Consider the following 57,022-nt stretch of genomic DNA (forward strand, 5'->3'; position numbering starts at 1 on the left):
CGTGAACCTTGCCGACGGACCGAGCGGCCCGGAGATCGGCCGAATTCTCGCACGGGATCACGATGTCACGGTCATCTTCACCACATCGGATCCGGAAGCGCTGGGAACCGGCGTTCCCGGTACGATGGGCGTTCTGAAGAAACCTGTTAGCCCGGAAGCCGTGCGCGGTGCGTTGACCTATGCAATCGCGCGCCGGCGGGGCGACCTGGCCGTCGTGCCGCCCGAGATGACGCTGTTTGCCGGCTGAGGATTTCCTCGGCGTCCATGGATCACCTGACGAGCCGGCCGACGCGGCGGAGAGGGTGTCTCCGCCGCCTGTTCTCAGTGGCGCGAGGAAACCGCTGCGGGTGTCGCCGCGCGAGCGTTGGCAAGGCCGCGAATGGCGTCCTGATTTCCGGTCGCAGCGAGCGCCTCGAACGTGCGGATCGCCTCGCCGAACCGTTTCAACCCAAGAAGAGCGTAGCCGCGCAGCACCATCAGATCGACGCGCTCGGGCGCAAGTTGCGCGCGGCGTTCGAGCAGGATCAGGGCCTCGGAGAAGCGCTTCTGGTCGAAGGCGGCCAGGGCACGGTTTGTCAGAAGGGCGATCTGGATCTCGGTCGCCTTCCCGGCATCCATGGAGCCACGCGTTGCTGCGACCGATGCCTTGTCGGTCAGGCCCTGCCGCAGATAGGCAAGGCTCTGGCCATAGGCGGCTTCGCTGCGGATGCGCGTATCCCCGCCGCGGATGGCGGCGTCGAAATGACGTGCGGCCTCGAGGGGTCGGTTCAACTCCATCAGGCACCAGCCATGCCGCAGCGCCTCGCCGGCCGAGAGACCGGACGGGTCCGTGGACGTGCTGCAGCCTCGACCCGACGCCGATGCGACGTTGCGCCTCGCGGCGCCCGAGCGCGCCGGACGCTGCCGCGGCGGTGCTGCTGGTTCGACGCTCACCTGTGTCGAAGCCTCTCCCGATGACGCACGCGCGCTTTGCCGGGCGGGCTGCCGCGGAGCGTCGTCGGCAACTGTTGCGGCCGGCAATCTGCGCGCGGTTTCCACGTCGTCCTGCTGTTCGCCGAGCAGTGCGATCCGCGGTGAGCGACCAGCCCACTGCCTCTGGATGCGGGCGACATCGCGTGCCATGCCGAGTTGGTTTGCCGTGATCGCAAGCCCATAGGCGGAGGGCTCCGTCTCCGGCGCCCAGGTCAGCGATGTCGAGAACCACTGCAGTGCGAGCTGGGGCTGTTCGAAGGCGCGCGCATACCAGCCGAACTGCTGGGCGACGTCGGCGCTCCGGGCGCGCATTGCCTCCTGCGCGATGCGTTGCAGCACGTCCGCTTCGATCACGACCGGCGGATCGAGCGCCAACAGATTTGCCGCCGCCGCCAGATAGGTCGCGCGCGTATCGTCGGACGTGTCGCGCCAGGGATAAAGCACGGCTTCCGCTTCCCCCGGTGTTTTTCGGGCGACGAGCGTCAGCGCAAGACCTTGGGACGCCGTCGCGGAGTCCTCCGCCGTCCGCGCCTTGCGAAACCAGGTTTCTGCCTGCTCGGTCGCGTTGCGACGGAGATAGTACCAGCCGAGCAGCAGGGCGTCGGAAGCCTTCCCGCCGGTCTCGGCGGCATGCTCGAGACGCGAGAGATATGTCGGGGGCACGACCAGCTTCGGGTCTTCGCCGGCGGACGCGACGAACTGGCGGGCCAGATCGTCCTTGACCGGCTCGAATTCGCCCTTGCCGGTTGGATCGGTCTTTTCCTGTGTCAGAAGCTGCTCGACCAGCGGGCGGGGCAGCAGCGAAGCCGCCTTCTGCACCGTCGCCAGCCGGTCCGCGCTTTCGGTGCAGCTCGAGAGGATATAGGTATAGGCATCCACCGCGCGCTGCGCGCGGTCGGTCTTTGCGAAGGCCTCCGCCAAACGCCAGAGAATGTCGATCTCGCTGCAGACCAGAAGCTGCGGCATTTCCGCTGCGACATCGACCACGATCGGATATTGCTGAAGGTTGGAGGCGTTCAGGAGACGCTGCCGGGCTTCGCCGAGCGCGAGCATGGCGAGCAGGTTTTCCGGAGGCTGCCAGCCGGGCTCGCGTGCCTGGCGGTCGGCAATGGCCTTGCGGACATCAGCGTAGCGCGTTTCCGCGTAGAGCGCCCACATGGCCTCCAGCTGGGTATCGGCATTGGGTGGAGCGGCCAGCGGATCCGCCGGAGGTTCCCAGTCCGGATAGAGCGTGCGCAGGCGCGCGATCTCTGCCTGCAGCCGGACGGTGTCGCCCTGACGCGCGAAGTATCGCAGAGCACCTTCATCGACGCTCGGTTTTGCAGGTGTTGCCGCGGCAGGCGCCGCGGCGGTCGCGGGCGCACCTTCCGGCGATTTGGCGGGCGTTTGAGGTTGCACCTGCGCCTTGATCACGGTCTCCGGTTTTACCGTCGCATCCGGAGCGGCCTGCGGTTTCTTGTCGACGGGTCCGTCGACGGAGGCCTCAGCGGCAGCATCCCGGGTTTCCGCTGCCGTTCCAGCCTCGCCCTCACCCTCTGTTTTCGTTTCAGCCCCCGTCTGCGTGTCGGATCCCGTCTCTGGCTTGGCGTCCGTCTCCGTCTTGGGCAGAGCGGCTGCCGGCGGCAGGTCCTGCAACAGGTCGGCCGGCCGCGGCTCGTTTCGGCGCGCGGCGGGGGTCGGCGGGACCAAGCTCAGCCGGTTGCCTGTCTCGTCGACGGCAGGCGGAGCGACGATCGAGCCCGTCGACAGTTCAGCCTTCGGCCAGAAGACGGACCCGTAATAGGTTGCCGTTGCCGTTGCTGCGACCAGCGTCGAGAAAAGCAGGATGCGGGCGGTGGTCATGGGAACTCCCGGTAGACTGTCCGAGCAGGAAACGACGCGCGCGGAGGGCGCATCGATACCGGACCCGGTCGAACGGCTGTCTTGAAACGTCCGCGATGCAGGGGCCTCATCGGCTGCGCCCCAGAAGGCGCAGCATCAGGGTGGTGATGATGCCGAGAAGGGCAAAGCCGGAGATGAAGATGACGGCGAAGAAGAGGATATTGGTCGAAAGCCAGTTCGCGGCGATCAGGCGCCAGTTGGCGATCGAGAATGGCTGTGTCGGGTTCAGGTGAAGATCGCGCACCGGCACCATCGAAACGTTTCCGGTGGACTCCTCGAATGTCGTGATGCGGCCGTCGAGACCATTCCAGCGTGCCTCCTGCACCATCGCGCTCATGCCGGTCTGAAGGCTCGCGGGCGTCGGCCCCGTTGCGAGCGTCCACGTCCCGGCTCCGGACGGGCTGCGGCCCTGCGCGATCATGAAGCTGACATTGTCGGAGGGAGAAAAATCCTCTTCCTTTCCGGGCAGGAAGCGGAGCGAGTCCATCGACAGATCGAGATCGCTCTTCAACCAGGCCTCGAGGCGCGACCCCTGGCCGAGCCAGCTGCCGCCGGAGACTTTCTGGCGCCATTCCTCGAACAGGGTTCCGCTGCTGTCGTCCGGCTGTCCGCCGGCATGATGCGTGCCCCAGTTGGCCGGTGCAGCCCCGATCTGCATCTGGGTCAGCAAGGGCGGGGGGAGTTGCGACAGCGTGCCGACGATCAGCGCATTGCGATCGCCGAGGGCTGCGGGAGATGCGACCGTGTCGAGTGCCAGAGGATTGCCGGCGGCAACAGCGAGGCGGCCGAGCAGGGTGGCCGCAGCCGACAGCGTTTCGGGGTCGAGGCGGTCGAGATAAAGGGCCGTCGGTTGCTCCGCGCGGCGGTAGGGCTGCCCTGTGGATGAGGTCGCCGCCAGGCTGGGGCTGCTGTCGATCCGGGCGAAATCCGGCATATGGAATTCGGTCGTGTCGAACAGGGCGAAACGCGGCGTGGTCTGGGCCGGCGTTCCCGTGGCGCAGGCATCGTCTTCCGCTGCCAGCAGGACGGCTTCGATCGAGATGCGATTCACCCCCGGCACGAAGTGGCGCAGCGTCACCGTGATCGGAAGATGGCTGAGAATCCCGCCGCCTTCCGTAGAGAGGGGCGTCGTCGTCGCGATATTGCCGTTGACATAGACGTCGATCCGGCTTCCCGGCAGAACCGATGGGGCATAGCCGGCATCGAGCAGGATCACGGCGTCGCCATAGGCGCTGGCATAGAAATCGGCAGGCACACCGAGCATGAACTCCGTGCGGAACCTGCGCCCTGCGAACTCGCTGGTGGTGATGCCGAGCTGCGAGAGAGCGATGCGCGTGTCGCCGACGAGGATCGGCGCATCCGGCGTGTGCCAAGCCTTGGTGGAAAACGAGGTGCGCGAGGTACCCGGTGCTGCGTCAAGCGGACTTGCAAGCGTTTCCACCGCCTGCCGAAGCGCCTCGGCCGTCGGGCCCGTGACGACGAGCGCATTGACGCCCCGCGTTGCACGGGGCGCAAACGCCACCGTCGGGCCAACGGCCGTGCCGGCGGGAAGGGTCGGCAGCATCCCCTCGATTTCAAGCTGTGTGCCGACCAGCACGGTCAGCGTGCCCGCGGCGGACGTGGCAGGCAGGGCGGTATGGAAGGCGACCGTCTGGTTCGGCATCTGCGTGCGAAGCGCCAGAGCCTGCGCGAGCCGCAGCAACATGTTCGAGCGGCTGGGATTCGTCAGCGCTGGAGCGACGATGTCGATGGCCGTCGCGCCCGTGCCGTCGAGGCCGACGGCCTGGATGTCATCGATGCTGGAAAGGCGATCGCCGACCGGCGCGTTGAAGGTCAGATAGGTGCGGCTCGGGTCGATGTTGGTCCACAGATCGTAGGTGGACTGGATGCTGCAATCCGTCCGGTGACGCTGCTGGGTCGAGAGACGCACGACGTTCGCACCGGCCTGCAGCGCGCCGCTCGGGAGTGGCAGAACGAGATCGTGCACGGCATCCGCCGAGGCAACCGGCACCTGGCCGACCACGGTCCCGTTGAGCTCGACGGAGAAGCTGGAAGCCTCCGGCGCGACGACGATGGAATTCTGGTAGCCGATGGTGATGGCGGTTGCGGCATTTGCCTGTTCGGGCGTGAGGTAGATCGTCCATGTCCGCCGGTCCGTCTCGCCGGAAAGGCTGAGCTTTCCAAACGGAAGGATGTACCGTCGATAGGCATCCGTCTCCGTCGGCGCAGGCGCAGGGGGCTTGGCTGCGGCGGGCGGCTGCGGTGCAGACGGCGTTGCCGAAGGCTGGACGGGAGCAGGTGAGGCGGGCGCTTGCGGACGCGGTTCCGCAGATGCCGGCGCGCGGGCGGGCGGTGACAGCTGGAAGGGCGCCGGCTCGCTTGCCGGTTGTTGCGGACGCGCCTCGGATCCTCTCGCGGACGGTGCCGTCTGCGTGCCCGGCGCTGCCGGATCGGGTGCCTGGGTGGGGCGCTGCGGCGCTGCCGGCCTTTCCCGGGACATGTCGAACGGAGCCGACTGCGCCAGGAGCTGCGACGGCGCAAGAAGAGCGAGCGTGCAGGCGATGACGACGTGTTTCATGGTCTTGCGGCCTCCTTCTTGGCAGGGGCTGCGTCCTTCGACCCGCCAAGGCTCCGGAAGAAGTAGAAGAGACCGCGATTGGTCTGGTAGAGCGCGATGGCAAAGAAGCTGATCGTGCCCCGGATCAAGCCAGGATTGCGGCGCCGGCCCATCTGGAATTCGCTCCACTGGGCGGAGTTGGCGAAGATGATGTCGGCGAGCAGGCGCCGTTCCTGTGCTTCACGCGGTGCGAACGTACAGCCGACGAGCACAAAGCCGTCGCCCCGTCCGCTGCGGACGATCTTGACCGGTATGGAAGATGGTGCGCCCGGACTGAAGGTCTCGACCCGAATTTCCTCCATCGCCCCCTCGGTCAAGGGCTGCATGGACCGATTGTAGACATGGACGAGAAGTCCGTTGACGGAGACGTTCTCGATGATGCCCGGAAACCACTCGTCGCCCACCTTGAATTCGCAGCGACGCTTGACGTTGACACGGCGGGAGGACGACTTTTCGCGCCGTTCGGAGACCACGCCGAGCGCGCAGCCGGCGAAGACGAGGTTGAGCAGGTTCCAGCCGGCCACGACCAGCGTCACGTCTGACTTATAGGGTTCGGCGTAGATCTTGTAGAACGACATGATGGTGGCGATGAGCAGCACGCCGAAGATGACGAAGAACGGGCGACTGATCTCCGAAAGCCGGTTGTCACTGATCGATTCGTCTTTCGCGGTGACCTTGAAGGTGGGCTTCGAGGGATTGAAGATCACCGAGATGACGGCCGGCAACAGATGCACGGTCTGCACATATTCGTAGAGTTCGGAGATCCAGGGCCAGCGGAAACGACCGTAGAGATAGTTCTGCATGAGCAGATTCACGAGCATGTAGGTGGTCGTGTAGGCCAGGAACTCGCCGCCGGAGCCGACGAAGATTTCCAGATCAAAGAAGATGTAGAAGAGCGGTGCGAACAGGAAGACCGTGCGCGGAAACGGGAACAGCCAGAACAGCGTCGAGGACATGTAGCAGAGCCGCTGCGGCATGCTCAGCCCGCGCTTGAAGAGCGGCATGCGGAACATGAGGATCTGCATCATCCCCTGCGCCCAACGGCTGCGCTGGCCGATGAAGCTTGCAAACGTCGCGGGTTGAAGCCCGGCAATCAACGGCTTGTCGACATAGACGCTGTTCCAGCCACGGGAATGAAGCGCCAGCGCCGTTTCGCAATCCTCGGTGATGCTGATGCCGCTGAACCCATTGGTGTCTTCGAGAGCACGCCGGTTGAGCACGGCCGCCGACCCGCAGAAGAAGGCGGCGTTCCATTTGTCGAGCCCGCGTTGAATGATGCCGTAGAACATCTCGTTCTCGCTCGGCATCTTGTTGAAGGTCTTCAGGTTGCGTTCGATCGGATCGGGATTGAGGAAGAAATGCGGAGTCTGGACGAGAAAGAGGCGCGGGTCCTCCTCGAAATAGCCGACCGTCTCGCGCAGAAAGTCGCGTGCCGGCGCATGGTCGGCGTCAAACACTGTGATCAGATCGCCCTGGGATTGGCGCATGCCATTGTTCAGATTGCCGGCCTTCGCATGTTCATTGCGATCCCGCGTCAGATAGTTGGCATCGAGATTGCGGCAAAGTTCTTTCAGCTCCTCGTGGCGGCGCTGTGCGGCCTGGCTGTCGGGGATGCTCGCCGCGTTCCGCTTCTGCAGCGTGCCGCCGTCGTCCAGCAGCCAGACGGTGAGCTTCTCGGGCGGATAATCCATGTTCTTGGCGGCCGCCAGCGTGTTGGCCAGCAGATCGGCGTCCTCGTTGTAGGTCGGGATGAACACGTCGACCGAGGGCGCATAGTCCGCAGAGCCCGGGCGCGGCCGGTTCGGCGGAAGCGGCATGGAAACGATGAAGAGGCTGAGCGCCAGCATCGCGACGCTGTACATTTCCGCCAGATAGAGCAGGAAGCCGGGGATGAAGTTTTCCAGCTGGTTGACCGGCGGCAGCGTGCTGGTGGTGCGCCAGTAGACGTAGCGCAGCACGATGGCGGTTCCGAAGCCGAGGCCGATAAGGCGCCAGTTGCCCTCTGCCTTCAGCACTTTCAGCACCGCAAGGAGCGCCATGCAGAGGAAGGCGGCAACCAGGTGCGTCTGGAGGCTGACGGGCAGGGTCGTGATCGCCACGATGACGACCGACATGCAGATCCATGCAACGACGATAAGCGCCTTGAACATGACCCTATTTTCCCTTTTCGGAAGAGTGCTGGATATGGCGCATGGATCACATGTTCCTTGTGCAGGCGCTGCTCTGGGAGACGGCACAGGGCACAGACGGAATGACGGGCGCAGCCTGGGGCCCGGGGGTCGTTGAAGGGCGCGCCGCGCCGTCCTCACTCGGCAGGCTGACGGGTCGGGGTGCCATCGGCGTCTGAGGAGCACCTGCCGGTCCGTTCGCGCTCATGTTGGGTGCGGGGATGGCGACCGAGGGAACGGATGGCCGGATGTTTTCCACACGCGTCGCTGCAGGCCGCGTGTTCTGGCGTTCGAGCCGGCGAAGGGCAGGACGGACAGGCGCGGGCCCGGACAGCTCGGGGGCCTCCGACGGCGGAAGCAGCCGCGCTCCGGCGCCGGCGGCATAGATCGGCCGCCCGAGCTGCCCGACGGCAGGGTCGAGAGGGGGTACGTTGCCATAAGGATTCCAGGCGACGCTGTCGAACGCTCCGGTCAACGTGTAATGATACATCATCGACAGGAGCGCATCGCGCGAGGCGCCGGTCTGGCAAATGCGGACCCGCGTCTGGATCATGCCGAGATAACGGAAGGTGCGCACGAGATTGTCGGACGCCTTGATCTGCTGCCAGCCATAAAGGCATGCGTCGCCAGAACTTTCGTTCGTGCCGTAGGCATAGGCGAACGCGCCGTAATTGTTCTGGACGAAGCTCGGGGAAATGCTCATGCGGATCGTCGGAAACTCCGACCGCATCTCGCCGACCGCTTGCGCCGTCGTCATGATCCGGGTCGGGAGCCGCGATGCCCCGTCGAACGCTGTGGCGGTGGGGCCGAAATAGCGGACCTGGATGTAGTTCTGTCCGCGGCCGCGCGCATCCGTGGCCAGAATGATGTCCTGCTGGACGGCATTGGAAAAATTACGTTCGATCACGCTCACGATGGCCGGACCGCCGGGCGGAGGAAAAGCCAGCGCTTTTTCTGCTGCGATCTCTGTCGGCGCGGACGACTGCTTCAGTCCGCCGGTCTGGGTGCAACCGGACATCGCCGCAGCACTCAGAGCCAGAAGCATGCCCGGCATGGCCGTTCTTCCTGCAATTGCGAAAGCCGTATGAAACATGAGCGCGATGCATCCAGTGATGGAATCAAGGTTGTTCCATCTCATTTCTCGCGGGCATGGTTAATGTTCGGTTAATCTTTCCTAACGCTTTCCACCAATGCGCGTCTTACGGGACGTTTTGCTGCCGGTTCGTGATCCGGACGACACGAAGTCGGCGGTTGCCGACCGATAGAATGTGCGTGCGGGCCGGCCCCTTCCGAATCAAAAAGAAAGCCCTTGGCGAGCGTTACAACCACGTTTGCAGCGCTTGATTGCTGTTCCCAGGGTCCAACGACCAAAAGCCGAACGCTTAACGGGGTCGTTCTACCCAGCTACTGAGCACCTGTGGTCGGCCCAGGATTGTTCGGCACTGTCTGGGTCTTCTCCGGCTGCGGTTGCGCGCCGCCGCCTGTCGAAGCGTCTTGGGAAGGGCTGATGACGAGCCAGCCGATCGCGATCAGGATCACCACGAGAACGGCAACGCTGAGGGCTGTGCGATTCAACGTCATGTGTCAGCTCCCCCACCCGCGTTGCCCGTCACGACGTTCGCTTTGGGATCGACGCGGCCTGCAGCGTCTTCGACCCGCGTCGACGCGGCATAGACGAACAGGGCGCAGATCAAGGACGTGGCAAGGACCACGATGACGGCCTGATTTCCGGTGTGAACTCTCATGCAGGGGAAAGGCACCGACGCTCCGTATGTTCCCGTCCGACGCACGCGTCGCGCCCTTCGACGTTAAGCATCTCCTACGTTTGTCGCAGAAGATGCGCTGAAAACCGGCTTTGAGGACATGGGACTGTCGATTTGCGATCGGTTGTCCTGTAAGGAGCTTGCAATCGACACAATGTATGGCGCACCGGCGATGGCTTTCAAGTTTCTGACGAAGAATACGAGGACGAGCGTAAGCTTCACGGAGGCTTCCACGAAGCTCGTGCTCGTGAAGGACGTCACGGTCGATGTGACGGGCAGCGGCATCGTCGCCTCCGGCCTCGCAAAAGCGCGCGACGTGGTCATCGACGGCACCATCAAGGCCGGCGCGTCCGGGGTGCTGTACGGGGCGGCCAATGCCGGTGATCTCGACGGGTCTGTCGTCGTCTCCAGAACGGGATCCATCGTCGCCGGTACGGTCGCTGTATCCGCGACGGCAGCCGGCATGGATATCGTCAATCGCGGCAGCATGTCCGGAAAGCAGGCCGGGATCAGCGTGGTCGGCAACACGGCGAATATCGCCAATGAATCCAGCATAGCATCGTCTGCCGGCAGTGCGGTGCTGGTGAAGGGCGCCGCGGCAATGGTCGTCAACAACGGCAAGATGGTCGGCCAGCTCGATGCCCTGAAGCTTTCCGGCGATCGCATCGTCATGACGAACAACAAGGATATCTCATCCGCCACCGCTGCCGGCATCGTGGTTGACGGGCTCGCGACGATCGTGACCAACAACGGTTCGATCGCCGCGCGCGGCAACGGGATAACGGCCGCCGGAGCCTCCGAGATCATCACGAACAATGGCACGGTCGGCAGTGGGGCGACGGCCATTTTTGCCAAGGGCAAGAACGCCATCGTCACGAATTCGGGCGTGTTGCAAGCCGGGGCCGACGGCATCCTGCTGACGGGCGCCAAGGGAACGTTGACCAATACGAAGACGATCGCGGTCGGTGGCACCGCCCTTCATGTTGTCGCCGACGATGCGATCGTCAACAACCGTGGCTCTTTGGCCGGCGCCGTGGGAATCTCCGTCGTCGGAGATCATGCGCGCGGTGCCAACAGCGGCACGATTTCCGCCTCCAAGGGCAGTGCCGTCGACTTTACCGGCGCCGATCATGCCAGTTTCAACAACAGCGGCGTTTTGTCGGCGCGGTCGGGCGTTGCGTTCAAGAGCGGCGACGGCCAGCAGTCGGTCACCAACACCGGCACGATGAAGGGCGACGTCCTGCTCGGCGGGGGCAACGACTACTTCGACGGTCGCGGCGGAACGGTCCTTGGCAAGGTTGCGGGCGGTGCCGGTCACGATACCTATGTGATCGACAATGCGCGCACCTCGCTGGTCGAGGCCAAGAACGCCGGCAACGATCTCGTCATCTCGAGCGTCAGCTACACGCTGGCGGACAATTTCGAATATCTCACGCTCAGCGGCACGGCTGCCAGCAACGCGACCGGCAACGGGCTTGCCAACCAGATCCATGGAAACAGCGCGTCCAACCGTATCGACGGCAAGGCCGGCAACGACATGATCTGGGGCCATGGCGGAGCGGATATCCTGACGGGCGGCGCCGGCGCCGACCAATTCGTTTTTTCCACCGGCGATGGCCGGGACGTGATCCTCGATTTTGCCGCCAGCGGACAAGCCCACGACATTCTCGACCTCACCAACCTCAAGGCGATCACGGATTTCGCCGACCTGATGAAACATCACGCCCGACAGGACGGCAACGATGTCCTGATCGATGCCACCGGTGGTGACAGCATCCTGCTGAAGAACGTGAAACTCGGCCTTCTCGACAAGGGCGACTTCTTCTTCTGAGCCTTCTTGCCGTTTCGGATCGATCAGGCTGCGGCGCGTTGCAGCATGCCGAAAAGATCCCGCGGATCGTCGGGGTCGGCGATGATGTCGATCTGCTGGAAGAAGTCGGTTCCAGCCAAGGCGGCCCGCACGTAGCGAAGCGCGGAGAAATCCTCCACGGCAAAGCCGACGCTGTCGAAAAGCGTGATCTGTCGCGCGTCCGTCCGGCCCGGCACGTCCCCTCGCACGACCCGCCACAGCTCGGTGACCGGATAGTCCGGCGCCATCTGCTGGATTTCGCCCTCGACGCGGGTCTGCGGCGGATATTCCACGAACGTGTCGGCGCGCAAAAGGATGTCCCGATGCAGCTCCGTCTTCCCCGGACAATCCCCGCCGATCGCGTTGATATGCACGCCGCTGCCGATCATGTTGTCGGTCAGGATGGTGGCACATAGCTTGTCCGCCGTGCAGGTAGTAATGATGCCGGCACCCTCGATCGCCTGTTCGGCGCTTTCGCAAGCGTGGAGCACAAGCCCCGAGCCCGTGAGATTCCGGACCGTCTTATCGGTCGCCCGCCTGTCGATATCGAACAGCCGGACCTCGGTCAGGCCAAGGACGGACTTCATCGCCAGCGCCTGGAACTCGGCCTGCGCCCCATTGCCGATCATCGCCATCACCCGCGTGCCTTTCGGCGCGAGGTGGCGGGCCGCCATCGCGGATGTCGCTGCCGTGCGCAGCGCCGTCAACAACGTCATTTCCGTCATCAGAACAGGATAGCCGGTCGCCACATCCGCCAGGAGACCGAACGCCGTCACGGTCTGCAGGCCGGCCGCCATGTTCTTTGGGTGACCGTTCACATATTTGAAGCCGTAGATCTCCCCATCGGAGGTCGGCATCAGTTCGATCACGCCCTCGCGGGAGTGCGATGCGATCCGCGGCGTCTTGTCGAAGACGTCCCAGCGGCGAAAGTCGGCTTCGATCGTGTCGGTCAGTTCGCGCAGAACGCGCTCGATACCGAGGTGGTGGACGAGCCGCATCATGTTCTCGACGCTGACGAAGGGGATCAGGGCCTTTTCGGACGGCAGGGCAGACATGGGTTTTTCCTCGTTGCTCCGACGAATGGTAGCAACCGGAAATGTTTGTCGAAACGGCTTATGATTGGCATATCTCGTTTGAAAATGCGCATTCTGCATAGTCGAATTGCCCTTTTGGCCAGTGTCAGCGCGAGAGCAGATACTGCCGTGGTGCACTCCCCATCATCCGTCGGAACATGGTCGAGAACGCCGCAATGTTCTCGTAGCCCGCATCCAGTGCGACGCTCGTGATCGAATGTCCGGCGGCAAGGCGCGGCAATGAGGCAAACAGGCAGGCCTGTTGCCGCCAGGTCACGAAGCTGACGCCAGTCTGCGCCCGGAAGAACCGCGTGAAGCTCCGGCGGCTCATGGCAAGCTTGGCCGCCCATTCATCGATGCTTGCCACGGCGAGGGGGGTCTCCAGAAAGGCGCGGCACACGTCGGCGAGGCGCGGATCGTTGGGAAAGGGCAGGCCGAGCGGTACTTCCGGTAAATGCTGTATCTCGTCGAGCAGGAGATCCATGACCAGCTCGCGTCGGCGCGGGTTGGGGTGCGGACTGAGGCGTGGATTGGGGCTTGGATTGGGGAGTGGCGGCGTGTCCCGCACCAGTTCATCCATCAGATTGACCGCAAGCGTTGTGACGTTGACCACTTTCGGTCGCTCGACCAGGGCCAGTTGTGGATCGACGTAGATCGACAACATCTCGACCGGGCTCATGGTCTCCGATGCGTGCTCCAACCCGGCCGGGATGATGAGCCCGTGGCCGGGCGGGATCATCCAGCGCCGATCGATGGTTCCAACGACGACGACCCCCCGGCGGGCATGCCAGAGCTGCGTCTTCCGGTGTGAATGGACCGGGCTGCGCACGCCTTGTCTGTAGTGTCGGCCGATGACGTAAAGCGGCTCCTGTGCTGCATCGATGCGGCTCAGGCTTTTGCGGTGCTCGTCGAGATCGGCGTCGCTGCTTGGAAATTCGGTCGATCGCACTTTGGCCCACTCACGAAAAAAGTGGACCAGAGCGCAAAGGCAGGCCACCGTCAAGCTCTGTACGAGAGGCAAACGGCGCAACAGGTGTCGAACAGGCGGGAGGGCCGATATGGCAAGCGTGACCACAGAGAGTGGAATCCGGGCGGAGACGATCACCTTTTCGATCATCGCGGCAGCAAGTTTCTGCCACATGCTCAACGACATCATGCAGTCGCTGCTCACGTCGCTCTATCCGCTGATCAAGGCGAACTATGCGCTGGATTTCGTCCAGATCGGCCTGCTGACCTTTGCCTTCCAGGTGACGGCGTCGCTTCTGCAGCCCGTGGTCGGCGTGGTGACGGATCGCTGGCCCATGCCGTTCTCCCTGCCGGCGGCCATGCTTTCCACCTGCGCGGGCCTGTTCACGCTCGCCTTCGCACACAGCTTCGAAGTGCTCATCGTCGGCGCCTGCCTCATCGGCGTCGGTTCAGCCGTCTTTCATCCCGAAGCCTCCCGGGTCGCACGTCTCGCCTCCGGTGGACGCCACGGCCTGGCCCAATCCTTCTTCCAGGTCGGTGGCAACGCCGGAACGGCGATCGGTCCGCTTCTGGCAGCGTTTATCGTCATCCCGCGGGGACAGGAGACGCTGGGCTGGTTCTCGATCATCGCGATCGTCGGCTTCATCGTGCTGTCCTTTGTCAGCACATGGTATCTGCGTCACCGCCGGGCGAATGCCGGGCGCCCGATGCTCGATCGGGCCCTGCCGCTGCCGCGCAACCAGGTTCTGTGGACGCTGGCCGTGCTCACCGTTCTCACGGCGACGAAGAACGCCTATCTCGCCAGCATTTCGAGCTACTTCACCTTCTTTGCCATCGAGAAGTTCGGGGTCGGCGTGCAGGATGCGCAGATCATGCTGTTCCTGTTTCTCGGTGCCTCTGCTGCCGGCGTCTTTTTCGGTGGTCCGATCGGCGACCGCTTCGGGGCGCGCGTCGTCATCTGGTTCTCGATCCTCGGCGTCATCCCGTTTGCGCTGATGCTGCCATATGCCGATCTTTTCTGGACCTCTGCGCTGGTCATCATCATCGGCTTCATCTTCTCCTCGGCCTTTTCTGCCATCGTCGTCTTCGCGCAGGAGCTGGTGCCGGGGAGGGTGGGGCTGATCGCCGGCATGTTCTTCGGCTTCGCCTTCGGGTTCGGCGGCATCGGCGCGGCCGTTCTCGGCTTGTTCGCCGATCGCTACGGCATCGAGTTCGTCTACCGTCTCTGCTCCTATCTGCCGCTCCTCGGCCTGCTCACGGTCCTGCTGCCAAAGCTGCCCGGCCGCAAGCGCGCCTGAGGTTCACGCGGCAGGCGGGCCGTCGCAGATGGCTTCCGCCTCGATCTCGACCTCGTAGTCCCCGATCAGGTCGCCAGCCTGCACCATGGTGTTGGCGGGCAGCACCGTGCCGAACACCCGGCCATGGGCGCGGGAGACCGGCTCCCACTGGCCGGCGTCGCGCAGATAGACGCGCGTTCGCACGACATCGTCCATCGATCCGCCAAGCGCGGTGATCGAGGCGGCGATCTTGTCAAGGATATAGGTTGCCTGCGCGCCGGCATCGCCCGGCGCAACGCAGCGGTCGGCGGCATGGGTCGCCGTCGTGCCCGAGACGTGAATGCGGTCGCCCACCCGAACCGCGCGGCTGTAGCCGGCGATGGGTTCCCAGACGCTGCCGGACGAAACCCGGCGACGCCCGGGGCGTCCCGGCACCGGCTCGGCGGTGCAGACCGATGGAATGGCGCTCAGGTGATGGCTGAGATCTCCGGAGGCGGTCAGGAAGGGCGCTTTTCGGTATTCGTCGCCGCAGTCTCCCGGGATGGGTTTCGTTCCTGCAAAGGCGGCGTCGAGCGCTGCGTGGTCTTCGGCATCGAGGCGGAATCGGAAGACGTTGAGATTGTCGTCTCTATGCTCGTTTTCCCCAAGGCGCGCGCCGATGATCGTCGCGGCGACGGCGGGATGCTCCAGAACCCAGCGGCTGGCGACGTTCGAGACCGACACCTTGTGGCGGCTGGCGATATCGGATGCCGCGCGGAGAATGGTCTGGAACGCGTCCCAGCCGCCGGCCGTGTCGATGAAACGCTTGTATTTCGAGCGGCTCCAGTCGGGAATGGTGTCCGGTTCGGGCTTCCCCAACCATTTCTCCGAGAGAAAACCGCCACACAGCGTGCCATAGGCGAGGAGCTTGACGCCACGCTTCGCGCAGAGATCCGAGAGTGGGCCGGAGGCCCGGCGATCGACGAGCGAGAAGGAAACCTGGTTGGTGGCGATCTCGATGCCATCGGCGAGCGCCAGCGCCAGGTGTCCGGCATCGAAGTTCGTCAGGCCTAGGGCACCGATCAGCCCTTCCTCCTTCAGGCGCTGCATCTCGTGCAAGGCATCGAGCCAGGCCGGATGCTCGAACGTCCACCAGTGGAACTGCAGGAGGTCGACCCGGTTCACACCCAGACGCGTCAGCCGCTCCTCAACGCCGCGCCGCACGATCTCGCGGGTCATCTGTCCCGGCTCCGGGCACCATTTCGTGAAGGCGCCGGGTCTTGGTTGCCCGGTGTATCGCGACAGCAGTCGGCCGGTGATCACCTCTGCCGAGCCGTAATGGTCGGCCATGTCGAACGTATCGAAGCCGTCTTGGGCATAGGCTTGCAGAGCGTCGGCTCCCCTCTCCGGGTCGATCGTCGTGCCGTTCTTCTCGATATCGGCAACCTGCCAGAGGCCGCAGACGAGGCGGCTGATCTCCAAGTCTGGGGTGAGGCGGATGCGGTCAGGGCGCTCGGTCATCAGGATGTCTCCCGGGCTTGCGCCCGTGTTTTCCGCGGGGACTAAGCGCGCTGCGCGCGCCCACGATGCCGCGGGGCCGAAGAAGAAGGATGGCGCAGAGGCCGACGCCGATCGCCACGATCTGGAGCGCCGCCGCCCGGGCCTGCTGCTCCGGCGGCACGAAAGCGGAAACGGCCGCGGCGGAGAGGGCCCAGAGCCCCCAGACGAGGATCGCACCGAGAATGGCACCGCGATTGCTGCCCGAGCCGCCGACGATGAGCATGGCCCAGACCTGGAAGGTCAGGATGGGCAGATAATTGTCCGGCGCGATAAAGCCGATGAAATGCGCCTGGGCCGCCCCTGCAAGACCCATGATGGCGCCGCCGATCGTGAAGGCCTGCAGGCGAAAGCGGATCGGGCGCTTGCCGAGGGCCTGCGCTGCCGTCTCGTCTTCGCGGATCGCCCGGAGAACGCGGCCCCACGGGCTTTTTGCCAGATGCTCGAGGGCGACGTAGAGACCGACCACCAGGCCGGTCATCAAGGCAAGGTTGGCAAGCCCGAAGGCAAGGGCGTTGCCGGCAAGATGGGAGAAGGGGCGGGGAATGAAGCCGATGCCGAAAGCGCCGCCGGTCAGGGGCTGCAGGTTCAAGACGCAGAGCTGCACGCAGACCGCCACGCCGAACGTGGCGATCGCGAGATAGTCCGAGCGCAGCCGTATGGTCAGCGCGCCGACGAGCCATGCGGCGAGACCCGCCATGGCGGCACCGCCCGCCCAGCCGACGACGATCGGCAGGTCGAAGCCTCCAAACCGGTCCGGCGTCGGCGGCGTGGTCAACAGCGCGGAAACATAGGCGCCGATCGCGACGAACGCCGCGATACCGACGTTGAACAACCCTGTCTGCCCCCATTGAAGGTTGAGCCCGAGACACATGACGGCATAGGTCAGCGCCATCGTCAGGAAGAAGCCCGCATAGGCCAGCAGATCGAGGCTCATGCGGATCTCCCGAAGAGACCGCGCGGCCGGAACAGAAGCACGGCGACCAGGATGATGAAGGAGACGGCCGCCCGCCATTCTGCGCCCACGATTTGGACGGCTGCGGCCTCCGAAAGGCCGACGACGAGGCCGGCCAGCATGGCGCCGGGCACGCTGCCGATCCCGCCGAGGATGGCGGCCGCAAACAGAGGCAGCAGGAGGTCGTGACCGAGATACGGCCGGATCTGAACGAGCAGGCCCGTCATGATGCCGGCAAGGCACGCAAGGCCGGCGCCCAGCATCCAGACCACGCGGATGACCCGGCGCACGTCGACGCCTGCGATCCCGGCAAGCGCCGGGTTTTCGCTGACCGCCCGCATGGCGCGGCCAATATCGGTCCGTGTCATCAGAAGATGCACGGCGAGAACGGCGAGGAGGGCCACGGCAAGTGACAGCAACTGGTCCGGCGTTGCTCTCAGACCTGCCCCCAGCGGCATTGCGATCTGCAGCGCCTTGGTGAAGTAGGCAGGCTTCGACGTGAAGAGGAATTCAAGCAGGCTGCGCAGTGCAAGCGACGCCCCGAAACTGGCCATGACGAGAATGATCACGGCGCTTCCCCGCGCGCGAAGACGCCCGAAGAGAACAGCATCGACCGCGAGCGCCAGTGCCCCGGTCAGGAGGACGGCGACGATGGCGGCCAAGGGCAGCGACCAACCGAACGAGAACGGGCCAATGGGTCGTGTCAGGGAGGTCGAAAGCAGGCCGAGGGCCCCGCTGACCGCCAGAGCGAGATAGGCACCCCAGGAGAGAAGCTCGCCGTGGCCGAAATTGGCAAAGCGCAGGATGGAATAGGTCAGCGTCACGCCGATTGCGCCGAGACCGATCATCGCGCCTGCGACAAGGCCGTCCATGAGGAATTGCGGGTTCATGGGACAGCGGCCTCCACGGAATGCGATGTGCCGAGATAGAGGCGTGCCAACAAAGGATCGCCGAACAGGCCGTCGGCCTGTCCCTCATGCGCGATGCGGCCTTCGACCAGAACGACGGCGCGGCGGGATACGGAGAGAGCCGCCTTCACATTCTGCTCCACCAGCACGATCGTCACGCCTTCGCCGTTGATCTCGCGGAGCATGGAAAACACCTCCCCGACGATCTTCGGGGACAGGCCTGCGGAGGGCTCGTCGAGAATAAGGACGGCGGGGTCGACGATGAGGGCACGGGCGACCGCGAGCATCTGGCGTTGTCCGCCCGAGAGTGCCCCGGCGAGCCGCGAAGGCTGGCGTGCGAGATCCGGGAAGCGTCGATAAAGACGATCGATAAGGCCGGCGCGCTCCGCCTTGGGCAGAATGGCTGCGGCAAGCTGCAGGTTCTCGTGGATGGAGAGCGTCGCGAAGATGTTTTCGGTCTGCGGCACGAAGGCAAGGCCGCGGGCAATCTTGCGATGGGAGGGAACGCTGGTGATATCCTGCCCGCGGAGATGAACAGTCCCACTCTTGATCGGCACGACGCCGGCGATCGCCTTCACGAGAGTCGACTTGCCTGCACCGTTCGGGCCGAGCAGGACAAGGAAATCCCCGGAGGGCACGGTGAGATCCACGCCGCGAACGATCGGCAGATCGGGCTCGTAACCAGCGACGAGCGCGCGGATATCCAGTGCGGGAACCGGGATCGGAGACGCCGCCGCACTCATGCCATCGCTCCGAGATAGGCCTCGATGACGGCAGGATTGCGCGCAACCTCAGCCGGCGTGCCTTCCGCGAGCGGCCTGCCGATCGCCATGGCGACGACCCGTGAGCAGAGCCGCGAGACCATGTCCATGTTGTGCTCGATCAGAAGAATGGAGGTGCCCCCGGCATTGAGCTGAAGGACGCGCTCGATGATCGTTTCCAGAAGTGCAGGGTTGACCCCGGCTGCCGGCTCGTCGAGCAGGATCGCGCTGGGATCGGCCATGAGAATGCGTGCGAGTTCCAAGAGCTTGCGCTGCCCGCCGGAGAGAACGCGCGCCGGTTCGTGCTCCAGATGGGACAGCGTGACGAAGGCAAGGAGCGCTCGGGCCTTCTCCACGGCGGCCCTCTCCTGTCTGCGAACATGGGCGAGCCGCAGGAAGTTGGCAAAGAGGCTTTCCCCGTCCTGGCGCTGCGCGCCGGCGAGCACGTTCTCGAGGACGGTCATGTCGAGAAAAGGCCGGGGGATCTGGAAGGTCCTGCCGATGCCGAGCCCGATCCGCTGCTCGGGCCGGTCCTGCGCGGCGTCCCGCCCGCCGATGCGGATCTCGCCCGAGGTCGGCTTCAGCGTTCCGGCGATAAGATTGAAGAGCGTCGTCTTGCCGGCGCCGTTGGGTCCGATCAGACCCACCATCTCGCCCCGCCCCACCTGCAGCGACATGCCGTCGACCGCCGTCATTCCGTCAAACCGCTTGACGAGATCACGAGCGTCGATGACGGCGGCATCGGGGGTCTGAGGGGGCAAACGAAGCATCCCAAGGCTGCGGGGAAATCACGGGTTTAGTCTTGCGAACCGTCTGCGCCAACCAAATCCGGGCGGCTAAAGTGCGCCTGTCGCAACAGGCTGATAACACTTATGGATTTTAACAGCTAGGTCGCCTTGTCCTCGTGTTTCGGACCGCCGCTTTTCCTGCCGCGGTGTTGCAGACTTTCGACAGTTCTAGCAGCGGAGAACGACGCCGCGGCATCGCGACCGCCTGTGGGCACGACGTTCTATTTCCGCAGAACGGCCTCACGGTCGTCCACCGTCTCCACCCGGGTCGCAAACCAGTTTGCCAGCAGCGCGCCGGAAATGTTGTGCCAGACGCTAAAGATTGCGCTGGGCACCGCGGCAAGCGGCGAGAAATAGGCGGTGGCCAGCGCGGCGCCGAGGCCGGAATTCTGCATGCCGACTTCGATGGCGATGGCCTTGCGCTTGGCGAGCGACAGTCCGGACGCCTTCGCCGCGAAGAAGCCGAGGAGATACCCCAGGCCGTTGTGCAGCACGACGACGGCGAAGATCATCAGGCCGGATTGCGCAATGGCCGCCTTCGACCCGCCGACGACGGCGGACACGATCAGAACGATCCCGATCACGCTTACGAGCGGAAGTGCAGGTACAGCGGCCTTGACGACGCCAGGGAGAAGCTTCTGCAGCGCCGCGCCCAGTGCGAGCGGAACCAGGACGACCTTGATGATGCTGAGAAACATTGCCCAGCCATCGACCGGAAGGAACTGGCTGGCAAGCATCCAGACCAGGAAGGGCGTGATGATCGGCGCGGCCAGCGTCGTGACCGAGGTGCAGGCAACCGACAGGGCGACATCGCCCTTGGACAGGAAGGTCATCACATTGGATGACGTGCCGCCCGGGCAGCAGCCGACGAGGATGACGCCCGCCGCGACCTCCGGCGGCATGGGGATGATCCATGTCAGGAAGACGGCCAGCAGCGGCATGATCGCGAACTGGCCGACGACGCCGATGGTCACGTCGAACGGCCGTCGCAAAACCTCGCGAAAATCGTCGACGGAGAGGGTCAGCCCCATGCCGAACATGATGATCGACAGAAGGGTGACGATCCATGGGCCAATCTGCTTGAACGTATCCGGAAAGAAGAAGCCAAGGACCGCAAAGAGGATGACCCAAAGGGCGAAGCTTTTGCCGACGAAGGCCGAGATGGATGACAGGCGGTTCATAGGCGCACTCCCGATGCCGTTTTGCCGTGGTGTAAACGCCGCGCCTTCCCTGTCAAGAGCAGGACTTCTGCAATCCAGGGCTTTCGTCCTTTGCATATTGTTCAACGATTTGTTAGGGAGCCGTTTACAAGATAAAGGAAGCCGATGTTCAAATTCACGATCAATCCGCCCGTCTTCTTCGGATCGGTGGCTGTCATTCTGATGTTTGTCGCTGTCGGCGCCATCGCGCCGATGCGGGCCGAGGCGATTTTCGGCGCCCTGCAAAGCTGGATCCTCTCATCTTTCGGCTGGCTGTATCTTCTGGCGGTCGGCGTCTTCCTGTTCGGCATTCTCATTCTTGCCTTCGGCCGTTACGGGGACCTGAAGCTCGGCCCCGACGACAGCCAGCCGGAGTTTCGATACCTCTCCTGGATTGCCATGCTGTTTGCCGCCGGGATGGGCATCGGTCTCATGTACTTTGCTGTCGGCGAACCGATGACGCATTTTGCGACCCCGCCGACCGCCGACCCGCTGTCGGTCGCGGCAAAGCGCGAGGCGATGAGCGTCATCTTCTTTCACTGGGGCATCCACGCCTGGGCGATCTATTCGGTGGTGGGCCTGTCGCTCGCCTATTTCGGGTATCGCTACAACCTCCCACTGACCATTCGTTCGGGGCTGTATCCCCTCTTGAAGGAACGCATCAACGGCCCGATCGGGCATATGGTGGATATCTTCGCCATCTGCGGCACGCTCTTCGGCATTGCCACATCCCTCGGACTCGGCGTGCTCCAGATCAATGCCGGGCTGAACTTCCTGCTCGGCGTGCCTGTATCGTCCGTCGTGCAGGCGATCCTGATCGTCGTCATCTCGGCGGTCGCGACGCTCTCCGTCGTCAGCGGTCTGGGCAAGGGTGTGCGCATTCTGAGCGAGCTCAATCTCGTCGTCGCCGTGGCGCTCATGGTCTTCGTTCTGATCGTCGGCCCCAGCACGCAGCTGATGCGGGATTTCGTCCAGAATATCGGGCTTTACCTCGATACGTTCCTGCTGCGCACCTTCAACATCTACGCCTACGAGCCGACCCCCTGGATCGACTCCTGGACGCTGTTCTACTGGGCCTGGTGGATCTCGTGGTCGCCCTTCGTCGGCATGTTCATCGCGCGTATCTCGCGCGGACGGACCGTGCGTGAATTCGTGATCGCGGTGCTCTTCGTGCCGAGCATCTTCACATTCCTCTGGATGACCGTGTTCGGCAACACGGCGATCGATATCGATCAGGGCGTCGCCGTCGGTGCGCTCGGGCAGGCCATATCGCAGGATATCTCGGTCGGGCTCTTCCAGTTCTTCCAGTACCTGCCGTTCCCGGCGGTCACCTCGGCGCTTGCCGTGGCGCTGGTCGCCATCTTTTTCGTCACATCGGCCGATTCCGGCTCGCTGGTGATCGACACGATCGCGGCCGGTGGTGAAACCAACACCGGAACGGCGCAACGCATCTTCTGGTGCGGCCTCGAGGGCTTCGTGGCGATCGTCCTGCTGCTGACGGGCGGGCTGACCGCGCTGCAATCCGCGACCATCGCCTCCGCCTTGCCTTTCGTCTTCGTGATGATGGCCCTGCTGTTCGGCTTGTTCAAGGGTATGCGGGCCGACGTGGCGCAGCAATCGACCCTTGTCGGGCCCATGGTGGCCCATCCGGCCGCCGGCATCACCTGGCAGCGCCGGCTGGCACTGGCGCTGAATGCCCCGAGCGCGACGGACGTTGCCACCTTCATCGACACCGTTGCGGAACCGGCGCTGGCGGCCGTTGCGGGCGAACTCCGGCGCGCCGGGCGGGATGCGACAGTGCGGCGGAGCGCAGAGGATGCGGGAACCGGCGGCGGGCTTGTGAGCCTGTCGGTGCCGGCCGAGCGCGTTCGCGACTTCGTCTATGCCGTTGCGCCCGCGGCGCAGAAACTGCCGGCCTACACCGCGTTCGACGCGGCGAAGATGGGGCTTCGGCACGAAGCGCGCACCTCGTTCTCGGATGGCAGCAAGGGTTATGACATCATGGGAATGAACAAGGAGCAGATCATCACGGATGTTCTTGCCCAGTTCGAACGCTACCTCGCATTGACGGCGTCAACCGAAACCGCGCTGATGACAAACGCGCCCGAGCACCCGTAAGGTCCCACGGACCGCGTGCGGACGGCCATGTCCCATCGCTCTGCAGCGCGGCGGTCGCCCGCCGGCTGCGCACTTCCCATGCCTCATGCATGTCGCCCGAACGTGCAGCGGTTTCGGGAAACGACATTCATCAAAACAAGACCTGAAAGCGCGTTGCGTGAATCCTTTTGCACGCAACGCGCTTTAGAACCGTGCCTTCAGCTGCGCGCCGACGTTCCATTCGGGATCGTCATACTGGCGGAAAGTGGCGCCGACCGAAGTGTCCATGTGCCAAACATCATCGAGACGGACGCCGATCCGGCCTCCGGCCGACGCAAAGGACTGGTCGCGTGCCTGGCCGGATACATCTCCGACCCAGTCGACAGATGCGCCTACGGCCTTGTCATCGGCGAAGATGCGGCCCACCGCACCAGACAGCGTGTAGTCCAGGCGGCCCTCGGTCTGGTGGCTCCAGGCGACTTCGGCGCTGGCGATGTTTTCGCTCGACGTGCCGCCGCGGACCTTGGCCGCGAAGAGATTGCGATCCGTCGCGGGCTCGTCGTAGCCGTCGAGGTCAAGCCATGCCTTTGTGAAGCGCGCCGAGAGCACGATCTCGTTTGCCGGGTCCGGCGCGAAAACGGCACCGATACGTCCGTAGGCGCTGACGAGCGATCCATCGGCGGTACCGCCGGCGGAGACGACGGTGCTCGTGTCGAGGTAGCTGCGAGACAGATCTGCGCGCACATTGGGTGAGCCCCAGGCGCCGACCTCGCCAAAGCCCCTCCACGTCGCCTGCGGCGTCGTGTAGCGGACGGCTCCGGCGAGCAAAGCCAGCGTGTCGACCGAGACAGCGTCTTCGTCGGGATTGACGATCGCGGCACCGCCGAGAAGGCTGATCCCGCTGCCGGCTTCCCACCGACCCTTGAATCCTGCCGCAGCGCCGGACGTGCCGAACAGGCTGATGGAACTGCCGGCATCGAAGCGCTCCCCTTCGCCGAGAAGCCCCTGTGCCGTGCCCATGAGTTCGGCGGCGATCGCCTGCCGCTGGCGCGCCAGCTGATCCATCGAGTTCGTCACCGAAGTCAACGTCGTGAAGCCGAGACGCGTGATATCGACGGTGTCGAGAAGGAGGGTCGCGTCCGGTGTGTTCGGATCGATCGGTGCCGTCGTCTCGACGACGATCGTCAGGCCAAGCGTGTCCGATCCCGAAATTCCGACCTTGCCGCCTGTGGCGACGTCGTCCTGCAGCGGGCCTCCGACCTGATATGTGAGAACCTGTCGACCATCTTGCAGGGTCACGATCTGTGCCGTCTGGCCATCTTCCGCCGTGACGAAGCCGCGATAATCGACGCCGAAGACGCTGAAGCCGTCGGCGCGCGTGACGGGAACGGTCAACTGGCAGGTGCTCGTCGCACGCGACAGGCCGGGGCCGCCGCCGGCCGTTGCCGAAAAGTCGTCGAAGAGCACGCTGGTCGCATTGCCATCAGGCGAGGGAACGCTCGAAAACGTGCCGTCCGCACATCCGTCCGCCGCAGCGGCATTGCCCGACACGACCGCTGCTACGCCTGCGAAACAGAGGGCGAGAGACGTTCTGTTGCCCATGGGGAAACCTTCGATGGTGGCCGGCCGTGGCGGATCTGTCGAATGCGGGCGGGCGGCGTGTTTGCGCCGACCGCCCGGTTTGATGTTAGCGGCAGGTCTTCCACTGCAGCTGGTAAACGATGGCGGCCTTTACATCCTGTGTGTCGACCGTCGCCATGGCTTCCTGGCCACGGGTGGTGTTCACGCGGATGCTGGAATTGGTCCGCAGGTTGACGTCCTCGCCGCAGGCCGACCAGATCAGGGAGTCGGCAACCAGCTTGTTGGAAATCAGGTAGTCCTTTTCGTTCGGGCCATTGAAGGTCTTGACGAAGGCCGGTCCGCGCGTTCCGGCAAAGAAGTATTCGACGTTGAACTGCGAGCGGGCGCCGCGCGGCAGCTGATTGAAGCCGCGATAGTCGATCGCCAGGACCGAGACGCTGCGACCCTGGGGCACGTGAACCGGAATCGCGACGTTGCAGGTCTTGCGGTCGAAGTTCTTGCCGGTGTCTCCGCCGGCCTGGACGATGTAGTTGTCGAACAGCAGGCTCAGGGCCTTGCCGTCCGGGCTGATCGTCGCCGAAACGCTGTCGGACGGGCAACCGCTACCGCCGTAGCCGGGAACGCCGAGGGAAATGTCGTCCGCGTAAGCTGCAGACGAGATGAACAGCGACGCCAGCAGGAGACCGAATCTCTTCATTGAACTTCCTCGTTTTGATGTGAGCCTTACGCCCTGGCAGGAAAATAGGTGTGCCAACATGAACCGTCGCTGAGCATTCCGTTCGGCTGCAATTCACGTCGGGAAGCGCTAGGAGTAGAGGGACGTGGTTAAGAGAGTTTTAAGCAAACGCGTTCGAAATCGCGTCATTTGGTGGCAAGATCATGTTCGTTCGCACGCACACAGATGATGCCGCTCGCTTCGGCGGTAACGGACCGACCGTCAGGAAGGAAAGAAAACGATGAAACTCCGCTCCTTTGCCCGGAACGCGACGATCCTATCCGCCATCGGCCTCGTCCTTGCGGGATGCGCCACCGATCCGTCCGCACCGACCGTCCAAGGAAGGCCGTCCCGCTCCGCGGAGATCCTGCAGGAGCACCAGCGCAAGCAGGCGATCCGCGCGCGCGAAGGCGGCTACGAGCGCCTGTATCGCCCGCGTCTGTGCCGATCGAACACGGATCCCTGCCTTCGCTGACCTGTGTCTGCTCAACATCTCGGGGGCAGGCCCGACTGCAAGGCGGGTCTAGCGGAAGATCGATTTCAGCACGTTGCCGCCCTTCAGGAGGTCAATGATCTCGTCGCCGCGCCCGTTCAGCACGGCCTGCATGCCCCAGAGACCGAAGCCCTTGACCTCGTCGGCGGTGACCACCGGCGGCATGGAAAGTTCCTGCGGATTGGTGACGACGTCGAGCAAGGCGGGGCCGGGATGCGCAAGAACGCTCGCGATGGCATCCTCCAGCAGAGCGGGATCCTCAACGCGGATGGCGTGGATGCCCATGGCCTGTGCCATCAAGGCAAAGTTCGGATTTTGAAGATCGGTTCCGAACTTGAGGAAGCCGCCGCCCTTCATCTCCAGAGCCACGAAGCCGAGAGACCCATTGTTGTAGATCACCACCTTCACCGGCAGATCTTGCTGCGCCAGCGTAAGGAAATCGCCCATCAGCATGGTGAAGCCGCCATCGCCCGAAAGGCTGATGACCTGCCGGCCGGGAAAGGCTGCCTGTGCGCCGATCGCCTGCGGCATCGCGTTGGCCATCGAACCATGTGCAAGCGAACTCAGCATCCGTCGACGCCCGTTCATCGCGAGATACCGCGCCGCCCACACCGTGACGGTGCCGACGTCGAAGGTAAAAACCGCATCGTCGGAGGCCTGGTCGCTGATGGCCTTGGTGAGGTACTGCGGATGAATTGGCTTTCGCCCCGGCGTTCCGGTCGCAAGCTCGTCAAGCCCCTTTCGCGCCTTCTTGTAGTTGGCAAGGCTCTTGCGCAAGAAGGCATCGTCGGTCTTGCGGTCCAGTCGGGGCAGCAGGCCCTCGATCGTCGCGCCGATATCGCCGACGACGCCGAGCGCGAGCGGCGTCCTCCGCCCAAGATTCTCCGGGCGGAGATCCACCTGCGCAATCGTCGCGTCCTTCGGAAAAAATTGGCGGTAGGGAAAGTCCGTGCCCAGCATCAGCAGGGTGTCGCAATCCATCAGCGCGTGATAGCCGGACGTGAACCCGATCAGACCGGTCATGCCGACATCGTAAGGGTTGTCCCATTCCACATGTTCCTTGCCACCCAAGGCATGAACGATCGGCGCCTTCAGCGCTTCGGCAAGCTGGATGACCCGATCATGCGCGCCGGCGCAGCCGCGGCCGCAGAACAGGGTGATCCGGTCGCCCTTGTTCAGAAGATCCGCCAGCGCGGCGAGCTCGGTCGCGCCGGGAGTAACCACGGGAGCGACGATCCGCAGGCCGGCGGCAGCGGAGATCGGGGCCTCATAGGCTGACAACGCGATATCGCCGGGGATCACCACGACGGAGACGCTGCGATTGCCCAGCGCACTGCGGATCGCCGTCTCGAGAATGCCGGGCAGCTGCTCGGGGTGGGAGACCAGTTCGCAATAATCCGAGCATGCCCGAAAGAGCTCTTCGGGTTTCGTTTCCTGAAAGTAGTTCCGGCCGATTTCGCGCGACGGGATCTGCGCGGCAATGGCGAGGACGGGAACGCGGCTCCGGTGGCAATCGAAGAGACCGTTGATCAGATGCGTGTTCCCCGGACCGCAGGATCCCGCACAGACGGCAAGTTCTCCCGTCAGCGCGGCCTCGGCGCCCGCCGCAAAAGCCGCAACCTCTTCGTGGCGCACATGCACCCAGTCGATATCGCCGCGCTTGCGCAGCGACTCGGTCATTGCGTTCAGACTATCGCCGACAAGCCCGTAGATGCGGCGGACGCCGGCCTGATGGAGAACCTCGGTGACGAGGTCGGCTGCGGTCTTGGCCATGGCGGAGCTCCTGTGACGATGAGACGGCCTGCCGATCGCACGGGTCAACAGGCGGGATCGCCACTGTCGGACGATCGCATTCCGACATCTATGGCAGCGAAGCCGACAGTCGAGGGCCTTTTCGCATGCCGAGCGGGAGGTCGGGCAGACGACCGATCGTCCAGCGCCGCGCGGTCCTAAAGTGTCTTCAGCAAGCGCAGAAGGGAAAGGATTTCCAGCGGGGTGCGCCGCTTGAACCCGATATATGTCGGCATTTCCTCGCCATGGAAACGCCGCTTGAAAGCGGCTTGTCCCTGCAGGTTGAAGATCCGGGCGTTGACCCTTTCCGAGCGAAAGGCCCGTTGGAACAGGCCGCGCCAGATGCGGCTTTCCGAAAAGCCGCTTTCCGTAATGGCCGCAAGCGGCGACAGTCCGAACGTGACGATCGCCCGGCCCTCTGCGGCAAACCGTTCTGTCGCAAACTTCGTCAGGCCGATCTCCGCGTGCGGCGTCGTTCCTGCGAGCTTTCGCTTGAACGCGACCGTATAACCGATCACCTCGCCGTCACGAAAGATCGGATCGAAATCGAGGACCGCGACCGGATGGCCTTCGGGATCGATGATGAGAAAGCGGCGCATGAAGGGTGCGAGCTGCACGCCGAAGGGCCGATTGAGGAAGCGCATTTCGCGCCGGCTGACGATGCGGCCGCTGCGCCAGTTTGATGAGATCTCTCGCACCTTCTGCGCGTCGGCAATGCTTCCGTCGCACTCGATCAGCCGGTAGTTTTTCTTGAGGAGCCAGCGCTCGGAATAGCGGATTGTCTCGTTTCGCTTACCGGCAAACGAGTGCGTGTCGAGCGACAGTTTCGTGTCAACGCCCATGTGATTGATCCGATAACCGAGCGTCTCCAGCACGGCAGCCGTATCGCGCGAGGTTTGTACGAAGCAGGGCGCGTTCGAAGCCGCGACGAAGCGGCGTATGTAATCGGCTCGGCGCGCCGGATCCGCGACGGGGTCGCCAAGCACGAAGGTGTGACCCATCTTGGTTGCATAGGCGATGTAGCCATCGGCATCGCCGAAATACTTGAGATCCGGTTGGGCATAGGTCGAATAGGCCAGCGAGAAATCGCCATACTTTCGCACGAGCTCCAGCCGGGCGGGCGCATCGAGCTCGGCAGCAGGCAGCTTGGGAAGGCGCGCATTCAGGATCGCGTCCGTCCGCTTGCGTAGGCTTGGCATTCACAGGGCTCCGGAATAAAGCGAAGGCAGGGTTGGATGGCATTTGACGAAATATAAGGTAAACGCTTACCCAGCTGCTTTGGACATTGCCACCTTGTCGCTCCCGCGCACAGTCCCTAGTCTGCGGAAAGCGTTGGAAAGAAGCTATTTTGTCGACAGAAGTCCATGAGGTTGTGATCGTCGGGGCCGGGCTGGCCGGATTGACGGCCGCCTATGTCCTCCGGCAGCACGGCATCCCGGCGATCCTGCTCGAACGCGAGCCGGATCTTGGCCTTTCCTGGCAGAGGCGTCACCCGCAGCTCACGCTGAACACCCACCGCAGCCTCTCCACGCTTCCCGACAGCCGATATCCCGCGGGCACAGGTGCGTTTCCCAAACGCAACGCAGTGGTTCAGCATCTCCGAGACTTCGCCCGCGAGCACGCCTTCGACATCCGCCATGGCGTCACTGTGCGCGAGATCACGCGAGACGCGAGCGGCGTCCTGAACATCGCCTGCGGCGATGGCGATCTGCAGGCACGACATGTGATCATGGCCGTCGGGCGCGACACGGAGAGACAGTTTCCACCCTGGCCCGGACTGGAGAGCTATGAGGGCGACGTGCGGCATGCTGCCGACTTCGGCGACGCCCTATCTTACGTTGGTCGATCCGTCCTGGTCGTCGGAGGTGGCAATTCCGGCTTCGACGTTCTCAATCATTTGAGCCGCGTGAAGACGGGCCCTGTCTGGTTTTCCGTCCGGCGCGGCCCGTCCATCCTGCCGAAACGGCTGTTCCGCTTTGCGGTGCACCGCCTGTCTCCCATCATGCAGGCGCTGCCGACGCCCGTTGTCGATCGCATGATCGCCATAACGCAGTTTCTCGCCTTCGGCCGTCTCGCCCGGCTCGGATTTCCGGAAGGCGCGCACGACGCTGCGACGCGGCTGGTCCACCAGCAGATCGCCATTCCCGTCGATGATGGCGCAATCGCCGCCATCCGGCGCAAGCAGGTCAGCGTCGTTCGCGGCGTCCATTCCCTTGAACGCAACGCCGTGATTTTGGAAGACGGACGTCGACTGGCGCCGGACGTCGTCATCGTCGCCACAGGCTACGGCTCGGCTGCCTTGGCTCACAGCAAGGGTCACGATGGAGATGGACTCTGGCACGTCGGACTGACGCCCAGCCTTACCTCTTACTTTCGCCAGACGCGGCTCGAGGCGACGCGTGTCGCGAAGGCGATCAAACGATCTTCGGGAAACTGAGATTGTCTGAAGGCAGCGGGTCGCTCGTCCAATGGTCGGGGGCGGCCGATGACTGCGGCTTTGCGGCAGGGACGGGGGGCCGATAGGGCACCTGCGCAAAGTCCTGTGCTCGGGAGAAACTGCTAAGGTAGGCTTTTCCGAAGAAGCAGCCATGCCTATAGCATTAGTAAGTCAAGAAAAGCGAAAATATCGACTTAACTTTGACTTAATCCGACATCGCTAGTGTCTGCGCACGAAGATCAAGCACCTTCGTATCCAGCGGCATGACGCTCGCCCTTTTTCGCCGGAAACGGCATGTCCCCTCAGCCTCCTTGCCTGCAGAGCGCCCGACACCGAGGAACTTCCGTGCCCAGAACATCAAACCTGATGACGCGCATTCTCATTGCCGCGTCCGTCCTCGTTGCCGTGGCTTTTGCCGGCTTCTCGTTCTATATCGACACGCTGCAACGACGAGCGACGACGCATTCTGTCGAAGAGAATATCGCCTTTTCCGGGAAGCAGGCGGCGCAAAGCGTCGCGAACTGGCTCAACGGTCGCGTCACGCTGACGGCCATGGCTGCCGACGCCGCTGCCAACGCGTCTGATCCCGCAGCGCTTCTCGCCGTTCTGAAGAATGATGTTCTGGTCAAGGAGTTCATGACGACCTATGTCGGTGACGAGGCCGGCATCTTTACCATGTGGCCGGCGTCGGACATGCCGGCCGACTACGACCCGCGGAAACGCCCTTGGTACCAGGATGCCGCAAAGGCGAAAGGCGCTGTCCTGACGGACCCTTACGTCGACGCATCGAGCGGTGACCTGATCATCAGCGCGGCGGTGCCTCTCATCAGAAATGGCGCGCTCGCCGGCGTTGCAGGCAGCGACTTTTCGCTCAAAACGCTGGTCTCCATGATCCAGTCGATCGACGCAGGAACCGGCGGCTTCGCCTTTCTCGTCAACAAGTCCGGCCAGATTCTCGTCCATCCCGACGCCAAGCTGGTGACGAAGTCTCTTTCCGACGCCTTCCCGACGGCGACACCGGCGATCGGCAGCGGTATCACGGAGACGCAATCCGACGGTAAGTCGATGCTTGTCAGCTTCGTGCCGGTCGCAGGCCTTCCCACCGTCGAATGGTATGTCGGCTTTGCGGTCGATGCCGATCAGGTCTACGCCGCCATCGGTCAATTCCGCATTGCCGCAACGATCGCGACACTTCTCGCCGTCGGCGCCATGATCGTCTTTCTGGCAAGCCTCCTCAGCCGCCTTGTCATTCGCCCGGTCACCAATATGACGCGCGCCATGGAAAAGCTGGCATCGGGCGACCTCAAGACGGAAATTCCGGGGCAGGAGCGCCGCGATCAGATCGGCTCCATGGCCGCCGCCGTCGCCGTCTTCCGCGACAATGCCCTTGACCGGACACGCCTCGAGGCCGAGGCGGAAAGTGGCCGCTCGCTCTCCGAGCGCGAACAGCGCGAGCGTGAGGCCGCGAAGGCGAGAGAAACTGCCGACATCCAGCATGCCGTTGAGGCTCTCGCAACGGGGCTTGGCAGACTGGCCGATGGCGACCTTGGCTATCGCATCTCGACGCCCTTCGTCCTTCATCTCGACCGCCTGCGCGCCGACTTCAACCATGCCGTTTCCAAACTGCATGACGCCCTGCGCGCCGTCGGCAGCAATGCGCTTGCCATCGATGCCGGTGCGAGCGAGATCCGCCATGCAGCAGACGATCTTGCCCGCCGCACAGAACAGCAGGCCGCCTCTGTCGAAGAAACCGCAGCCGCGCTCGAGGAGATCACCACCACCGTGCGCGACAGCGCGCGCCGTGCCGAGGAGGTCGGTCAGCTCGTTGCCCGTGCCCGTGCCGGCGCAGAGACCTCCGGCGAGATCGTCGGCAAGGCCGTCAGCGCCATGCAGGGCATCGAGACATCGTCCAACGAGATCGGCAACATTATCGGCGTCATCGACGACATCGCGTTCCAGACGAACCTGCTCGCCTTGAATGCAGGCGTCGAAGCGGCGCGTGCCGGGGAGGCGGGCAAGGGCTTTGCCGTCGTCGCCCAGGAAGTTCGCGAACTGGCGCAGCGTTCCGCGAAGGCAGCCAAGGAGATCAAGGCGCTGATCACAACCTCTAGCGGGCAGGTGCGCACGGGTGTCTCCCTGGTCGGCGAGACCGGCCAGTGCCTTCAGGCAATTGCAGGGCAGGTTCAGGAGATCAACGCGCATATTGCGGCGATCGTCACCGCCAGCCGCGAGCAGTCGACCGGGCTTCAGGAGATCAACACCGCCGTGAACACCATGGACCAGGGCACCCAGCAGAATGCGGCCATGGTCGAGGAGCAGACGGCTGCAAGCCACGGGCTGGCGGGGGAGGCCGCTGCGCTGAACGCATTGCTCGAGCAGTTCAAGCTGGGTGATGAGGGCGCGACGCGGCAGACGACGCCGGCACGCCGGGCGGCCTGATCCAAAGCCCCTGAAGCGCTCGATCGAAGAGATGGGGTGCTGCAAGGGGGGCTGCAAGGGGCGGCGGCTCGCGCCACTAGCGTCGGAAGATCACGCTGTCGGGCGCGCACCGCCGCTCCCAACCCGACCGCTCCAAAGCCGGCGTGTCGTCGTCGGCTGCGGGATAGCCGAGGCAGAAGTAACCGATGAAATGCCAGGTTTCCGGGATGTCGAGGGAGGTCACCACCTCCTGGGGGTCGAGAATCGACAGCCAGCCGAGCCCGATCCCCTCCGCCCGGGCGGCAAGCCATAGCGTGTGGACGGCGAGCACAACCGAATAATCGAGCGTTTCCGGCATTGTCCTGCGCCCAAGCCTATCCCCTTGGGCAGTGGCGCGGTCGCAAAAGACGGCAAGCTGGCAGGGCGCCGCATCGAGACCGGCAAGCTTCAGTTGGGCATACCGTTGCGCTTTGTCGCCCGAATATCCTGAAAGCGCGTTGGCGTTGCACGCCTCGAACCCCCGGCGCACGCCGTCGCGGCGTGTGACGTCGTTGACAAGAACAAAGCGCCAGGGTTGGCTGAGGCCAACCGATGGCGCGCGGCAGGCCGCTTCGAGCAGGCGCTCCACCGTGCCTGCGGGTAGCGGATCGGAGCGGAACAGCCGCACATCGCGACGCCATGTCAGAAGCTGCGCCAGTTCGGCCTGGAAACCGGCGTCGAATGTCTTTCGCGGCAGCATGTTCCCCGTCCTCGGTTCGACCGCTTCGGTGGTCTTGCGGCGGATCGCTGCCGCTTAACAGCTGGAGACCGGCAGGCGCCAGACGGTGGCCGCCGTTCTCGACAAGCCCCGGCTCGGTCACACGTTCGGGTTTACCGCTGGCGCTTCGGGCCTGCCCGTCCACAGAGGAATGTTCAGATCGCGAGAAACCTCCGGATCGGCCGTGTACAACGGCCGGCCTTCGGCAAGCAACTGCTCGATGACGGTCTTGTCCATCTGGACATGAGCGCGTGCCAGACCGGTCTGATTGTACGAATGTCCGGTCGAGTTCGGGTTGATGCCTGTGATGATGACCTGCGGCGCACCGTGATAGAGGGCGAAGAGGACGGCATTCAGGCCGTTCGAGCATTTGTCCTCGGTCCGCACCTCCGTGTTCTTGCGGCCTGTCATGCGGTCAAAGAGGGACATCCGCTCGTACCGGTCGATGATCACGAGATTGTCGTAGCCGTAGCCGAAGGCTTTCAACCCATCCACGAGCCGCTGGCGCGCATTCTTGCGCCAGAGCAGGACATACAGACTGCGCGTCCGCCGACCCGTGAGAACGCGGCGGACCTCTCTCGCATTCGTCGACGTGCCCTCGACCTGGTTGAACATCATGAAGGTGATATCCGGAACGTCGATCCCCCAGGCGCGTATCGCGGACTGCGATCCGTTGATCGTCATCACGCTGAAATCCGCGTCCCAACCTTCCGGTTTGTTGATAACAGGCGCAGAGCCGACCACGACCGCGGGGCCGCGGAAGACGTGGTCGCAGGCGGGTGGGCGCGGGCGGATCAGCCGGTACTTGAGCGACCGATGAAGGCGCTGGCGGGTCTGGACGAACCACTTCTTCATGTCTTGCATCGAAGCCCCTTATTCGGCCGCCACAGAAGGTGCGTCACCGCTTCTTCAGAAACCGGGGTTTGAGATTGCGCAGAAACATATCTGCGGATTTCAGGACGCCGGTGAGCGAAATGAGCTTGTCCACCTGCGCATCCGTGTTGCCGATGCGTTGCGAGAGAACGTCGGCCACCGTGAAGGATATCTGGCTGGGCGGGATCTCGGGGAAGCGTGCGGACAGCTTGGCATAGGGATCGGACAGGTCCGCATTGTGAAGCGAGAGCTTGCCTGCCGTGGCAAATACCCGCAGACAGACCTGTTCGAAGACCCAGTCGTGAACGGCCACAACCCGCCACTTCTCGCTTCTTTTGCCCGAAAATCCTGCCAGCACGACCTCGACCGGCACGCGCTGTTCCAAGAGCCAGTAGGCCAATGCGAAGCCCGACGTCGGAAGCTTGTCTGCGGGATAGATCCCGTTGCCGAGCGATGTCAGGTCCAGATGGCCGGTGGGCGTGCCGCCATAATCGGTCTGCGTGTTCGGCGTTTCGCTTTCGGCGAGACGGATGTTCAGAATGCCGTGGAAACTGTCGGGGACGAAAAGCCCGAGCACCTGCTCGACCTCGCCCCGGTAGACGATGTTTGCACCCCGCGGCTGCGCCCGGGACACGAGCATGCTGTGGCCGGCGAAAGGTTGCTGGAGAACTTTATAGGCCTTGTTGAAAAAGACGAACAAGGCATCGTCCGTGTAGGCGCGCCTCAAGGCAGGGACGTCGACCTGTTCGCTGTTGGCCACCAGGATGACCCGGGAGAACCGGGAGAAGAAGGTCCGCCAATCCTGCTCGGAGGACAGGCCGGCGGTCGTCTCAGCGTCTCGATCTCCGGCGATATCCATAAAACCTGCCACTTTCAGACGATATCCGGTGAAACGCGGTTCATCGGGGCTCATGCTGTTGAACGATGGCCCGCAAAGATAGTAAGGCCATATGAACGCGGTCGGCAGAGGCTCGGCCCGGTTCTATCTTGTCGGGTTTCTACAAATGTTCGGATGGAAGAGCAAACGGAGTTTCACGCGGGAGCTCGTCGTCACGCCACCGGCACCTTTGGCCGGTCGCCACGGCATATCCATCGTCGCCTGCGTCAAGAATGAAGCGTCCTATATCGAGGAGTGGATCCGCTTTCACACCGCGATCGGCGTTCGGCATTTTCACATCTACGACGACGGCTCGACGGACGGCACGATGGACATCCTCCGGTCGCTCTTGCCCGCCGACGCTCTGACGGTCGTTCCCTGGATCATGCGCATGCGCGACCAGGCGACATCGGTGGTGCTGAATGGCCAGGCGATCGCCTTCGCGCATGCCCTGCTCAATTTTGGTGGTCGATACGATTGGATGGCGTTCATCGATGTGGATGAGTTCCTGCTGCCGCGCCGCGACCGGACGCTCGAGGAAGCATTGCGCCACGTGAAGGGCTTTCCGAACATTTCCCTGCCGTGGCACATGTTTGGACATGGCGGCCATCGGGTGCGCCCTGCGGGGCCCGTCTGCCTCAACTACACGGCGCGGGTGGCCCACCCGGAGCGCCAGGGCGGAAACGCCAGCAACTTCAAATGCATCGTTGATCCCACAAGCGTAACCGGCGTCAGCGTGCATCGTTTCTGGACGAAGGCGTTCGGTGATCGCACGTCGAACGATGCTGGCATGGTCGCATCGGTGCGGGATCGCAAGGCAGAGGCGTTCTATTCGGCAGAAAATCTGCAGCTCAATCATTATTATCTGAAGTCGCAGCAGGAGCTTGCCGAGAAGGTCGCGCGTGGCTGGTCGTTCGACGATACGACGGAGAAATATCGGCAGAAGGTTGCCGAAACCGCCCGCTATATCGAACACGACGTGGTCGAAGACCGTGCCCTGGCCGCCTTCATTGCACGAAACAACATCGATCTCGGACCATCCGCGATCCCAGTGCCGGAGACGATGCATGACCGAACATCCTGATCGTTCCGCCGTCCTGCCATCGGTCCGCAGAGGTTGGGCCGTGACCGAGGAAAAGGCAGGCACGCTCACGCAGTGTCTCGGGATCGCCCGACAGATCGACCCCGCGCCGGTCGTCAAGATCGTGACGAGACCGCACGGCTGGCGCAAATGGTTCAAACCCCGGCTGTTCTCGACGCGCGAAGCCGAGCCCGCCTTCCTGGTGTCCTGCGGCTTCCGCGCGGAAGAGCCCGTCCTTGCCATCAAGCACGCTTTCGGCGGCCGGCCATTCGCCGTGCATCTGCAGCGGCCTCGTGTGGATGGCTATGATCTCATCTTCGTTTCGCGGCACGACTGGGTGCCGGACCTCGACGGGATCGGCCATGTCCGGCAGATGGTGGGCGTCCCCCACCAGATCACCCCGGAAAGGCTGGCGGCATACGCCGACAGCCGGTCGAAATATGCGGAACCGACCGACCGGGTCGCCGCCGTCTTCCTCGGCGGTTCCAATGGCGCCTATCTCTATGACGACGCCTGTCATCTGCACATCCGCGATGCCGTCAAGGGCCTTGAGGCGGCGGGATGGAAGGTCGTCATCACCGTCTCTCGACGGTCCAGCGAGGAGACGCTGCAGGCTGCCTTGACGCTGCGATCCGAAAACATCACGGTCTGGGACCGTACGGGGGAAAATCCGTATCTCGATTTCATGGCTTCGGCGGATGCGTTTCTGATTGCCAAGGACTCGATCACCATGCCCTGCGAGGCGCTGGTGACCGGAAAGCCGGTCTATACGCTCGATCTCACGCCCGTTCCGGGCGAGCGGCTTTTAAAGTTCGAGACCTATCACACGGACCTTCGGGAAACGCTGAACCTGACGCGGGCCTTCAAAGGAGATCTCGCACCCTATGTCTACGAGCCTTTGAACGAAACGAAGCGCATCGGTGCGATCGTTGCGGATGCACTGGCAGACCGGCAGATCCGTGGTCCGCGCCGTATTTCGGTCAGCGTAAAGCGGCAGATCTGAGAAGAGCGGCGTCGTTCTGCGACGGGAGGCTATTCCCGCCAGTGATCCCCCACCCAGAGGGTGGGCTTGATGTAGTGACGCAGGTCGCTGAAGAGCGAATGCCGGCGCTCCCTGCCGGTCAGCACGTTCATGAAATAGGTGGCAGGCGTCGATGCGATCTGTTTGCCCCGGTACTTCCCTTCAAAGGCATGCTGCGGAAGCAGGCCACGTGGAAAAATGACGACGCGGGCGGACTTGGGCAGCTTCGGCGGCAGAAAGTAATTCAACGGGAATGTGCGACGGCAATCCTGGCGGAAATGCAGAACCCAGCGTCTCGGATAGAATGTCACGCCGCCGGGTGCGTTCTTTGTAACGAACCGCTGCTCGTAGCGATACTCGTCAGCGACCTTCTGCGGATCAGCACGGAATTTGTCCTGGATCGGCTGCAGTTTGCCGACGGGGAAACGAAACAGCGACGTCTGACCGAGGCGCTCGAACGGCGTGGTCTGGTTCCGAGCCATGACGATATCGTCCGGCCCGCCGACGGTGAAAAAGTCGTCGAGCGAGGAAACGATCACCAGGTCGAGATCCAGAAACAGGACTGCACCCTTGAGATTGCCGAGTGTCTTGCCCCAGAGGCGCGCCTTTGGCCAGATCCCACGGGAATTGACGGGCATGACCACGTCGAGTTCGGGAAGATCCTCGCAGGCGACCTCCGGCCGGATGCCGTCTCGATTGTCTGTAAAACAGGTGAAGGTGAAGGGCGGCGTGATGTTCCGCTCCACCATGGCATAGAGCCGGTTGATGAAGGGCGGGCCGTATTTCGTGCCCCAGTTGATGCAGATGATCTGCTTCACTCCACCGCTTGCTTCGAGATTCTGCAACGACATTTTCCGACCTCTTACGGACCTCGGGCCGCTCCCACCCGGAGGCCTCCGAGCAGCGCGAGCCTCCTGTCCTATTGCAATCGACACCTTACTGTAAGGCTAGATGGAATGACGGTGGTGCAAGCCTACGGACGATGCGGCTGACGGCGATCGCGGTCAGCCGCATCCTGTTGGTCAGCGCTGCTGGACGTGGAGCATGCGTTCTCGCGTCGCGAACCACTCTTCCGAATAGTCGTCGTTCTTGTACTCTTCGAAATAAGGACCGCCGTCTGTGAAGTGGACGAGGGCCGCATCTTCGCTGCGCTCGTACTCGTTGACCAACCAGTTCCAGGCCGGGGGCAGTTCGCCGATCAGTTCTTCCGATTCCAGCCACTTGAACTGGTGAAGCTCCAGGCCTGTTGCCGTGTTGACGTATTCAAGGTCGAGCTTGCGGCACTTCGCATTGTTGAACAGGATCACGCTTGACCAGTTCTTCTTTTCGTATTTCGTCTGGACCTGCCCGAGAAACTTCGTCTCGACCTTCGGGACATAGTCGTGCTTCACGCACATGGCGGCATAGCGATCATCTTTCAGCTCCCAGAGCTTGGCAATGTCCGTGCGCATGAGCATGTCGCAGTCGGCAAAGAGCGACCAGCCTTCAAAGTTGCTGAGATAAGGCACCAGGAAGCGCGAGAAGGAAAATTCGGTCGACTGGAGCGAATTGCGCTCGCGCGTGAAGATGTTTGCAACGTTGCTCAGCACGATGGGCGTGAACGCGACAGGAATGGAGCTCTTTTCCAGAATGCTCTGGCAAAGAACGTGATAGGCGGCAACTTCCTTGGTATCGAAACCGATGAAGACATTGGCAATTTCGGTCATAACTCTCTCATTCCTCAAATGCGTTTCCGATTTTGGCAAGACGCGTCGTCTGGCTGACGCCGGCGCTCCCGATCGGCAGCTTATGTCGAGCGTCTGGCCATTCCAGGATCCAGCAAGGTGTTTCCAAAGGGCCTTTGGGACGGAATATCAGTGACCTCCGTAAGCTGCAACCCTATGGTCAGCCGAGACACTCAAGGTGCCTTTCCGGTGTCAGGATGTGCGAACGTTCCTCGACGCCTGAAGAATGTCTTCGAGCCGTGCAACGTGACGGATGCCGATCGAGGCAGACAAGCCTTCCTCCGTCGTGAACACCTCGGGCCGCTCCCGGAGTTTCGACAGGACATAGGCGTCTTCGTCAATCTGACGCCGCGTGCTGCCCTTCTCGTTATAGGAATGGCCCATGACGGTCAGCGAGAAGCCGGCCAGCGTTGCGGACGGCACGCCCATGAAGAGCGCATAGCAGAGGGCTGCGACGCCATTCGTGACATGGCCGGTCTCGCCGATATCGGTCGGCATGCCGCCGCACACGTGATCGACAATGGCCTCGCGCTCTTCCTTGGTCGCGCGCATCAGGCTGCGGTAGCGAACGCTCGGTTTCATCAGCAGTTTCAGACGCATGACCCAAAGCGGCCGGGTATGGAGCCACAGAAGGCCCCGCGTCCGGACATCCGGATGCTCTTCCCACGACTTCTTGCGCTTCCGAAACGTCAGGTCGGCTGCCGGCAGACCGAGCATGTTGGCGGTCTTGCCCGCATTGTTCACATCCATTCGTGCGCAATGGGCGACGATGTCGGCCGGCAGCGTCGGGTTGGGCGCGGATCCCAGAATGAGCCAGGGCCGATCGAGAATCTTGAGCTTTGCAAGCCAGCGGCGATGGGTCTCTCTCAGTGCCTGCAACTCTTGCGTATTCATCTTGCGTTCCCAGGAAGCGGTGAACCGTGCGACGGGCACCACGATAAAGTCGCATTTTGCGGCTTCTCCCTCTGCGGGAGGTCGACCGGATCCGTCGTTTGGTGCGCACGGATACAATCGATATGCCTCGGACGGATGCGGATGTCATGCCGTTTTTCGCGGTGCATGGCGTTAACAGAGGTCCAGACGGCCGATCGGCGGGTAGGAACGGCAGCGGTCGTATCGGATGCCGCCCATGACATCGTTCTGTACAAGACGACGTACAGAGGCTCGAACAGGAAAGAACGCCCATGGCCGCTTCGGCTGTATCGGAACGTGTCAGAGGCACGGCGCATCTGCACTATCGCGCCGACCTCGATGGTCTGCGTGCGCTTGCCATTCTGCCCGTCGTTCTGTTTCATGCTGATATCCCGCTTTTCCGTGGCGGTTTCGTCGGCGTCGATGTGTTCTTCGTCCTCTCCGGCTACTTCATGGCGAAGATCATTCTGGCCGATCTCGCGGCGGGAACGTTTTCCTTTGCGGACTTCTACATCCGCCGGATCAGACGCATCATCCCGGCGCTGTTCACGATGATGGCGATCACGGCCGTGTTCGCGTGGTTCCGGCTGATGCCGCAGGAGTTTCGCTACTTCGGCGACAGCGTGCGGGCCGCAGCTCTGTTCTCCGCCAATATCCTCTTCCGTCAGGAGAGCGGATATTTCGACATCTCGGCCGAGATGAAGCCACTGCTTCACACGTGGTCGCTGTCGATGGAAGAGCAGTTCTACATTCTCTTCCCGATCTCCCTGCTCTTGGTTTTCACCTATGCCCGCCGCTTCCTCCTGCACATCACCGGTGCTCTGATCCTGATCTCGTTTGCGGCGTGCCTGTGGGCGACAGGTCATTCCCCGGAAAAGGCGTTCTTCCTTCTGCATTTCCGGGTGTGGGAGCTGCTGATCGGAGCGCTGGTCGCCTTTGCGCCTCGGCCTGCCTATAGCGAGCGGATGGCCGCTTTTCTCAGCGCCGCAGGGCTTGCTGCCATCCTTGCTGCGATCTTTCTCTACTCCTCTGCCACACCGTTTCCAGGGCCATTCGCCGCTGTCCCCGTGCTGGGCGCAGCCCTCGTTGTTCATGCCGGGGCCACCAGCTGGTTTCCTGCCCGGATCCTGACCAATCGTGTTGCCGTCTTCATCGGCCGGATTTCCTACTCGCTCTATCTGTGGCACTGGCCGATCATCGTGTTCTACCGCTACGAGACAGGGCACCATCTGACCCTTTCCGACAGCGTGCTGGTCGTGGTCCTGTCCTTCGTGTGCGCCACGCTGTCGTGGCGGTTCATCGAGCAGCCCGCCCGCTATTCCCCCATTTTTCGATCGCGCAGGCTCGTCCTGTCGCTTCTGGGAACGACGATGGCGGCCGCGGCCGGCTTCGGTGTGCTCGTGACCCGCTATGATGGTCTTCCTCAGCGCCTCCCTGCAGACGTCTTTGCCCTCTATTCTGCGACCTACGACCAGAGCCCGTTCTTCGCGCCGAAGTGCTTTACCGACACGGACGGCCAAGGATTGCAGACGCAATCCATCCGTGAGGGAGCTGTTTGCCCCATGGGTGCGCCTTCAGGCGGAGCGCCGCGTTTCATCGTCTGGGGGGATTCGCATGCAGCCGCTATCGCGCCGGCCATCGACGCGGCGGCTCGCAAGGCAGGTCTGTCCGGGCTCTTTGTTGCCCGCGCCTCCTGTCCACCGCTTCCCGACGCCGTCTTCGGACCAGAGCGCGTGGTTGAACGCTGCCGGGAAACGCTCTCGGCAACCCTCAGCTTGATCGAGCGGACAAAGGCCCCCTATGTGTTCCTGGTCGGTTACTGGCCCAAATATGTCCACCGTACCGAGCTGGCCGGAGAAGGCGTTTTTTTCAACACCTCCGAACCGCTGCTTCTGCCCGACTGGTCGGCGCCTGTCCGCGACAGCCTGAGGGCGACGATCGGTGCGTTAACGAAACAGGGCACCCGAACCATTCTTGTCCAGGACGTTCCCGAAATGGGCGTGAAGGTGCCGGAAGCGCTGGCGCGGGCGAAGATGACCGGGGAAAGCAGCGATTTCAGTCTGCCGCTCGGCTACACGCTGCAACGACAGAAGCTCGCCCGCGACATGCTAACGGAACTCGCACGGGAAACGGGAGCATTGATCGTTGATCCCTTTACCGCGCTCTGCGATGAGGCGCGGTGCCATCCCGTTGCCGCTGGGAACATTCTCTACCGTGACGGCGATCATCTCTCGCTGACAGGCGCGATGTATCTGGCGCCGCTGTTCGACCCAACCATGGTCATGATCGCAAAACCCGTCGGCGAGACGACGAAGCCGTCGATGGAGCTTCGCCGTGCCGGACCAGCCCCGCCGTTGACGACGGGGGCCGGACACGTCTCGTGACAGCGCTGTGGAAAAGAGGCCGATCAGGCCACTTCGCTTAAGTGCGACGTCTGCGAAGATAGAGGCCCCGTCCGCGTCGCACCCTCGGTGTCGCCATGCGCGGCGTTCAGGCAGCGGGCAACGAGGTCGTGATGGATCCACCGGACAGGACCGGTGGGCGCCGACGTCGCACCGAAGATGAGCCGGCCGGTTGCCTCCACCACGAGCGTGCTCAAGAGGTCGCTGATCAGCGCCTTGCCGTCGCGATGCATGGCGGTGATATCGTTGGAGGTGCCGATCGTCAGATCCGCCTGGGCTTGGCTGTTGGGCATCGGCCAGGCGTTGAAGTCGTAGAACGGTTCCATGACGGCACTGGCCTGCAGATCCCGGATTCGGCGCAATACATCCGCCACCGTATGGCCATCCGCAAGCAGGGCCTCGCACGCCCGCCACTGCTCGTCGGCCCAGCGCCCACCATTCTCGCGCTTCAGCGCCAGAAGAAGCGGTATCAGCGGGAGCTCGATGCCGGTAAAGACATCCGACGAGTTGGTGCGGATTTCCGGGCAATTGTAGACGGTTGCCGTCACGCCCTTATCCCAGGCGTCCGAAGCGATGGCCTCGAGGCGCATCTTGGCATAGCCCTGCGTGTAGTTCGTGTAGGTCTGCCAGCGATATTCGTCGCCGATGAGAATGCCGGTCCCGTGATAGCCATAGGCCGTGTAGCGCACGGCATGGCCCGAGGCCTCGACGCGTGCGCGGATGGCGGCGCTTGCCTCGATGAGGTGACGGAAGGTGTTTGCCGACACTTCGTCGAAGTTCTGGAGAATCAGTTTGCCCATGTCGCTTTCGAGCAGGGTCTGCGACGACATATGGCGGGCGCCGGTGCCCTTGTAGATCCTGTTGGCCACGACGAGCAGAACCTTGGCTTTGGGGATGCCGCCAGCCATCGTATGGGCGAAAAACACGTTCTTCCCGTCCGGGATCATACCGTCGAGCGCTGTCATGACCTGCGCCAATGCCGTCTTGAAGCGGTTTGTCGCAATGGCCTTGCAGGTCTCGATGTGATCCCAGTCGATCCGGGCGTCCTGCCACGTCTGGAGGGTGAGATCCGCCAGCATATCCGTCGGTGTCGGACCGCCCTCCGGGCCGTCGAGATCGAAGCCTGCCATCAGCGGCACGTTGATGATCGTGCCACCCAGTCGCGCCTCGGCGTCCGACAGCTCTTCCTGCGTCAACGGCCGCAGCGCATTGTTTTCATCGCGGCGGCCGACGGTAATGCCGACGATCTGCATGCCGACCTTGCGGGCCTGGTCGAGAAGGCCCGTCGCATACCCACGGCCGAACAACTCGCCGAAGAGGACGAAGATATCGCCTTTCCGAAACAGCGTGTTGTCGGCGATGCTTTCCAGTGCGATCGGGTTTTCCATGATCATGTCTTCAGGTCGTGGGTCGTTACGCGGACGTCGCAACAGTCGTTGATCATCCCATGAACGGTGTTGGCGGCAATGGAAAGTCATTTAACGTGACGGATTATATCGAAACGTGAACCGAGGGTGTCATTGACCCCTTCGGGCGGTGGACATCGAGACCCAGCATCCCCGCAGACGGATGTCGTCGAACGCGCCCGGTCGGCACATGGATGTCATTCTGCAGTCGCGTTTTGTGAGCCTTGGTTGCATTTCAGAAAGGCAATCGCGCGTTCCTGAGTGCTCCTATATTTAGGGTTCTATGATCAAGAAACACATCGATTTCTCATATTGTTGATTTCGACAAGAAGTAGGGAGGTGATCGGTATCGTTTTCGAATATACATGTTTTAATGAATACAGATATACGAAGATTAGTCTTCCCGCTTATTGATTTTTGCTTCCGGAAGCCGATTTCATCCTTCTCATGACGACGGAGGTCGATATGGAAGAGATGGAGAAGAAGCGTCGCTCGCGTGGACAGGGTGCCTTGGGCGATTTGACGGCAACCAAGCAGGCGGTGATGGAGATGCAGCGCCGCCTGGACGAAGAGCGCCGGCAGAAAACCGAGCGGCTCCGGGCACAAAGGCTCGCGCAGTGCAAGGATCGCGACACGGCAAGTGGTCCCGCATGAGGATTCGATTCTTCACCGACGAGGGCGGCCGGATCGACGATAATGGCGGTGCTTCGCTTCCGGACCTGGCAACGGCCGAACAAGAGGCGCTGAGCGCGCTTCAGGACTGGCTGCGCGATCTTGCACCGACGGCGCTTCCCGCAACCACGGCCGTGATCGGCGAGCGGGCTGACGGGACGCTGCTTTTCCGCGTGCAGCTTGATGTCACGATTGAGCGCTTTGATGGGGACGGATCATGATCGGGCCTTCCCTTCGCCCGAACATTGTCTTGATAGACACGGTCCGCTGCGGTTCGAGGCAGAGGTGACGGGATGAGCCTGCCGGAAGACGATGCGGAACAGCGCCTGGCTCTCTTCGATTTCGCTTTCCGGCATGCTCCCATCGGCATGGCGCTGGTCGACACGCAGGGACGCATCGTTCGCGGAAACCGGTCCTTCTCACGAATGGTAGAGATCCCTCCAGAGAAGCTGAATGCCGTGCCCTTTGCGGACTTTACGCATCCGGATGATCTGGAAGCGGATGTCACTCTCTTCAACGAGGTGCTGGCCAAGCGGCGCGACGGATATACCATCGAGAAACGCTACATTCGTCCGGATCGGTCGATTGTCCACGTGCGCATTCATGTGGCCGCTATGCGGGCCAGCGATGGCGAGGTGGTCCGCTTTATATCCCAGGTCGAGGACATTACGCAGGCCAAGGAAGCCGAGCGGCAGCTGAGCGAACGTGCGGCGCAGCTGGAGTTGGCGCTGGAAACGGTGCGTGGCGGCTTCTGGCAAATGGACATTCAGGCCCAGGTCTTCGAAGTGTCCGATCGGCTTACCCAGTATATTTGCGGTCCGAATGTGGAAAGGCTCGACCTCGAAGCCTATGTCGAGAAGATCAACAGCGTCGACAAAGCGTCAGCCGATCTCGGACCGCTGATCCGGGGCGCGATCGACCAGAATGTCGCGGAATACAGGCTGGACACCATTGCTGGCGAGCGTTGGATGCGATGCGACCGCCGTCTCCTGCGGGACGCGGATGGGAGACCGCTGAAGATTGTCGGCATGGCGATCGACTTTACGGAGGAACGCCGCCAGATCGAGGATCTCCGGAGAAACGCGCAGACCGACAGCCTGACCGGGCTTCTCAACCGACGCGGCCTCGAAGCGCGGGTCTCGCAGATGACGTCATCCGAGGGATTTGCGGTCCTGGCGATCGACCTCGACGGCTTCAAGCAGGTCAACGACCGTTACGGCCATGCGGCCGGCGATGCCGTCCTGGCGGAGACCGCGCGCCGCTTGACCGCCTGCGTCAGGAGCATTGACCATGTGTGTCGGGTGGGCGGGGACGAGTTTGTCGTGGTCATCGCCGGTGACAAGACAACGGGTATCGCCGTCGCCCATCGCATGGTGAGCGCGATGCGGACGCCTTTTCTGATGCTGGAGGCGGGAAGCGAAGCCGGCATATCGGTCGACGTGCGGGCCAGTATCGGTGGTGTTTGGTCGGCCACGCGGACCGACCTTGACGGCATGATCGCGCATGCCGATCGACTGCTCTACCGCGTCAAAGCATCCGGGAAAGACGGGGTCGCGTTCGACCGCCAAGCTTTTCCCTGACAGACGAACAACAAGCAGGCGCCTGCGAGCGCCACGAGGAGATCGACATGCCGACATCGAAACGAACCTGGCTTATCACTGGCTGCTCGACAGGCTTCGGGCGAGCGCTTGCAGAAATTCTGATTGCCCGCGGGGATACCGTGTTTGCGACGGCCCGCAATCCCCAGCAGATTGGGGATCTGGTCGACGGACACGCGAACGCCCATGCGCTCAAGCTGGACGTGACCTCGCGGGAAGACATCGCGGCGGCAGCCTCACGGGTCGAGGAAGCGGGCGGGGTCGACGTGCTCGTGAACAATGCGGGTTATGGATACCTTACGGCCTTCGAAGAAGGAGACGAGGCCGGCTATAGGGCTCAGTTCGAGGCAAACGTGTTCGGGCTGATCGCCATGACCAAGGCCGTCTTGCCCTCGATGCGCGCGCGCGCCACCGGCCACATCGTCAATATCGCCTCGGTCGGCGGCCTGGTCGGCAATCCGGGCTCGTCCTATTACGCCGCAACGAAATTCGCTGTGGTCGGCATGTCCGAGGCCTTGTCGAAGGAAGTGGGCGCGCTGGGCATCAAGGTCACGGTCATCGAGCCTGGCCCCTTCCGGACGGACTGGGCGGGCCGTTCCCTTCAGTCCGCCACCGGGCGCATCGATGCCTACGCAAAGACGGTGCACGAGCGGCTCGATCAGGTCGCGGAGCTGAGCGGTCATCAGCCCGGCGACCCCATCCGGGCCGCGGAGGCCATCATCCAGGCCGTCGAGAGCGAGCAGCCGCCGTTGAACCTGATCCTCGGCGCGCCGGGCCTGAAATCGGTCCGGGAAAAACTGGCGACACTCACCGCCGAGATCGACCGCTGGGAGCCCGTGACGCTCGGCGCGGATTATCCTGAGAGCTGATCTGGCAGGTCGCCGGCAAAAAGCCAGTCGACCCGCTTTTCATGCCCTCTCTTAAACGGAAAGGGCCATCCTACGCGGCGCCGAATGCGCCTGCAGGATGGCCTTTTCCCTGTCACGGCAGAACGGGCAGGGTTCCGACAATCCGCAGGGCAAGACCTTCGTAGGGATCGAGCGTGATGGTAAGCGCGCCATCCTCCTGGAGGTCGCCCTCGATCGTCTCTCCGATCATGTCGACGACAGGGCCGGGCGTAACCTGTGGCAGGACGATCACTTCCTGCAGCGGGGTGCCGCCGAAGTTGAGCGCTGTAACCTGCGTGCCGCGTCCGTCGGGCAATTCGTGCACCATGACCAACAGACCCGGCGTCGTCGTGTCGGGGATCATGACCTGACGGCTGGCAGCAAGGCCGTAGGCTTCGCGGATGGCCAGGAGGCGTTTCAGCTGGCTCGCAAAGGAGTCCGGCTGCGTCAGCTGTTCCGTGACCGGGCCGTAGAGCGCCCGGGTGCGCGGAACACCTTCGGCGGATTGCCCCGCATCGGACTGGCCTGTCAGATCGTAGGCACCGCGTTCGATCCATCGCGTATCGCCGTCACCCATGAGATGCGCAACGTCCTCCGCGCGAACGGGGAGGGCGCCGACAAGATCCCAGCCGGAGAGCGCGAAGATGCCCGGCTGAAAGGCATTGTACATGACTAGCAACAGATGGATCTTGCGGATGAGCGCGATCGCCTCGTCGTCGATCGTATCGAGATCGGCGATGCCGAGTGCGGCCGTGATGACGCTCGCCGTGGTGCAGGCGATGCCGTTGGTAACGAACGGAAGATTGTAGGGAGCATTGGCGCCGGACAGCCGCTCGCGGATGACGTCGCGCAGATGCATCCGGAGCGTCCGGCCCTGCCACGTCTGTCCGCTGAAGCTGTAGATGTCGTCGGCGTGCAATGTCCAGAAATGAACGAGTTCGGTCGTCAGCTCATCATGGTTCTGCAGCGCATGGATGAGCGACGCCGGATCGATGCCGAACTCGTGCACGGTTCGCAGCATCATGCGCAGCCACTCGGTGTTTCCCGTAAGCAGCGCGTGATGATAGGCGGGGCGGGTGATGAAGTCGTAGGAGAGGTCGGCGCCGCCTTTCGACATCGCGGCGATGTCATCGACCGTCAGGTTGAGCTCCTGGAAGGAGAAGCCGCCGGCCTTGCGCACCATGCCCGCCAGCAGAGCGTTGCCGGTCAGCGACAGGGGATGGCTTTCCGACCAGGCCGGCCCGTCCGCACGGCGTTCGACGCCGAGAAAGCCGTTGGCATCCAGCCGGAGTCCGCGGGCGCCGAGCTGGTCGATCGAATGAAGGGCATCGCCGATGATCATCTGCTGGGCCGCAAAGGTCGGGTCCAGCCAGTTGAGACTCGGCTGGCCTTCCTTGAAATAGTGGAGATAGACCCAGCGCCGCAGTTTTCCGTCGACACCCTCGACCGGTGCCGTCGCGCTCCAGTCGGTTTCCTTCACGCCCGGCTCGAAGAAAATGACACGTTGCAGCTGGCCGACGATAAAGCCCTTGTCCCGGAGATAGTCGACGGTTTCCGCGCCGAGGTTGACGGCATCCCGTCCCTCCGGCACGTCGGGCAGGCGCGACCATTCCTCCTCGGGGATTTCCACCATGTGGTAGAGCCCGGGATAGGAACCGTGTTTCATTTCGGCAAGGCGGAAATCCGCCCCCTTGCCGGTATGTGACGGAATGACGTCATCAATGACGATCGCGTTGAAGGCCGCAGCCATGCGGCTGATCGCGACGAACTCTTCCGTTGTTCCGAAGGCGGGATCGATGTCGAAGCCGATGCGGTCGAAGTTGCCGTCAATCGTCGGCGTATAGGTTCCGTTTTTGAGGCCGCCGGACCGTTTCGTGGGGCCGACATGGATGCCCCGCACGCCGATCGACGACAGGGCCGACCACAGCTGAGGGTCACCCAGCGTCTTCAGGACGGAGTCGCCCTCGCGGGTGATGACGGAGGGTGGATAGGCTGTGAACCAGACCGAGGCGATGGCCGAGGCGGAACGTGGGCGCGGTTCCGCATAAGGCCGCTGCCAGAAACGTCCTTGCCCGCCGTAACTTTCCGCGAACTGGCGTGCCTGGTGCAGCATCGAGGAAGATACGAGGTTGTCGATGTCGTCTTTGCTCGGTGATGTCATCTCAGCTTCTGATCCCGCATGTGTCTGGTCGTACCTCTGGTCCACGATGATCGATGTAGGGGTCGCGGGGCGAAAGGAAACGGCAAAACGGCACTTCGGTCGATGCTCTCTCGGGAAACAGATTGCGGGCTGCCCGAAACGCTGATCCAGCAATCCTCACGCGGAGCTTGCGACAGGTGCACGCATCGGCAAAAAGCCGAACGCCGAACCGCCGAGAGTCTTGGGCCTCGGTCGTGTCCGGCGTAGCAGGAAATCGCGGCCGCCTGCGGGTGAGGCGGCCGCTTTCGGGATCAGTTTGCCGGCGGCGTGGTCGTAGCCGGAGCCGGCGTCGTGGTGGCCGGGGGCGTCGTGGTCGGTGCCGGAGCAGGCGTCGAAGCGGCCGGCGGCGTGGCAGGCGGTGCGGGAGCCGGCTCTGGGCTGCGCATGACGCTCCAGAGAACGATGACGACGATAACAGCGACGACGGCTGCAATAATGGTGTTGCGGTTCAAAGTTGCCTCCTTGGTTAGCATGCTTAACCTAGCCGCGAACGCGTGATTGTCCAAGCCTTTAGCGAAAGAAGCGCTCCGCGCGGTCGGATTTTGCGTCGAATGCGCGCGCCGTGTCCGACATCGGGTCTCTCGATGGCGCGGACCGCTGCTTTCAAGGCGCGGACGGACCGGAGCTTGCGCCCTTGCTTACCATGGCAAAATATGAGAACGAGCGTCATGTTAAGGCCCTCAGCGAACGGACACCCCATCATGCGCTTCTGGCATCGGATGTCGTGGCGGACGGACGGCATCACCGTCTCCGCTCCCGTGCAGTGGCGTCAGCTCGACGGAATGGTGACGGTGCTGTGGGAAGCTGAAAGCCGCGCCGGGGCAAGCGGCTACTACCTTGCGGACGATCCGCGCATCATGCTGTTTTTCAACGACGTCTCGCAGAATGTGCGGATCTCCAACCGCAGCGACGACTTCACGCGCAACGCCCGCGCCATGCCGCGTGCCGTCTACGTTCCCGCCGGCATGCCCATGTGGACGACCAGCCGGACCGCGCATCGCTTCAGCCACCTCAATCTTCATCTCCACAAGGATGCGATCCTTCGCTATCTCGCACCGTCGATCGGGCGCGCGTCGGCACAGGCCGCGCTGCGCCGCCCGGCCGAGCTGAACGACATCTCCGGCATCGAGACGCTGGCGCGCCTTCTGGCAAACGAGATCCGATCGCCGACCAAGCACGCCGTCTATGCCGAGAGCCTTGTCGGCTGCATCGTCGCAGGGCTCCTCGACATCCCGGCCGAACGACCACCGAAGGCCGGCGCCCGCCTGACCCAGGCGCAGATGAACAAGCTGATGGCCCACGCGGACCAAGCCGGTGGCCATCGCATGTCGGTCGCCGAGATGGCCGCGATCGTCGGCCTGTCGGAAAGCTGGTTTTCCAGCGTCTTCAAGAAGACCACGGGCCAGACGCCGCTTCAGTGGCAGCTTGGCAAGCGGATCGGACAGGCAAAGCAACTGCTCGTGACGAGCGACCTTCCGGTGGCCAGCATCGCAGCCCAACTGGGGTTTTCCGATCAGGCGCACCTGACGAAGGTCTTTCGGCAGATCGACGGCGAGACACCGGCCGCGTGGCGGCGTCTGCACCACATCCGAGCATCGGAAACGTCCGCCGGCGCCTGAGCGCAGGCAGACGTCCGCGCGTCCTTCACCAGCTCTGCCGAAGCGTCGCCATGAGTTTGCGACCCGGATTGTAATAGACGGCGCCGGAGTCGGTGCTCGCGATGTGTTTTTCATCGAACACATTGTTGACGTTCAACTGAAGGGTCGTGTTTTCCTGGATCTTGTAACTGTAAGCCAGATCAAACACGACGGCGCGCTCGGACGTCTTGGTATTGCCGATGTCGGTGAAGTAGGAGTCGAGATAGCGGGCTCCGACGCCGAAGGTCATATCGCCGCGTGCGCCTTGTCCGGCGAGCGTGTAGGTGCCCCAGATCGAGGCGAGATGCCTGGGCACGCGCATCAGCCGGTTGCCGTCATTGGCGCCGCCCGGTTCTTCGATGTCGGAATCGATGTAGCTGTAAGCCGCAATGACATCGAGGTGGTCGGTGACTTCCGCCTTGGCTTCCAGCTCAAAACCACGATGGCGGACTTTCTCGACCGTTTGCGGCAGGTAGGTGACCTGATCGTAAACGGTGATGTTGCCTTTCGTCAGATCGTAGACGGATGCTGTAATCAGGGCGGGGAAGGCTTCCGGGCGATACTTGATGCCGACTTCGTACTGCTTGCCCGTCGTCGGATCCGCGCCCGAGGCCGGCGGAGCCGCAGATTCCGCATAGCTGATGTAGGGCGCCAGTTCTTCGGTGATCTTGTAGCTTGCACCGATGCGCTTGGTGAACTCGCTGTGATCTGCTGACGTCGTCGTGCCGGCAAGGCGGTCCGTCTCGCTGAGGTCGAGCCAGTCGTTTCGCAGGCCAACGCTGACCGTCAGCTTGTCGAAGAAGGTCAGATCCTGCTGGAGGTAGACCGCGGCCGTCTTCTGGTCGTTGTCGACGCTCGAGAAGGGCGAAAGGCTGCCGGGACCGCCGCTGTAGATCGGGTTTTCCCAGTCGATCGATGGCGCCGCCGTGTAGAAGGTGTCGGTGTCGGAAGCGAAATTGTTGTATTCCGTACCCAACAGTGTCCGGCTCTCGACGGTGTCGGTGCCGGCTTCATAGACGAGATTGGCATCGATGATGAATTGTTCGGAGGACTTGTCGCTGCCGAAGAAGTAGCGGCTGGCCGTCGTCGTGCCGTCGGTCGGGGTGCCCCCGATATAGGCGCTGCCGAACCCGTCATTGAGATTGCTGTAGCGGGCGTTGGAACCGAAGCTGAAGCCGTTGCCGAAATCATGGTCGAACATCACGCTGTAGCTGTTGCGATTCGTGTCGCGGAAATAGTAGTCCGGTTCGCCGAAGAACGTGTTGCGATCGAAATGCGTGCCGAGCGGGTGGCCGCCGCTGCCGGGAACGCCATCCTTGTCGAGGTGGTCGAAAACAACGGTCAGGTTCGTCGCTGCGTCGGGCCGCCAGGTCAGGCCGCCCATGATGAAGTTTTCGTCGTCTCGCGAATAGTCGTATTCTGCATCGGCGCGCTGGAGCTTTCCGGTCAGGCGAAAGGACAGGGTGTCGTCCTCGGTCAAGTTGTCGCCGAGGTCGAAACCGACCTCCTTGTGGGCAAACGATCCGGCGGTGCCGTAGATCTCGCCGAAACGCTCGTGCTTCGGTGTCTTCGTGACGTAGTTGACCGATCCGCCGGGTTCTGCCGCGCCGAAGCCGGACGAACTCGCGCCCTTCAGGACTTCGATCCGCTCGAAGGCGTAGGGTTCCTCCCGCGTGCCGGCGAAGGTCCGGCCGATCGCCAGCCCGTCGCGATAGGTGTAGGGCGTAAAGCCGCGTATGTCGAAATAGTCGTAGCGGTCGTCGGATCCGTAGAAGTCGGTCACGACGCCGGCGGTATACTGGACCACCTGCTCGACGCTGTCGGCGGCGCGCGCCTCGATTTCCTTGGACGTGATCACGGAAACTGCTGCCGGTGCCGTCAGGATATCCGTCGGTAGCTTGCCGGTCGCCGTGGTTTCCGTCGCAACGATCGACGTCGCATCACCCTCCGTGTTCAGCACGGTGCCGCTCGACCCGCCACCGCGGACAACGATGGTCTCGAGCACGGTCGCATTGCCCGATGCGTCCTGAGCGAACGCGCCTGCCGGCGACAGAGCAACCCAGGCGGTGCAGCCGAGCAGGATGGTGCTGCGCGTGCGGATGAAGGTCGACCGCCGGGTTTTGCCTGTTCTTTCGATGTCCATGTGCCGTATCCAGAGTGTCGTGAGGCCGGGCCGCCGCGCGGGGCGGGGCAGTTCAGAATGCTGTTGCGGCAGATTCGGCCGCGTCGCATTCCTGCCGTCCGTATAACTGGAGCGAATTTATCGAGTATTGTGGATTCCTCCGTTTTTGTCGAATCCCGCGGTTAACTCTTCGGCGTCCGTGCATGCGTGCCGCTTTGACGTTGACGCCCGCCGTTGAAGCTGAGAAGAAAAGTCAACTTTTGTCTATCAAAGGGATCGGGATGAGATTTTTGCGCTTCGCCATGCTTTTCGCCATGACCGTCTGGCTGCTGTCGCCGGCGCGTGCAGAGGTCGCGGACACGCCCGTCTTTCCGGTCACCCTGCACCATGCATTCGGAACCACCGTGATCGAGACCAAGCCGCAGCGCGTGGCGACGGTCGCCTGGGCGAACCATGAGGTTCCGCTCGCGCTCGGCATCGTGCCCGTGGGAATGGCGCGCGCGAACTTTGGCGACGACGACAAGGACGGCATTCTTCCTTGGGTCAAGGCACGCCTCGACGCGTTGGGTGGTTCGCCGCCCGTCCTCTTCGACGAAGGCGACGGCATCGACTTCGAGGCCGTCGCAGCCACGCGCCCGGATGTCATCCTCGCGGCCTATTCCGGTATCAGTCAGGCGGATTACGACACGCTGAGCCAGATCGCCCCGGTGATCGCCTATCCGCAGGCGCCTTGGTCCACCGATTGGCGCGAGACGATCCGCCTCAACAGTGCTGGGCTCGGGATGGCGCGGGAAGGCGAAGCACTCATCAACGATATCGACAGCGATATCGCCAGCACGCTTGTCGGGCATCCGGAACTGAAGGGCAAGTCGGTCATGTTCATCACGCACCTGAGCGCGTCGGATCTGAGCATCATCCATTTCTACACGACAAACGACACACGCGTGAAATTCTTCGGCGATCTCGGCCTTGCCGCGCCGAAGAGCGTCCGTCAGGCATCCCAGCCGGGAAAATACTCGGGTTCGATTAGCGCCGAGCAGATCGATGCGTTCGACGATGTCGATATCCTCGTGACCTATGGCGATGATGCCCTGTTCGACACGCTGAAGTCCAATCCGCTGACACGCCATATGCCGGCGGTCGCGAACGGAGCGGTGGTCATGCTCGGGAATGATCCGGTCGGCAACGCCGCCAATCCCACCCCCTTGTCGATCCGCTGGGTCCTCAAGGATTATGTGGCGCGCCTGGGCAAGGCGGCAAAGTCACAGGAATGACGGCCGATTCACTCCAGGCAACTGCCAAGGTGGCTGGTCGTGCCGTGTCTTCCGCACGGTCGCGCGGGCTATGGCTCGCCCTCCTTGCCGCCGCGCTTGCCGTGCTCGCGGTCCTGTCTGTGACGACAGGGACGCGCGCCGTTGCCTGGGCGGATATCGCAGCGGCCCTCGGCGGCGCGCAGGAGACGATCGGACAGTCTGCCGTCGCCCTTCGCCTTCCGCGAACCGGGCTTGCCCTGTTGGCGGGTGCCGCACTGTCCCTCGCTGGCGCGATCATGCAGGGCGTCACGCGCAATCCGCTCGCGGACCCGGGCATTCTCGGGGTCAACATGGGGGCGTCCCTTGCCGTCGTTATCGGTGTCGCCTGGTTCGGAATGGCATCGGCGCAGGCCACGATCTGGACCGCGATCACCGGTGCCGCCGGGGCAGCGCTGTTCGTCTACACGATCGGCTCCCTGGGACGGGGCGGGGCGACGCCCCTCAAGCTGGCGCTGGCCGGGGCGGCCACCTCCGTCGCCTTCTCCTCGCTGGTCATTGCCGTCGTTCTTCCGCGGGGCGACATTGCCGGCGGGATCCAGGCCTGGCAGATCGGCGGCGTGGGCGGCGCGACGGGTGATCGTGTCCTTCCCGTGCTGCCGTTTCTCGTCATCGGCTTTGCCATCAGCCTGCTCTCGGCGCGCAAGTTGAATTCGCTGGCGCTGGGCGACGATGTCGCGGCCGGCCTCGGCGAACACGTGGCGGCAGCGCGTGCCGTCGCGGCCTTCGGCGCGATCCTGCTCTGCGGTGCAACCACCGCCGTCTGCGGCCCCATCGGCTTTGTCGGCCTCATGGTGCCGCATCTCTGCCGCCTGCTGATCGGCGTCGATCACCGCTGGCTCCTGCCGTTTTCGGCCCTTGGCGGCGCCTGCCTTCTCCTTGCGGCCGATATTCTCGGGCGCATCATCGCCCGGCCGGGCGAAATCGACGTCGGCATCATTACGGCCCTCGTCGGCGCGCCGTTCTTCATCTGGATCGTACGCCGCCAGCGCGTGCGGGATCTGTGAGCGCGATGTCGCCGACCCTCGAACGCCTCGTGCGCCATCGGACGCGCCGGACGCGCCGGCGCTGGACGGTCATCTGCGGTTTCCTGGCGCTGGCCGTCTTCCTTTTCGGTCTCACCCTGTCCGTCGGGCAAAGCGTTGTCGCGCCGAGAGACGTCCTGCGCGTTCTCGCGGGCGAACCCGTTCCCGGAGCGTCTTTCGTTGTCGGCCAGCTGCGCCTGCCGCGCGCCGTCCTCGCAACGCTCGCCGGCGTCTGCTTCGGCCTCGGCGGGGCAGCATTCCAGACCATGCTGCGCAATCCGCTGGCCAGTCCCGACATCATCGGCATCACCTCGGGCGCCGGCGCCGCCGCGGTCTTCGCGATCGTCGTTCTCCAGATGTCCGGCCCGATCGTGTCGTTGCTGGCGGTCGGCGCCGGGCTCTGCGTCGCACTCGCGGTCTATGGATTGTCGTTCCGGAACGGCGTCGGCGGGACTCGGCTCATCCTCGTCGGGATTGGTGTTTCCACCATGTTGCAGAGCGTCATCGCTTACCTTCTCTCCACCGCGCCTTCCTGGAGCCTGCAGGAGGCGATGCGCTGGTTGACGGGCAGCGTCAACGGCGCGCAACTGCAGCAGGCGCTGCCGTTGCTGCTCGCGATCGGGCTCTTCGGCAGCCTGCTTCTCAGTCGTGTCCGCGATCTCGAGGCGTTGCGGCTCGGCGACGAGACGGCGTCCGCGCTCGGCGTCCAGGTGAACCGAACCCGTATGACGGTCATCGTTTCGGCCGTCGGCATGATCGCCGCGGCAACCGCCATCACCGGGCCGATCGCCTTCGTGGCGTTTCTGTCAGGTCCGATCGCCGCACGCATTGTCCGCGCGAGCGGGTCGCTGCTCCTGCCGGCGGCGCTTGTGGGGGCCATCCTCGTTCTCGCCGGAGACTATGCGGGGCAGGTGCTGCTTCCCAGCCGCTACCCTGTCGGCGTCATCACCGGTGCTCTTGGCGCGCCTTACCTTCTGCTCCTGATCGTCCGGGTCAACCGGACCGGAGGTTCCCTGTGACCGACCACACACTCGTTGCGACCGGGCTTTCCGCCGGATATGACGGCAAGACGATCCTGCACGGGCTCGACCTCGCCATACCCACGGGCCGGATCACGATCATCGTCGGCGCCAATGCCTGCGGCAAGTCGACGTTCCTGCGCACCCTGTCACGGCTGCTCGTCCCGACAAAGGGGCACGTCCTCCTCGACGGAGCCTCGATCCACCGCACGCCGGCGCGCCAGCTTGCTCGGACGCTCGGCCTGCTGCCACAGGCGCCGATCGCGCCGGAAGGCATCACGGTTGCCGATCTCGTCAGCCGCGGTCGTCATCCGCACAAGAGCCTCTTCTCGCGCTGGACGCGCAAAGATGACGAAGCCATCGACAGCGCACTTGCCGCGACCAAGACCTTTGATCTTGCCGAACGACCGGTCGATGAGCTTTCCGGCGGCCAGCGCCAGCGCGTGTGGATTGCCATGGCGCTGGCCCAGGAGACGGACATCCTGCTCCTCGACGAACCGACGACCTTTCTCGACATCCACCACCAGATCGAGGTGCTCGATCTTCTGACCGACCTCAACCGCGCGCGCGGCACCACGATCGTCATGGTGCTGCACGATCTGAACCTTGCGGCGCGCTATGCGGACGTTCTCGTCGCCATGACCGGCGGGCAGATTCATGCCTTCGGGCCACCCGGCGAGGTGCTGACGGAGGACATGGTCCGCACGGTCTTCGGGCTGGAAAGCCGCGTCATCGCCGATCCCCTGTCCCACTGCCCCATGATGTTGCCGATCGGGCGTCACAGGATGGCCGGACACGAGGCGGCTTGATCTCCAGTCGCGACGGATGCTAGGCCGCGTCGACATCGCACCCCGAAGGAGACGGCGCATGACGACCAGTGACGACACGGCATTCGTCGCCGCACTTGCGGGCGACGGGCAGCCCATGGCGGCCTATGCAGCATTGGAGGCGCTGACGCAGGCACGCGTCGGCGTGAAGCTTTTCACCATCATGACGAGCGACACGACGACACGGGTCGCCGAGCGTGTCTATTCCAACATGCCCGAGCAGTATCCGGTTTCCGGAACGAAGCCCTACAACGAGACCCACTGGTCGGACATCACGCTGACGCAGCAGAAGACCTTCGTGGCCAACACGATCGAGGAGATCGCGGCCGTGTTCGGCGATTACGAGCTGATCGACCAGCTCGGATGCCAATCGGTCATCAACGTGCCGATCGTGATCGGAGGAACCGTGGTCGGCACGATCAACTGC

At 63.3% G+C, this 57,022-nt stretch carries 48 protein-coding genes (2 of these 48 only partly in view); 20 read left to right on the forward strand and 28 right to left on the reverse strand.

Annotation, left to right across the window (positions count from 1 at the left end):
• Window positions 1-247 carry the 3' portion of a response regulator gene (locus tag ASG25_RS19690; RefSeq protein ID WP_062478286.1) on the forward strand. Its footprint begins 203 nt before the window's first position, so the window shows 247 of its 450 coding nt (coding positions 204-450); its start codon lies off the left edge, out of view; it ends in the stop codon at window positions 245-247.
• A 74-nt stretch (window positions 248-321) separates the two neighbouring features.
• Here the strand turns inward: ASG25_RS19690 and ASG25_RS19695 are convergent, their stop codons facing one another.
• The 6 genes from ASG25_RS19695 to ASG25_RS23270 all read right to left on the reverse strand — a co-directional run bounded on the left by ASG25_RS19695 (window position 322) and on the right by ASG25_RS23270 (window position 9,383).
• Window positions 322-2,814 carry a tetratricopeptide repeat protein gene (locus tag ASG25_RS19695; protein ID WP_062478289.1) on the reverse strand — a complete coding sequence of 831 codons (2,493 nt, stop codon included), beginning with the start codon at window positions 2,812-2,814 and terminating at the stop codon, window positions 322-324.
• Window positions 2,815-2,920: 106 nt separating this feature from the next.
• Window positions 2,921-5,431 (reverse strand): cellulose biosynthesis cyclic di-GMP-binding regulatory protein BcsB, encoded by a 2,511-nt coding sequence (locus ASG25_RS19700; protein ID WP_062478292.1) that lies wholly within the window; start codon window positions 5,429-5,431, stop codon window positions 2,921-2,923.
• Complete coding sequence (gene bcsA, locus ASG25_RS19705; RefSeq protein ID WP_062478295.1) at window positions 5,428-7,620, reverse strand: UDP-forming cellulose synthase catalytic subunit; 2,193 nt, start codon at window positions 7,618-7,620, stop codon at window positions 5,428-5,430. The genes ASG25_RS19700 and bcsA overlap by 4 nt, the downstream gene beginning before the upstream one ends.
• Window positions 7,621-7,666: 46 nt before the next feature.
• The gene (gene bcsN, locus ASG25_RS19710; protein ID WP_162242209.1) at window positions 7,667-8,692 is read right to left on the reverse strand and encodes a cellulose biosynthesis protein BcsN; all 1,026 of its coding nucleotides are present in this window, start codon (window positions 8,690-8,692) and stop codon (window positions 7,667-7,669) included.
• Between the two features lie 350 nt (window positions 8,693-9,042).
• Window positions 9,043-9,219: a hypothetical protein gene (locus ASG25_RS22905; RefSeq protein WP_156379877.1), complete on the reverse strand. Its 177-nt coding sequence runs from the start codon at window positions 9,217-9,219 to the stop codon at window positions 9,043-9,045.
• Window positions 9,216-9,383 (reverse strand): hypothetical protein, encoded by a 168-nt coding sequence (locus ASG25_RS23270; RefSeq protein WP_210168467.1) that lies wholly within the window; start codon window positions 9,381-9,383, stop codon window positions 9,216-9,218. Before ASG25_RS23270 ends, ASG25_RS22905 begins: the two co-directional genes overlap by 4 nt.
• A gap of 190 nt (window positions 9,384-9,573) precedes the next feature.
• On the opposite strand from ASG25_RS23270, the gene ASG25_RS19715 reads away from it, so the two are divergent.
• The gene (locus ASG25_RS19715; RefSeq protein WP_156379878.1) at window positions 9,574-11,232 is read left to right on the forward strand and encodes a calcium-binding protein; all 1,659 of its coding nucleotides are present in this window, start codon (window positions 9,574-9,576) and stop codon (window positions 11,230-11,232) included.
• Between the two features lie 23 nt (window positions 11,233-11,255).
• On the opposite strand, the gene ASG25_RS19720 is transcribed toward ASG25_RS19715, so the two are convergent.
• Together ASG25_RS19720 and ASG25_RS19725 are read right to left on the reverse strand one after the other, a co-directional pair.
• Window positions 11,256-12,305, reverse strand: coding sequence for an ornithine cyclodeaminase (locus tag ASG25_RS19720; protein WP_062478304.1), 1,050 nt, complete (start codon window positions 12,303-12,305; stop codon window positions 11,256-11,258).
• Window positions 12,306-12,429: 124 nt separating this feature from the next.
• Window positions 12,430-13,440: a helix-turn-helix transcriptional regulator gene (locus ASG25_RS19725; protein ID WP_244479452.1), complete on the reverse strand. Its 1,011-nt coding sequence runs from the start codon at window positions 13,438-13,440 to the stop codon at window positions 12,430-12,432.
• On the opposite strand from ASG25_RS19725, the gene ASG25_RS19730 reads away from it, so the two are divergent.
• Window positions 13,382-14,587, forward strand: a complete 1,206-nt coding sequence (locus ASG25_RS19730; protein ID WP_062478307.1) for an MFS transporter — start codon at window positions 13,382-13,384, stop codon at window positions 14,585-14,587. The genes ASG25_RS19725 and ASG25_RS19730 overlap by 59 nt on opposite strands.
• 3 nt (window positions 14,588-14,590) lie before the next feature.
• Here the strand turns inward: ASG25_RS19730 and ASG25_RS19735 are convergent, their stop codons facing one another.
• From ASG25_RS19735 to ASG25_RS19760, 6 genes are all read right to left on the reverse strand, one after another.
• Window positions 14,591-16,066, reverse strand: coding sequence for an aldo/keto reductase (locus ASG25_RS19735; protein ID WP_062478310.1), 1,476 nt, complete (start codon window positions 16,064-16,066; stop codon window positions 14,591-14,593).
• Window positions 16,050-17,039 carry a branched-chain amino acid ABC transporter permease gene (locus ASG25_RS19740; protein WP_062478312.1) on the reverse strand — a complete coding sequence of 330 codons (990 nt, stop codon included), beginning with the start codon at window positions 17,037-17,039 and terminating at the stop codon, window positions 16,050-16,052. Before ASG25_RS19740 ends, ASG25_RS19735 begins: the two co-directional genes overlap by 17 nt.
• On the reverse strand, window positions 17,036-17,947 hold the full coding sequence (locus tag ASG25_RS19745; protein ID WP_062478315.1) for a branched-chain amino acid ABC transporter permease: 912 nt from the start codon (window positions 17,945-17,947) through the stop codon (window positions 17,036-17,038). The genes ASG25_RS19740 and ASG25_RS19745 overlap by 4 nt, the downstream gene beginning before the upstream one ends.
• Entirely contained in the window at window positions 17,944-18,708 is a 765-nt protein-coding gene (locus tag ASG25_RS19750; RefSeq protein ID WP_062478317.1) for an ABC transporter ATP-binding protein, read from the reverse strand. Before ASG25_RS19750 ends, ASG25_RS19745 begins: the two co-directional genes overlap by 4 nt.
• Window positions 18,705-19,487 carry an ABC transporter ATP-binding protein gene (locus ASG25_RS19755; protein WP_244479453.1) on the reverse strand — a complete coding sequence of 261 codons (783 nt, stop codon included), beginning with the start codon at window positions 19,485-19,487 and terminating at the stop codon, window positions 18,705-18,707. Before ASG25_RS19755 ends, ASG25_RS19750 begins: the two co-directional genes overlap by 4 nt.
• A 248-nt stretch (window positions 19,488-19,735) precedes the next feature.
• Window positions 19,736-20,695 (reverse strand): bile acid:sodium symporter family protein, encoded by a 960-nt coding sequence (locus ASG25_RS19760; RefSeq protein WP_062478323.1) that lies wholly within the window; start codon window positions 20,693-20,695, stop codon window positions 19,736-19,738.
• A 144-nt stretch (window positions 20,696-20,839) separates the two neighbouring features.
• On the opposite strand from ASG25_RS19760, the gene ASG25_RS19765 reads away from it, so the two are divergent.
• Window positions 20,840-22,831 (forward strand): BCCT family transporter, encoded by a 1,992-nt coding sequence (locus tag ASG25_RS19765; protein WP_062478326.1) that lies wholly within the window; start codon window positions 20,840-20,842, stop codon window positions 22,829-22,831.
• Between the two features lie 183 nt (window positions 22,832-23,014).
• Here the strand turns inward: ASG25_RS19765 and ASG25_RS19770 are convergent, their stop codons facing one another.
• Together ASG25_RS19770 and ASG25_RS19775 are read right to left on the reverse strand one after the other, a co-directional pair.
• The gene (locus tag ASG25_RS19770; protein ID WP_062478329.1) at window positions 23,015-24,412 is read right to left on the reverse strand and encodes a DUF4360 domain-containing protein; all 1,398 of its coding nucleotides are present in this window, start codon (window positions 24,410-24,412) and stop codon (window positions 23,015-23,017) included.
• A gap of 85 nt (window positions 24,413-24,497) precedes the next feature.
• Window positions 24,498-25,088, reverse strand: a complete 591-nt coding sequence (locus ASG25_RS19775) for a DUF4360 domain-containing protein (protein WP_082475709.1) — start codon at window positions 25,086-25,088, stop codon at window positions 24,498-24,500.
• A 259-nt stretch (window positions 25,089-25,347) separates the two neighbouring features.
• Between ASG25_RS19775 and ASG25_RS19780 the strand changes: the two genes are divergently transcribed.
• On the forward strand, window positions 25,348-25,581 hold the full coding sequence (locus ASG25_RS19780) for a hypothetical protein (RefSeq protein ID WP_062478336.1): 234 nt from the start codon (window positions 25,348-25,350) through the stop codon (window positions 25,579-25,581).
• Window positions 25,582-25,629: 48 nt separating this feature from the next.
• On the opposite strand, the gene poxB is transcribed toward ASG25_RS19780, so the two are convergent.
• Together poxB and ASG25_RS19790 are read right to left on the reverse strand one after the other, a co-directional pair.
• Window positions 25,630-27,372: a ubiquinone-dependent pyruvate dehydrogenase gene (poxB, locus tag ASG25_RS19785; RefSeq protein WP_062478339.1), complete on the reverse strand. Its 1,743-nt coding sequence runs from the start codon at window positions 27,370-27,372 to the stop codon at window positions 25,630-25,632.
• A gap of 176 nt (window positions 27,373-27,548) precedes the next feature.
• Entirely contained in the window at window positions 27,549-28,589 is a 1,041-nt protein-coding gene (locus ASG25_RS19790; RefSeq protein ID WP_062478342.1) for a phosphatidylglycerol lysyltransferase domain-containing protein, read from the reverse strand.
• A 149-nt stretch (window positions 28,590-28,738) separates the two neighbouring features.
• Here ASG25_RS19790 and ASG25_RS19795 point away from each other — a divergent pair, with 149 nt between their 5' ends.
• Window positions 28,739-29,827 carry an NAD(P)/FAD-dependent oxidoreductase gene (locus tag ASG25_RS19795; RefSeq protein WP_062601245.1) on the forward strand — a complete coding sequence of 363 codons (1,089 nt, stop codon included), beginning with the start codon at window positions 28,739-28,741 and terminating at the stop codon, window positions 29,825-29,827.
• Between the two features lie 294 nt (window positions 29,828-30,121).
• A complete protein-coding gene (locus ASG25_RS19800; protein WP_244479454.1) occupies window positions 30,122-32,266 on the forward strand; it encodes a methyl-accepting chemotaxis protein in 2,145 nt (714 codons plus the stop codon).
• Between the two features lie 76 nt (window positions 32,267-32,342).
• On the opposite strand, the gene bluB is transcribed toward ASG25_RS19800, so the two are convergent.
• The 3 genes from bluB to ASG25_RS19815 form a co-directional block, all read right to left on the reverse strand.
• Window positions 32,343-32,984 (reverse strand): 5,6-dimethylbenzimidazole synthase, encoded by a 642-nt coding sequence (gene bluB, locus ASG25_RS19805; RefSeq protein ID WP_062478351.1) that lies wholly within the window; start codon window positions 32,982-32,984, stop codon window positions 32,343-32,345.
• Window positions 32,985-33,101: 117 nt separating this feature from the next.
• Window positions 33,102-33,857: a hypothetical protein gene (locus ASG25_RS19810; protein WP_062478354.1), complete on the reverse strand. Its 756-nt coding sequence runs from the start codon at window positions 33,855-33,857 to the stop codon at window positions 33,102-33,104.
• A 43-nt stretch (window positions 33,858-33,900) separates the two neighbouring features.
• Window positions 33,901-34,734 carry a hypothetical protein gene (locus ASG25_RS19815; protein ID WP_062478357.1) on the reverse strand — a complete coding sequence of 278 codons (834 nt, stop codon included), beginning with the start codon at window positions 34,732-34,734 and terminating at the stop codon, window positions 33,901-33,903.
• Window positions 34,735-34,879: 145 nt separating this feature from the next.
• Here ASG25_RS19815 and ASG25_RS19820 point away from each other — a divergent pair, with 145 nt between their 5' ends.
• Window positions 34,880-35,836, forward strand: coding sequence for a glycosyltransferase family 92 protein (locus tag ASG25_RS19820; RefSeq protein ID WP_062478857.1), 957 nt, complete (start codon window positions 34,880-34,882; stop codon window positions 35,834-35,836).
• Window positions 35,820-36,836, forward strand: a complete 1,017-nt coding sequence (locus ASG25_RS19825; RefSeq protein ID WP_062478360.1) for an ELM1/GtrOC1 family putative glycosyltransferase — start codon at window positions 35,820-35,822, stop codon at window positions 36,834-36,836. Before ASG25_RS19820 ends, ASG25_RS19825 begins: the two co-directional genes overlap by 17 nt.
• Before the next feature lie 29 nt (window positions 36,837-36,865).
• Here the strand turns inward: ASG25_RS19825 and ASG25_RS19830 are convergent, their stop codons facing one another.
• From ASG25_RS19830 to ASG25_RS19840, 3 genes are all read right to left on the reverse strand, one after another.
• Window positions 36,866-37,705 (reverse strand): hypothetical protein, encoded by an 840-nt coding sequence (locus tag ASG25_RS19830; protein WP_062478363.1) that lies wholly within the window; start codon window positions 37,703-37,705, stop codon window positions 36,866-36,868.
• Window positions 37,706-37,876: 171 nt separating this feature from the next.
• Window positions 37,877-38,560 carry a hypothetical protein gene (locus ASG25_RS19835; RefSeq protein ID WP_062478365.1) on the reverse strand — a complete coding sequence of 228 codons (684 nt, stop codon included), beginning with the start codon at window positions 38,558-38,560 and terminating at the stop codon, window positions 37,877-37,879.
• A 210-nt stretch (window positions 38,561-38,770) separates the two neighbouring features.
• Window positions 38,771-39,472 (reverse strand): hypothetical protein, encoded by a 702-nt coding sequence (locus ASG25_RS19840; RefSeq protein WP_062478860.1) that lies wholly within the window; start codon window positions 39,470-39,472, stop codon window positions 38,771-38,773.
• Between the two features lie 290 nt (window positions 39,473-39,762).
• Here ASG25_RS19840 and ASG25_RS19845 point away from each other — a divergent pair, with 290 nt between their 5' ends.
• The gene (locus ASG25_RS19845; protein ID WP_082480397.1) at window positions 39,763-41,874 is read left to right on the forward strand and encodes an acyltransferase family protein; all 2,112 of its coding nucleotides are present in this window, start codon (window positions 39,763-39,765) and stop codon (window positions 41,872-41,874) included.
• A gap of 23 nt (window positions 41,875-41,897) precedes the next feature.
• On the opposite strand, the gene ASG25_RS19850 is transcribed toward ASG25_RS19845, so the two are convergent.
• Entirely contained in the window at window positions 41,898-43,280 is a 1,383-nt protein-coding gene (locus ASG25_RS19850; protein ID WP_062478862.1) for a hypothetical protein, read from the reverse strand.
• A gap of 483 nt (window positions 43,281-43,763) precedes the next feature.
• On the opposite strand from ASG25_RS19850, the gene ASG25_RS19855 reads away from it, so the two are divergent.
• The 4 genes from ASG25_RS19855 to ASG25_RS19870 all read left to right on the forward strand — a co-directional run bounded on the left by ASG25_RS19855 (window position 43,764) and on the right by ASG25_RS19870 (window position 46,437).
• The gene (locus tag ASG25_RS19855; protein WP_156379879.1) at window positions 43,764-43,952 is read left to right on the forward strand and encodes a hypothetical protein; all 189 of its coding nucleotides are present in this window, start codon (window positions 43,764-43,766) and stop codon (window positions 43,950-43,952) included.
• Window positions 43,949-44,191, forward strand: coding sequence for a hypothetical protein (locus ASG25_RS19860; protein WP_062478371.1), 243 nt, complete (start codon window positions 43,949-43,951; stop codon window positions 44,189-44,191). The genes ASG25_RS19855 and ASG25_RS19860 overlap by 4 nt, the downstream gene beginning before the upstream one ends.
• A gap of 72 nt (window positions 44,192-44,263) precedes the next feature.
• Entirely contained in the window at window positions 44,264-45,550 is a 1,287-nt protein-coding gene (locus ASG25_RS19865; protein ID WP_062478374.1) for a sensor domain-containing diguanylate cyclase, read from the forward strand.
• Window positions 45,551-45,597: 47 nt separating this feature from the next.
• A complete protein-coding gene (locus ASG25_RS19870) occupies window positions 45,598-46,437 on the forward strand; it encodes an oxidoreductase (RefSeq protein ID WP_062478377.1) in 840 nt (279 codons plus the stop codon).
• 112 nt (window positions 46,438-46,549) lie between these two features.
• On the opposite strand, the gene treS is transcribed toward ASG25_RS19870, so the two are convergent.
• Together treS and ASG25_RS19880 are read right to left on the reverse strand one after the other, a co-directional pair.
• Window positions 46,550-48,616: a maltose alpha-D-glucosyltransferase gene (treS, locus tag ASG25_RS19875; protein WP_062478380.1), complete on the reverse strand. Its 2,067-nt coding sequence runs from the start codon at window positions 48,614-48,616 to the stop codon at window positions 46,550-46,552.
• Window positions 48,617-48,906: 290 nt separating this feature from the next.
• Complete coding sequence (locus tag ASG25_RS19880) at window positions 48,907-49,107, reverse strand: hypothetical protein (protein WP_062478383.1); 201 nt, start codon at window positions 49,105-49,107, stop codon at window positions 48,907-48,909.
• A gap of 249 nt (window positions 49,108-49,356) precedes the next feature.
• On the opposite strand from ASG25_RS19880, the gene ASG25_RS19885 reads away from it, so the two are divergent.
• Entirely contained in the window at window positions 49,357-50,274 is a 918-nt protein-coding gene (locus tag ASG25_RS19885) for an AraC family transcriptional regulator (protein WP_082480399.1), read from the forward strand.
• Window positions 50,275-50,299: 25 nt separating this feature from the next.
• Here ASG25_RS19885 and ASG25_RS19890 read toward each other — a convergent pair whose 3' ends face one another.
• The gene (locus ASG25_RS19890) at window positions 50,300-52,435 is read right to left on the reverse strand and encodes a TonB-dependent siderophore receptor (protein ID WP_062478386.1); all 2,136 of its coding nucleotides are present in this window, start codon (window positions 52,433-52,435) and stop codon (window positions 50,300-50,302) included.
• Window positions 52,436-52,728: 293 nt separating this feature from the next.
• On the opposite strand from ASG25_RS19890, the gene ASG25_RS19895 reads away from it, so the two are divergent.
• The 5 genes in view from ASG25_RS19895 to ASG25_RS19915 are tightly spaced (at most 58 nt apart) and all read left to right on the forward strand, a layout consistent with a single transcriptional unit that may run on beyond the window.
• Complete coding sequence (locus ASG25_RS19895) at window positions 52,729-53,688, forward strand: iron-siderophore ABC transporter substrate-binding protein (RefSeq protein ID WP_244479462.1); 960 nt, start codon at window positions 52,729-52,731, stop codon at window positions 53,686-53,688.
• Complete coding sequence (locus ASG25_RS19900) at window positions 53,685-54,731, forward strand: iron ABC transporter permease (RefSeq protein ID WP_062478397.1); 1,047 nt, start codon at window positions 53,685-53,687, stop codon at window positions 54,729-54,731. The genes ASG25_RS19895 and ASG25_RS19900 overlap by 4 nt, the downstream gene beginning before the upstream one ends.
• Window positions 54,728-55,768 carry an iron chelate uptake ABC transporter family permease subunit gene (locus tag ASG25_RS19905; protein WP_062478408.1) on the forward strand — a complete coding sequence of 347 codons (1,041 nt, stop codon included), beginning with the start codon at window positions 54,728-54,730 and terminating at the stop codon, window positions 55,766-55,768. The genes ASG25_RS19900 and ASG25_RS19905 overlap by 4 nt, the downstream gene beginning before the upstream one ends.
• Window positions 55,765-56,577, forward strand: a complete 813-nt coding sequence (locus tag ASG25_RS19910) for an ABC transporter ATP-binding protein (RefSeq protein WP_062478411.1) — start codon at window positions 55,765-55,767, stop codon at window positions 56,575-56,577. Before ASG25_RS19905 ends, ASG25_RS19910 begins: the two co-directional genes overlap by 4 nt.
• A 58-nt stretch (window positions 56,578-56,635) precedes the next feature.
• A protein-coding gene (locus ASG25_RS19915; RefSeq protein ID WP_062478414.1) for a GAF domain-containing protein crosses the window boundary here: on the forward strand, window positions 56,636-57,022 show its 5' portion. Its footprint extends 129 nt past the window's final position; 387 of the gene's 516 nt are visible here — the first part of the coding sequence; it begins with the start codon at window positions 56,636-56,638; its stop codon lies off the right edge, out of view.

Origin of the sequence: Rhizobium sp. Leaf384, assembly GCF_001424065.1 — a bacterium.
GTDB lineage: Bacteria > Pseudomonadota > Alphaproteobacteria > Rhizobiales > Rhizobiaceae > Ferranicluibacter.

Coding starts and splice junctions, on each gene's coding strand:
- ASG25_RS19695 (WP_062478289.1), bottom strand. CDS start 2,814: ATGACCACCGCCCGCATCCTGCTTTTCTCGACGCTGGTCGCAGCAACG.
- ASG25_RS19700 (WP_062478292.1), bottom strand. CDS start 5,431: ATGAAACACGTCGTCATCGCCTGCACGCTCGCTCTTCTTGCGCCGTCG.
- bcsA (WP_062478295.1), bottom strand. CDS start 7,620: ATGTTCAAGGCGCTTATCGTCGTTGCATGGATCTGCATGTCGGTCGTC.
- bcsN (WP_162242209.1), bottom strand. CDS start 8,692: ATGCCGGGCATGCTTCTGGCTCTGAGTGCTGCGGCGATGTCCGGTTGC.
- ASG25_RS22905 (WP_156379877.1), bottom strand. CDS start 9,219: ATGACGTTGAATCGCACAGCCCTCAGCGTTGCCGTTCTCGTGGTGATC.
- ASG25_RS23270 (WP_210168467.1), bottom strand. CDS start 9,383: ATGAGAGTTCACACCGGAAATCAGGCCGTCATCGTGGTCCTTGCCACG.
- ASG25_RS19715 (WP_156379878.1), top strand. CDS start 9,574: ATGGCTTTCAAGTTTCTGACGAAGAATACGAGGACGAGCGTAAGCTTC.
- ASG25_RS19720 (WP_062478304.1), bottom strand. CDS start 12,305: ATGTCTGCCCTGCCGTCCGAAAAGGCCCTGATCCCCTTCGTCAGCGTC.
- ASG25_RS19730 (WP_062478307.1), top strand. CDS start 13,382: ATGGCAAGCGTGACCACAGAGAGTGGAATCCGGGCGGAGACGATCACC.
- ASG25_RS19725 (WP_244479452.1), bottom strand. CDS start 13,440: ATGATCGAAAAGGTGATCGTCTCCGCCCGGATTCCACTCTCTGTGGTC.
- ASG25_RS19735 (WP_062478310.1), bottom strand. CDS start 16,066: ATGACCGAGCGCCCTGACCGCATCCGCCTCACCCCAGACTTGGAGATC.
- ASG25_RS19740 (WP_062478312.1), bottom strand. CDS start 17,039: ATGAGCCTCGATCTGCTGGCCTATGCGGGCTTCTTCCTGACGATGGCG.
- ASG25_RS19745 (WP_062478315.1), bottom strand. CDS start 17,947: ATGAACCCGCAATTCCTCATGGACGGCCTTGTCGCAGGCGCGATGATC.
- ASG25_RS19750 (WP_062478317.1), bottom strand. CDS start 18,708: ATGAGTGCGGCGGCGTCTCCGATCCCGGTTCCCGCACTGGATATCCGC.
- ASG25_RS19760 (WP_062478323.1), bottom strand. CDS start 20,695: ATGAACCGCCTGTCATCCATCTCGGCCTTCGTCGGCAAAAGCTTCGCC.
- ASG25_RS19765 (WP_062478326.1), top strand. CDS start 20,840: ATGTTCAAATTCACGATCAATCCGCCCGTCTTCTTCGGATCGGTGGCT.
- ASG25_RS19770 (WP_062478329.1), bottom strand. CDS start 24,412: ATGGGCAACAGAACGTCTCTCGCCCTCTGTTTCGCAGGCGTAGCAGCG.
- ASG25_RS19775 (WP_082475709.1), bottom strand. CDS start 25,088: ATGAAGAGATTCGGTCTCCTGCTGGCGTCGCTGTTCATCTCGTCTGCA.
- ASG25_RS19780 (WP_062478336.1), top strand. CDS start 25,348: ATGAAACTCCGCTCCTTTGCCCGGAACGCGACGATCCTATCCGCCATC.
- poxB (WP_062478339.1), bottom strand. CDS start 27,372: ATGGCCAAGACCGCAGCCGACCTCGTCACCGAGGTTCTCCATCAGGCC.
- ASG25_RS19790 (WP_062478342.1), bottom strand. CDS start 28,589: ATGCCAAGCCTACGCAAGCGGACGGACGCGATCCTGAATGCGCGCCTT.
- ASG25_RS19800 (WP_244479454.1), top strand. CDS start 30,122: ATGTCCCCTCAGCCTCCTTGCCTGCAGAGCGCCCGACACCGAGGAACT.
- bluB (WP_062478351.1), bottom strand. CDS start 32,984: ATGCTGCCGCGAAAGACATTCGACGCCGGTTTCCAGGCCGAACTGGCG.
- ASG25_RS19810 (WP_062478354.1), bottom strand. CDS start 33,857: ATGAAGAAGTGGTTCGTCCAGACCCGCCAGCGCCTTCATCGGTCGCTC.
- ASG25_RS19815 (WP_062478357.1), bottom strand. CDS start 34,734: ATGGATATCGCCGGAGATCGAGACGCTGAGACGACCGCCGGCCTGTCC.
- ASG25_RS19820 (WP_062478857.1), top strand. CDS start 34,880: ATGTTCGGATGGAAGAGCAAACGGAGTTTCACGCGGGAGCTCGTCGTC.
- ASG25_RS19825 (WP_062478360.1), top strand. CDS start 35,820: ATGACCGAACATCCTGATCGTTCCGCCGTCCTGCCATCGGTCCGCAGA.
- ASG25_RS19830 (WP_062478363.1), bottom strand. CDS start 37,705: ATGTCGTTGCAGAATCTCGAAGCAAGCGGTGGAGTGAAGCAGATCATC.
- ASG25_RS19835 (WP_062478365.1), bottom strand. CDS start 38,560: ATGACCGAAATTGCCAATGTCTTCATCGGTTTCGATACCAAGGAAGTT.
- ASG25_RS19840 (WP_062478860.1), bottom strand. CDS start 39,472: ATGAATACGCAAGAGTTGCAGGCACTGAGAGAGACCCATCGCCGCTGG.
- ASG25_RS19845 (WP_082480397.1), top strand. CDS start 39,763: ATGGCCGCTTCGGCTGTATCGGAACGTGTCAGAGGCACGGCGCATCTG.
- ASG25_RS19850 (WP_062478862.1), bottom strand. CDS start 43,280: ATGGAAAACCCGATCGCACTGGAAAGCATCGCCGACAACACGCTGTTT.
- ASG25_RS19855 (WP_156379879.1), top strand. CDS start 43,764: ATGGAAGAGATGGAGAAGAAGCGTCGCTCGCGTGGACAGGGTGCCTTG.
- ASG25_RS19860 (WP_062478371.1), top strand. CDS start 43,949: ATGAGGATTCGATTCTTCACCGACGAGGGCGGCCGGATCGACGATAAT.
- ASG25_RS19865 (WP_062478374.1), top strand. CDS start 44,264: ATGAGCCTGCCGGAAGACGATGCGGAACAGCGCCTGGCTCTCTTCGAT.
- ASG25_RS19870 (WP_062478377.1), top strand. CDS start 45,598: ATGCCGACATCGAAACGAACCTGGCTTATCACTGGCTGCTCGACAGGC.
- treS (WP_062478380.1), bottom strand. CDS start 48,616: ATGACATCACCGAGCAAAGACGACATCGACAACCTCGTATCTTCCTCG.
- ASG25_RS19885 (WP_082480399.1), top strand. CDS start 49,357: ATGCGCTTCTGGCATCGGATGTCGTGGCGGACGGACGGCATCACCGTC.
- ASG25_RS19890 (WP_062478386.1), bottom strand. CDS start 52,435: ATGGACATCGAAAGAACAGGCAAAACCCGGCGGTCGACCTTCATCCGC.
- ASG25_RS19895 (WP_244479462.1), top strand. CDS start 52,729: ATGACCGTCTGGCTGCTGTCGCCGGCGCGTGCAGAGGTCGCGGACACG.
- ASG25_RS19900 (WP_062478397.1), top strand. CDS start 53,685: ATGACGGCCGATTCACTCCAGGCAACTGCCAAGGTGGCTGGTCGTGCC.